The sequence below is a fragment of the Odoribacter lunatus genome (genome assembly GCF_943193135.1).
GTDB classification, from domain to species: domain Bacteria; phylum Bacteroidota; class Bacteroidia; order Bacteroidales; family Marinifilaceae; genus Culturomica; species Culturomica lunata.
Window position 1 is genome coordinate 1 of record NZ_CALPCZ010000016.1, and the last position, 56807, is coordinate 56807.

Sequence of the window (56807 nt, forward strand, 5' to 3'; positions counted from 1 at the left end):
GCATCTGACACGATAACAACTATCGCCTCGCAAATCTGCTTTCAGGATGACTCCGCTCGTTCCGCGATCTATTCCATTGATAAAGAAGTGACCAGAAGCAGGTAAGGCAGTGGTGTCATTCAGCATTGGCTTTAGTTCATTACGCAAATTCACATTATGACATTGACCCACATACCAAGGACCATCATTGAAATTTATATGACCGGACTCACTCACATTCACAATAACCATACTATCCTGCAAAGCAAGGTTACAACCGGTTCCCATATCAAAAAAGCTTTGGACACTATATTCGGAACTCCTTTCAGCCAAAAACGCTATTATCGTATCACGACCAGTCATAACAAGAGCACTGTCTCCACAAAGCTCTTCTGCCAATGCGCTTTGAAGAATATCTACTACTTGTACCTTCCAGGGACCTACTCCCCCTATTATTGAGAAATGAACACGTGCAGTATCTCCGTAGCAAACAGATTGACTACCACTCATTATCAAAGAAGCCGGATCTGTATATTTTGCATGAATCACCGGTAAGTTGTCTGTAAATATACAACCGATAGTATCTGTCAAATAAGTAATCACATAATCCCCGCTATCCTTCACATTTAAAATATAAACTGTATCCATGATACCCGTCACGACATGTTCCGCAGCACTGTCAGGCGTCGTGTATTTAAAGCTCCATGGCAACGCACCATCCACCAAATGCAACTTCACATTTACGCCACTGGCATCCCCCCTACACAAAGTTACATCCATTCCCGGTTCTACCCACAAACTCCGTTGTTTATCAATTCTCAGCAACATCGTATCGGAATAAACACCCTCCGGATCGCAATGATTATAGATATGACACCATATCCGACAACTGTCATATAACACCGTCAAATTCGATATATTCAAATCATCCTTACATTCAAAGTCACTCTGAAGATGATTAAAACTTTCAACCGTGCCGTCTTTATAACAAATCGTCCAATCAAAATGCAACTGACCTCCCGTTGCCGACAAACTCAATGCCAAATCATTACCTTCACACAACGTATCGGATTGAAGATTATTCAACAATACCGGAATAGAATCGACACGAACCCAACTACTACGCGTTGTTACCGGATTACAAACTTCCGAAAACTTACAAAAATAAAAACCTGTTACTGACGTTGACATTGGTAACCACAACGTATCAGAACGTTCACCTTCCAACTCCAGAGGACTTGCATCCTCTTTCAACTTATGATAATACCATTGATAACCAACTGGCCATACTGCCCCCACTGGGGTATGTTTAACATAAATAAATGTATCCTTACCAGCTTCTGCACAAACAGTTATATCTTGCAAATCTTCAAACACCAATGTATCACCTACATGCATACGAATAACTGATTCACCCAAACTACATCTATTCTTATAACGAATGAAATAGGTATATTCCGGATCACTTAAAGACATCGGACCGACCTTTATAGAAGCATAATCTTTACCCTCTCCCTGTTTCAAAATCAAACCCGCACACTCCCATGTATATTCAACCCGTTTTTCCGGATTCGTAATAATATACAAATCACTACTATCGTCCGAGCATACCACTCCACCTGGATGAAGATTCACGACTCTAATCGTATCATCTACATATAAATGTGCTACATCCAACACATTCATGCCACAAGCATTAACCACCCGAACTGTATACCTTCCCTCATCCTCAACAACAACCGAATCCAATCGGAATACATTTCCAATTACTCCGGTAAACACATTATCATGATACCATTTCACTGAATCCGGACTATTCACCGTCAAAGTATAAGTGCTTCCCGCACAAATCGTATCTGTACGGAACGGAGGTGCAGAAACAACCGGATTTTCATCAACGTAAATCCGACAGGTATCCGTCATTTCCCCACAACCATGATGACTCCTAGTGCTATAAATATAAACACCTGTATCAGCTTGAGTAACATTTGTCAATTTATACCATGAATTGTTACCCACCATCTCAGGCTCTCCATCAACAATCTTATACCATTCATGTGATGTACCATTCAAAATATAAGCCGTCAATATCAAATCTTGTTTGACATTTCCACAAACAGCAATATCCTCCATCGGTTGCACCATCTTCACCGAATCCCACACCTGCAAAGGCACACCAGGTGTTGATACAGAACCACACGTATTACTTACAACGCAATTATACATACCGTAATCACTTATTTTTACTGTATCAATATTATAGAACGCTTCTGTCGTATCTTTTACCACAACTCCATCCCGCATCCACGTATAATTCAATCCACATCCCTGTGCCGTAAGACTAAAATGTACTGTATCACCTTCACACCTTGAAATATCCTTATTCGGATGATAAGCCATAATTTGCGGAAAGACCTCTTCTACAATACCAACTTGACCTTTCATCCATTTTCCACAATCCGTTAGAGTATCTGTTCCCTTAATCTCATAAATATATCCCTTATCTTCTATTCCGGGTAGATTACTGCAAGGCTTCCCATCCAGTCCTAACCACAACAACTCTCCACCTGTACCGAATTGTACCATATTCATTGGATCTCCATCACGATACAACTCATAACGTACTCCAATTTGACTATTGATTAATCGAAGACTACCTTTCCGGTCATCCCCTCCACAATACCCCGTCGTAATTCCTTCTAACGGATAAACACGTACCGTATCTGCCTGCAACAACTCAAACTTCTGCAACATATTGTTCTCGCAATATGTATAGATATTTCTCCCGATTACCTTATATATTCCTACTTCACCAACCGTTGCCAAAACAAGTTTATCTCCTGTTCCAAACTTCTGACCAAGCAATGTATCTGACACTCCTAATCGCTCCCTATATAAGAAATACTCTATATTCAGCTCACTATTTTCCAAGAAAATATCCACTAACCCGTCTACACATAAGTACTTCCCATTCGTAGAATTAATCGGATAAGGCTCCGGTAATTTATTTACTTTTACCTCTACACTATCCTCTCGTACACAAGACGTAGGTGCCACTACTTTTATGTAATAATAACCAGAATCCGTATAGTTACCTGTAAAAGTGAACCCCATATGATTGGTATCGCCCACCATTGTCTCCAAGAAAACATATGCAGGTGAATACAAATTATATGTAAAATCAATATACGTCGGATATTCCACTGTTATCTGCACGCCTTTACCATATTCACAATACTCATACTCTCTCGTTAATATCAAGCCAGGCAACTCATTTACTTTTACAATTACACTATCATCTGAAACAGCCCGACAATGTCCATCACCTACATAAGCCTCCACCTTATATATACCGGTTTCATCCGCACAACTTTCAAGTTCCCCTCCCCAACCTGTTCCGGCTTCAAATGCACCAAACACATTTCCGTTTCTCAACAGACGATATTTCACACCTATCATTGTTGTATCAACACCTATACAATACTCTTCACCTCTACACAACACAATCGTATCAGTCGGTACATCGGTAATCTGAGGCTTCTCCGGAGGATTACCGATACAATAAACGCTATCCATTTCTTGCTGACAACCAGACAAAGTATCTTCCGCCAGCACATGATAACACCCCGTATCTGTTTGCACTGTAAACACAGTCGTACCCATCAACGTATCTACTCCCACATCCCCCATACCTCCGGAATAAAGCAGTATATAACGTACTCCTGCCTGGAGTTTACCATCTAGCGTAATAGCCACCTCTTCCGGCTTATCTACGCCAAGACATACATCATTCCCTTTAACAGGTACCTTTTCAGGTATCTTACCTGGACTGAAAAGCTTCTCATCCATTTTCAACCAACAACCGCTACTATCCACCTCTCCATATACAATATACTGTCCGATAGCCGAATAATAGCTAAAATCCAATTCATAACCCGTACCCAGCAAAGTATCCAACTTTTGTACACTCCCATCTTTCTTATATACCAAATAATAAGTCACTCCAGTTTCACTACCTTTCAATTTTATCGGCAACTCACCACCTACACAAACAACCTCATTCATATCCCCATCTAATTTAAACTTCGTCGGTAACGGATTCAAATCAACCCAAACACTCGCTATCAAATTATCCGCACAAGCATTCATTGTATATAACTCATACTTTCCCTGTGATAAAATACGACGATTTATACTATTCCAACTTAATTCCGCACCAGTTCCAACAAGCGTATCACTCATCCACGGTCCTTTTTTCAAATAATACTTCCATCCCTTACTGCTCTTCGTATATTTAATAACTACACCCTTTGTTGTATCATTTTCACAATACCGTCCATCCACCTTCAATTCTCCATCAGACAACTTTTCAAATATCGTAGCGCTATCTCTCATCCAAATCTCACAACCATATTTATTAACGGCCTTTATCTTATATACGCCATACTCATCATACTCGCCAAAATCAATACCCGTACTATTCGTATCCTTCAAAGGACCGGCAATCATACTACCATCTTTATATAAATAGTAATCAACCGAATCCTGCTCACAACCATCAATCAATCTGACATGCCCGATTGTATCGCATACTGCATCTACCGTAAATACTTTCGGTGCAATATTCGCTTTAATCACAACCTTACCAACCGTATCCTTACAATGTGTATACAAATCTTCAGCCATTACAAAATACTCTCCGGCCGGAGCTGGACTCAAAACCTTCGGCTTCGGACTTGGTCCAAACACGGTATCTTGACGGAAAATATACTTCACGCCATTCGTCAACCCACTAATTTGAGCTTGACAACTATCTACTGTCACACTTCCCCCCACACAATAAGTACAATTCTCCACTTTTATCTTACTAGGAAGAGTCATCACTTTCAATGTCGAATCTCCATAACGCCCACAACCTCCATCCAATAATTCTTCATATATACGATAATATCCTGACTCCCGTAGCAGATAATCATACGTCACCGGATTACCTCCACCAACTACTGTATCCAAATAAAACTCTACGGTAGCAGAGTCTTTCACCAATATATAACGATAACCTGCCTCCGTACTATATAAATCCACTAAATAATCCTGTTCCGCACACAAAATACTATCGATAGTACGCACCTCCACCCGGAAAGTATCTTTCGGATAATTATACTGCTTAATCACAATCGTATCTTCCTCAAAACATCCACCCGCAAATCCTGTTCTCTCTTTCCGGAATATATACTTACCTTCTTTATAGATTCTGCTAAACACTGTTGTAGGAAAATAAATCTCCTCTATAGCACTCACAGAATCTAATATACTATACTTCATATTTCTGCTACTGCCCGACAAACGCAACTTCACTCCCTCATCGCCGCAATACGCAAAATCCCCAATCAGTGAATCAGCTGTCACCCCTTCCCGAATTTCCTCACACAACGCATCGGAGACACAACCATTCTTCTCATCCTTGGCTACAACACAATACTCATCCGCACTCAAATGTTTAAACAATGTATCTGATTTTACTCCCCGATAATTCATCAACGTAGCAAGAGAAGAATTTGTCAATACATAACTGAGTGAATCTACCATTCCAGTAATATGAATAAATCCGCTATCCCTCAGAATACAATCACTCACTTCCCAGAAAGTTGAATCTAATACAGGAACAGGCAATGAATCTATCGTATAGATTTCTCCCTTCACTACACAATTTCCCCGTTCCGCCTCTACATAAAAACTACCAACCGGCACAGGAGTAAAACGCATCTTCCCTCCCGAAACCTTACCATCCAACACTTTTTCCCCGTCTTCTTTATGTAATGTATACACTGCCTTCTTATCCCAACTATTCAAATATAATTCCCCTGTTTCATTAGCACACAACAACGTATCTCCAAACACCTCCGAAACAAAAGGCCGTTCCCCAATTTTCACTTGCGGCTTAATAAGGGCAATACAGCCATCCTTGTCTGCTATTACTTTATATTCACCCAACTGTGCAGGAGTGATATTCCACTGTATCGAATCGCCCGTACCAGACAGCATATTCAATATCGGCATACTTTCATGCTGCAATGTATATTCCACATTCATTTCCGTCTTATGTACGCGTATAATCACTGTACTATCCGCACAACCATTTCCAATCAACGCCAACGTCGTGGAATCTGAAGGCATATCTTTTTCCTCTACTACAAGCGTACCGTTCATCCATTTTTCACACCCCCTCACGGCTTTTACCCTATATTCACCCTTGGGATGCTTGCCATCAAAAACAACAGGCAAACCTCCCCCCCTCAAATCCGTTACCTCCTCGTATCCTCCGTCACCAAGTTTCCTCTCTAACACATACTTTACATTATCTTCCGTACCGCTAATCCCAATCACCACACCTCCATCAACTGCACAATAAGACGTATTACCTGTAATATCAAACTCTTTCAAACTATCATAAATACGAAAATTACCCGGTAACTGCCATTCACAGCCATAAACAGTATCCTTCACCTTCACAAAATATGTGCCGACTTCCCCATAAGGACCCATATTAATCTGTTGCCCATTTGCTGATGAAACTTTTTCTTCCAACACCCCATTCACTTTAGAACTATCCCGCCACAACTCATAATGATAGTCCTTCGTTGTAATCACTGACATAAGCAATTGTCCCTCACCTTCACACAACGTATAATCCGGTAACAACGAATCCTTCGGCAATGTCAATTTTTTCACATGAACCGTATCTGACAACTGTAACTTACAACTATCATTCGACGCCTTCACAATATAATCTCCGGCAGGCAAATTTCCCCGCAAATAAAGTCCGTCAACAGCTACCGAATCAAACTCCCCTTCCAAATTATTCAAGACCGTATATAACTTATACTCCACACCATCCTGCGGATTAAATACTTTCAACAAACCTTTATATCCCCATTCTGAATCACAATAAAAAGCCTCTGATGTAACATTTCTATCTTCCAATGTCCCGGACAAACGCAATCGATCAGGATTCTCACGCTCACAACCCGTCTTCTGATCCCGACTCTCCACATAATATTCTCCTGGCTGACAATACGTACCAAAAGCAATCGTATCAATGCCATTAATCATTTCCAAGGTTTGTCTCGTACCTCCCTGAATCCGATTCAGCACATAATCTACACCCGCAACAGCCGGTGCAATCCGAATCTTTTCGGGACATCCACCATTACAATAACCACCTTTATCCAACATATTCACTTTAGCTGGCAATGGATTACGTTTTATCTGTATCGTATCTTTCATAGAAATCTCACACACACCCTGCTTCGCCATCACATAATACTCTCCTGTTCCGTAATCATCCGAGAACAACAATGAATCACCACTTCCCATAACAACTCCCAACACAAACTCTTTCGATAAACGATACAGCGCATAAGAAACACCTTTCTCACTTCCTGATAACCATACAGAATCTTGTACTCGTTCACCTTCACAATATTCCCGATCTTCTGAGACTACAAAAATTTTCGGAGCCCTCCGAATATTCACCTCTCCCTCCATTTCAGTCCAACATACCAAATTCACATATGACAACTTTGCCCGAATACGATAATATCCTTCACGACCAGCAGCATTTGCCAACGAGAAGATAACCCGGGAAGCAGAAGCATGATGAATCGTATCTATATCCGTAAATACAAATCCATTGCTACTATAAGAAAGAATATAATCCACTCCCGGTTCACCTCCGGTCAACTCAATCTGATACGTACTACCTGCCTGCACACATACCAACCCCGTATCCATCAAAGCAAACTGCTGGGGATTATCATAGACCTTCACCCACACACTATCACTCTCCGTAATATCCCCACTCTTCACATCCAAATGTAACCAACCATCCGTAGCACGGAAATAACCCGTCAACAACTGTTGCTTAGAAACCGTATCCTTAAACTCGTCCCACCATCTGTATGAATAAATACCAGTACCACCATTCACCCACGCATACAAACTAATCTTCTCATCCGCACAAACATGCAACGTATCCACAGGCGTCACCTTATCCGGCTTGCGAATATCAATACTCAACTTACCATCTTTCATAATCACACTCACCAATGTATCCGCAATACAACCACTCTGGTCTTTCACTGTCACCCGATAATCTTCTCGATTTGTCAACGTAACCGTATGGGGATTTGCCACAGTATCCTCTCCAGGCACCAACTTACCCGCAGGCTCCCATTTATAAGTCACGTCCCCCACTGCTCCTGTCACCACAGTATACAACTGTGTAGAAGTACCATTAGGAATATACACCTCACTTGGATTACCTACAACTTTCAAACGACTCATACGGAACACCGCTGTATCTGATAAATAAACACTACAATGTTCCACCGTCGTATCCTGCGCCAATACATAATACCGCTTCTCCTCCATCGGTACTTTCAACACAATATTAGCCCCCGTACCCATCGTATCCACATACAACTCTTTCGGACTATCCCGAAATACCTTATATAATATACCCTCTTGCGTCACCGGAAGCTCTATTGTCGCCGAATCCCGTTGATCCCGACAGTAAATAAAACCACCCGTAATAGAAGTTGAATCAGGTGCTTTCTGTGTAATTACACTCTGTCTCCCCATATCCTTCACACATCCCCACTGATTCTCTGCCCGCACATAATACACTCCAGCCTCCACCTCGTTCCATATTGTATCCATAGAACTCAGTTTATAAACACTACCGTCACTTTTCAATAAACTATATTTCGTCATCGGTTCTGCCCCCTGCAATATCAAAACAACATCAGCTTTTGCATTAGCACAATATACACTGTCATCATCTTTTGCCACCAAAGGATAAGCAACCGGCAACTCCTGCTTAATAACCTCCACAATACCTGTCATATCCGCTTGACACCCCGTCACCAAGTTCGTCGTAACCACCTTATACGTCCCCTCGGTCACATCCGTCCATATTAACGTATCACCAGTTCCCCGAATACTATTCAAAAAAGAAACCCATTGCGTCCCATCCCATTTCTGCAACTGATACTCCATCATCAAATCATTTTCACTCCCCTTCAAGCTCAAATCCGCCAGATGAAGCCCCTTACAAAAATGCTTGGAAATAAACAAATCAAATTTCGTTGGATTCGGATTTTCTATAATCTCCACCTCACCCGGCATACGGTACTTACAACCATTCTGGTCCGCTTCCACATAATAAACTCCTCCTCTCAAATTCATAAACTCAATAAATCCACCTTTAGGCCAAATATCTCCACCGAAAACTACCATTACCAACGAGTCATCCGGCACTGACTTCTTGTACAAGGAATAAATAGTAGTCGTATCCGACCCCTTCAAAACTGCAGTCAAATTCACTGTATCCGAAGCGCAAAGAATATTTGTAGGCGAGCTCAATTCAAAACGGAATGTATCTGGATGAGTAACCTTTATCGTAGCACACGTAATCTCCCCTCCACAACCATTCTGAATTTCACAACAATAAACCCCTGAAGTATCCACTGTTGCATTTTTCAACTCAATCATACTCTTAGTCCCCTGCGCCACCACACGTTGATTATGTATCCAACGATAACGAATCGGTGGCGTTCCCGTTGCTAAAACAGCCAACGCCTGATTGTCTCCATCACACAACAGCAAATCTGTGTAATCGCTCATATCCTTAACAAAACGAGCTGGTAAATCTATACTCAATAGATGTGTTTTGCCTTTCGTTTCTCCGCACTCATTATAAGTCACCAACCTATATATTCCCTTGTCCGCATCAATCACACTATCCAAATGCAATGTATCTGTCGTACTTCCCCAAACCCTTCCTGGAATATCCATTACAGGAACATTTCCACAAAACCAACGCATACTATCTATCGGTGCAATATTCGGCACGGACGCAGTAATCACAACCGTATCCCCCTCACAATATTTTTCAGCTACGTTAGATCCAACGAAGCGAGGTGCCTCTGCCATTCCCGGATACTTCTTTACTTCCACATGAATAACCGGACTCTCCACCCCCGGACAGCTATTCGTCAGCCAACAAGTATAATTACCAGCATCCGTCTCCGTTGCATTATTAATAAAACAAGTCGTATTTTTTATCCCCGTAGCAATACCATTCTTATACCATTCATAAGTCAAATTCGGAAATAGAGAAGTACCTTCACATTTCAAAACCGTACTCTCCCTCTCACACAAACTGACTAAAGTATCTGAAATACTCGTAATCACTGGCGGCTCATCAATTCTCAAATTAATAAAATCACTCGTATCCTTTCCACACTCATTTTCCACCTCCCACACATACCAACCTTCATCAGCCTTCTCCAATTTATTCAAAAACAACCTATTACTTGCTCCCCCCTTAACAAACTCCGCATCATACTTCAAAGGAATTTGCGAATGAACTTTCGTCACCTTCTTCAAATAATAACGTTCTGTTCCTCCTCCCTGCGTCTCGATATAAAACTCCACACTCTGTCCTATACAACCCGTTATAATATTACCAGGCTTCTCCACATTCAAATAAGTAATACGAATCGGAGTATTCACAGGAATAAACACACTATCCCGTGCATCCCCGCACACGTTCTTCACACTTACTAAATAAATACCCTCCTTCTCCTTCTGATTCAGCAACAACTTCAAATAAGGCTTATTATAAGTATGCGTATCCGCCAATAATGTATAATTCGGCGGAGACACCATTGTATCCACTTTGTACCACGAATATTTCAACTCTCCACCCAACGGATCTACCACCACTACATTCAAATGCGTACTATCCATCGTATTAGCGCACCTCCCCCAATCCTTATTCAATCGGGATTGAAAAACTGGACGTCCCCCTACACTAAGATAAAATGTATCACTCAGAACTGTTCCACAATCATTCTGTAGCTTACACATGTACATCCCATTGTCCGCCAGTGTCAAAGGAGTAAACTTCAAATTATGCGAACCCAATCCTTCCACACTACTACCGACAGGAGGGACAAAATCCTCAAACTCTTTCGTCGTCGTATTATACTTCTGCCAAATATATTTCAACGTACTTCCTTCTGCCACAATATTCAATTCAGCAGTATCCGATTCACAACTGGCAACACTTCTATCCTGCGTCACAATCGTCGGCTCCATACACCCCATCACATAACCGTCTTGCATTCCCCCCTTATATCCACGTCCACGCTTCACATACACTTTACAAATATCCTCCGCTTCGCATCCTTCATTCACCATCTTCACCTTTACCTCCATCGAATTGCGAATATTCGGATATCTAAAAGGATTAATACCTGTAAACACATTACTTTCTGCCTCCCAAACTAAATACGCCCCCGTAGGCGCATTCGCCGTCAATTCCAAAGTATTTCCCTCCGAAATATATACATAATCAGGCAAATTAATCTCTGGCCGATACACATCAATCCAAACCTCACCCATTGCTTGGCATCCTTGATTATCCACCGTCACCACATACTTCCCAGAAGTACGAGGAGCAACACTAATCACCGCTTGATTCGACGGTGTCACTATGGAAGGACCTGTCCATGAGTAAGTATAAGAATCTCCTGACTCCTTACCTGCCTCACTTCCAGATGCATTCAAAATTATCGTATCCCCCCAACACATCAATCTACTTGAATCTGGATCAATCATCACCTTTGGGTTCTTTCTAATTTGTAAGTCCACTGTATCCGACCACTTAGTAATCCCCGTTCGAATATCAATAACCGAACAAAAATATTTGCCCCGATTTGCTATCGTCACACTATCCAGCGTTAACGTATCATTTGTTGTCAAAGCACCATTCACGCCATACTTATGCCACTCATACCGATAGGCAAACGTACCATCATATTCCACCGTTAATACAGCTTTATCCCCTTCACACACAATGACAGGTGCAACCGCCTTTTCAACATAAAAATCATGTCCCTCCATCATATACCCGTCCTGTATACCACCTTTATACTTTCGGTTCTTATGTATCCATGAATCGGTTTGTGCCTGAACTGACATCCAGGTAAAAAACGACAGTATCAATACGAAGAACAAATTCTTTGACATCATATTCCTTTATATTTATTTTTTCGCCATTTACGGCAATTCATTCTTTACTTCTTTCTTCTTCTTCTGCTGCTGCATTTTACGACAACTTCCTTCACTTCAAAATTTTCTTCCTAGAAACAGTAGCTTAAATTTTAAAATTATTTTATTCTTGAATTAAGGAAGAGCTGGGCTGATTCTGACCAATCCCTCTCCGGATCTTGCTCCCGAGGACATAGTCGCATTATAAAATTGCAATCCGGAATAATGTATTGATTGTCCAGTGTGGCTTCCACTTATATTTACCGCGTTGCATCCGCTGTAACCGGAAATAAAAGAGGAACCACCATGTCCAACTTCTCCACTACTAGTTGCGGGCGGTCCGCCATAATATCCACCACCACCACCACCAGGACCTGCAGTAAATTTTTTATTATTTGTACCAGCCCCTCCTTCTCCGAAAGCATTGCCGGAAATCTGATTTGCACCTCCTACTGCAGACAAAGTCCCTCCCGTTCCTCCATCACTACCATAAACACCACCACCACCACCACCAGCAACCATAATCCGTGACCTTAATGAAGTTGTACTATTCCACGCCCCTCCTTCCAAACGAATGTCCGAAGCACCACCACCACCAGCACCAGGCTCCGCTGCAGAATCACAATTTCCATCTTTACCTCCGTTTCCTCCACCATTCCAACCTCCTGATGCTCCTACACATTTTCCGTTTGCACCAGAATTATATCCTTTCCCTCCTACGTATGCATAAAATAATTGACTACTAGATAATAATATTGTGCCTTTCGTATAGGCTCCGTTTCCCCCGTAATGTTTCAACTTCCCATTTGTTTTTCCTTGACCTCCCTCTGCCCCGTAACATTCCATGACGTACTCTCCCGGAGCAAGAGTAATAGAACTAGAGCCTGAAGTAAACTCACGTTGAATGACGAGTTTCTTTGTATATTCTATTCCCGGACATTTATCCGAGGATACCGTTACGTTTGTCCAAAAAACAGAATTAGCAGTCAAACCCGATACGACACCATGATTAGAAATTGATATTCCTGTGGGAGGTGTTTCCAATTTCCAATGTGTTTGCGGCATATTACCCCATGTGGATTCAACAGTAAAGGAAGTGAAGAGTGGGGGCTTATTGGTAACAGTTTCCAATGAATGAGTCCAAGGCTTAGGAGCAACGTAAAGATCCGCCTGCGCTTCTGCTTGCCCTACAGCACAAGTAACTTTTCGTTTGATTTTATATCGTTTGTATGTTGTAGTCGTATTTGCAAAAGTATATTCTAAATTTTCTCCCGTTTCCCCTGTAATCAATGTCCATGAGGTTCCACCATTAGTACTGAAATACCATGAGTATGAAAGTTTCCCGACACTGTTATTCGGTAATACACCTTGTAATTTTACATTCACATCGGCACAGACGGTGTCACTGGATAAACCATTTGGGCATAAGATAGCTCCTCCATCAAATCCAGTGGTGTTGAGCAGTGTGCGTGCTCCACGAAAACCGAAGTTATAGAACCTTTGATCTATAGAGGAAAAAGTAGTCCCTTGACATGAGCCTCGATAGGAAGTACATGCTAGACTATCTGGATTATAGTAGCTCCCCCCTCTCATTCCAAATGCGGCTGCAGTATTTGGCCAATAACTGGAAGAAATGTTTGTCGAGCCATCAGCATTCAATTCTCCATCACCGTGAGAATAAGTAACATTGTTGGCAACAAATCCCTTACCAGAACTTGTTGCGACATAACATATTTCACCTAAGTTTCCGCTCATTTCCATGACACCCCAAAACGTAGCACCAGATTGAGGCTGATTGGTTGAAGCTGTAGCAAATGCCCCACTCCGAACAGGACCTTCAATAAGGTTTCCAGCATTTATGTTATGGTTTTTATTAACGGACTGTTCTCGCTCATCGCCGGGATAAAGCAAGTCTGAAACTCCAGTCAGAGGATTGACGCTACTATTGGAGTTCCAAGCATATTCTCCTTTGTCCGGAATCTGAGGATAAGGTCGACGACATGCCTTTTCATATTCCAGTTCACTTATGGGGCGCAGTCCGCTCCAATCGCAATATGCCAGCATGTCATAGGGGGATAAATGGCCGCAGGCAAGAGTCTGCCCATCGTCTCGGGCAAAAAGATCATTTGTCAAACTGAGATTATTACCGAATACGGCAGATCCGCCTTCTCCCTTTTGCTCGATAAAGACAATTCCATTCCGACGCGTCGGTGAATTAGTAGTCCCGAACACATAATCTCCCCGCTTCATTGTAGAGAAATTATTATTAGTCACATGTGCTTTTTGTTGCGTTAGAGTAAGTGTATTTAAAAATTCCATATACTGCTCTTGACTCGTCTCATATTTCATGATATAGAATCCGACATATCCTTTAGGGAAAGCCGCAGGTAATGTAACGGACGTAGAAGACGGATTGACCGTCGTTAGAGTTACCGCATCCTCCGAGTCAATAAGGCAAGGAGATACACCTGATTTTGCAAAACTGTATCCGGAATAGTTGTCACCTAAATAGTAACTCTCGTACGGAATGTATACCATCTCTATAGCGTGAACCGAAATGTATATTTCATCCAATTTGTCACCAAAACTAGCGGCAGTAAGCGTTTTCTTTGTATTGGCTTTGATAAGCCATTTAAGCCGTACCCGAACACTAACATTGCCGTCTGAAACAACATCCCGCATAAGGAATACACCAGTGATTTTAGCATTACTGCCAGAGCCAGTTTGACCAAACATAAATGAATATTCCCCTCCTTCATCTCCACTTTGGGGAGTGGCATCATGCCCTTCTCGAGTAAGGTAGCCATGGTGCCAAGGTTCGTCGACTCCCCGCTTTTTATACTTGAGGAATATCCATGCAGCATCCCAATTGAAGTCATCACGCCAAGAGTTATCCCATGAAAGATTCAGCTCTACAAAAGCAGTATCGCCAACAATATTCACGACACGGGGTTTACCATTTATCCTGATGTTATTGGCTAAAACATTTGTATTCACAAAAAAGAAAACACAAATCCATAACAATAATCCCCTTACAATAAAGATTACATCACTAAACTTCTTCGCCTCCATGATGAAATTATATTTTAATTTTTATTATTCCCTCATTTGCGACACAACAAATGAAAACATATATTAAATTCCTCCATCAACAAACACCAATAAGAAAAAGAAGCATAACATTTATTTATCAGCTATGTTAATTCTTTTCCTAAATTTCATTAATATACTTGTCTGAACTCTTATTTCTGACACAATATATAAAAGCTAAAATCATCCCTACTTACCACCCTATAACAATAAAAATAACCATAACACTATCATTCTCATTGTTATATGTAACTTTCCGCTACAATCTATTCTCATAGATGGCTTCAAAGGTAAAAAAAATTATTTTCTCATTTCTATATTTTCGTAAAAAAATACGCTTTATTTTAAATAAAAATTTATATGTCTTTGCAAAGAACATTTGGAAGAAAGCAGCTATACATATTATAGTGTCATTAAAAAGAAAAAAAAAACGCACTCACTAGACATTTTTAGTTATATAAATACCATAAAATCATACTATCCACCCACATATTGCGGAAGCTCATCCGTGAAAACTTTTTTGTTCCTGTAATTTGCAGGAATAAATCCGCAACTGATTTTTTCTTCAGCAATCTTAAAATTTTAACACTTTCCCCACTACTATAACTAAAAATCCCCCCTAAAAGAAAAATTCTTTTAGGGGGGATTCAAATACATAAATTCCTAATAACCTTATCTGATTTCAGAATATTTATTTCGATTGCGTTTCACAATATTCCAGTCGGTCGTCGACGTGGAACTATTCCCCCAACCCGGCCATTCCACCTCTCCGTCAAAATTAAGATCATGCAACAGATCATAAGACTTGTTGGAACCGGTTAAAGAAATATCTTCCAATGTGATGACATTCGGGTCAAAAACAGTAATCAACATATTGTCATTCAACTCCCCTGCACTTAACATCCAGCCATTGCCTTTAGGAAGAGCTGTCATATGATTCCGGGGTTTGCCGTCCCTGCTGTAAATCATGGAAGAACGAGTGAAATCTATCATGGGAGCCCCCTGTTTCTTAGAGGTCAGTTCAATAGCCGAAGCCGTCATCACTCCCAGATGATTCCGATGACGAACCGCCACATAATAATGATTGTCCAGCAAATCATAGATATTCCTAATCCGGATCAATGTGTCTCCGGTAAAACGATCCACCAATCTGCCATTCGAAGCCAGATAACAGGTATCCGTTATTACAACCCGGCTGTCTCCGCCTAACAAAGCGACAGAATCTGTATTCGTTCCCGTACGGAATTCCAGTGTGATCCTGTCGATCAGTTCCACGTCAGCAGGCAATAATGGTAAAGAAGAACGGGCCGGTAAGCGCAACTGCTTTCCGATAGCACTCCACATCTGGCCGTTAGAATTGTCATAAGGACCTTCCAGCCACAATTTACCGCGGAGATAAGCATCTTGTGCAAAAGAAATTACCAAAGTATCTGCCGACGAATTCATTCCGCAAACAGAATCGTCTGCTGAGAAGAAATATTCACCTTCCTCTTTCAGGTAAACTACCGTATCCGATGAATGAATATTCTCGATACCGATATTCGGCAAATGCCAGACAGGCACCTCTGTCAACATACTGACTTGTACTTCCACACTATCTCCCTTACACATGTTCAGATCCCGACTGCCGATATGCCATGCCGTATCGGTTTTATAGCGTGTACGTACCTCCATAACCAGGTGTTGATGCCAGACTATGGTAGAACGCAACAACGTATCCTTCGCCTCTTCCGGCATATCGGTATTCATGCTGCATCCATGGCTATCCCGAATATCCGTTATTTCATATACGAGACAAGAATCGGCACCGTCCACAAGTCCCCAATTTATAGCTTCCCGGAACACGCCTCCATCCGCTTCGGTCAGGCTGATCTGCCTGTCTGTAACTATAGGAAGCCCACCGCCATTCTTATAACGACTTTGTTTTAAACTCAGTTCAAAAGCTTGAGAACCGGGGTATAATTGAATCAGAAGCTCTTCATTCGTGCTTCCACAAGCTACATCAGCCAGCGTTATTCGTCCCCAAGGCAACGTGTCGACAGCGAAGATTAATCTATGTTCATTATTACATCCCCTCTCACTGCGCAATCGATAAGAAATCGTATCCAACGGTCCCCGGGGCTGCCAAAGCGAATCTGCCACTTCACCATTGACATAGAACTGACCGCCGGCAGGCGCAGGCGCCAACAGTGAATCCAACGATATTACTCTGCAACTGCCCACATGGGTGTCGTATATCGTACGGAAAGTAATCGGCAGGATATCTTCGACGGCTATCTCCACCGTATCCCCAATAAATGCCGGACAGACATCGGCAGCGCCAAGATCCCGGATTGTATCGATAAAATAATACGTATCTTCATACACAGGCACTCCGAAAAGTTTTTCCCGTCCGCTGAATGTAAACGGATAGGTTAATCCTGATTCTGTAGCCTCTGAACCGTCCTGATTTCTAAATCCGATCTCCCAAGGACCGACACCTCCTTCTATTACCATCCGGAAATACAACGTATCCGCATCACATATCGTATCGACAGAATTCTCTCGTACTAAGTGCACTTTCGTCGTCGGCAGTACCTTCACTTCCGTACCTCCGGAAAGTCCCACAACCCGGCATCCTCCGGTCTCTATCCATTCTATTCGGTAACTTCCCGCTCCGTCATAAGGCAACGTATCAATCTCGCTTTCACAATTTCTTTCCTGTATTTCAGCGCCGTTTAAAGAATAACCGTATCTCCAGGGATATTCCCCGCTTTGTAATTTAGCCTCCAGTACCACAGAAGCAAATTCACATATAGTTGTATCGGCAGGCGTCAATTCCACGCGAGGAGCAGCCTTCACACAAAGAGACATTGTATCCGAATACACTTCCCCGCAATCATTGAATACCCGGCAGAATACCTGACAGCTATCGTATTTCGCTCCCACTCGGTTCATTTCATAATATCCCGTCGAACTCAACGAAGCGTTTTCATAACTGTATTTTTCCACAGAACCGTCTTTCAGCAAGAAGTTCCATTCATAAACAAGGCCACCACCCGTTGCTGCCAGTTCCCAACGATAGACAGCATTCTCACACGTCGTATCCGTCGCAGGCAGACTTCCCTGCAACTCCGGTACGGTATCCACCCGAACCCAACAACTCTGCGTTGTCACCGGATTACATACTTTTCCAATCTCACAATAGTAAAATCCGATATTCTTCGTGGATGCACCCACATATAACGTATCATATACTTCACCATCCAGTTTCACTGGTACCGAACCTTCGGTCATCTCCTGCCAATACCATTGATAAGAAGCAATCAGCGTAGACGGATGCGATACAAATATGGCAGCATCCCGTCCCTCGCCGGCACACATTAACACCTGAGGTACCGGATCTTCATATTCCAATCTGTTGCTTACGGAAAGTCTTATCGTTGCCGTATTGTTCGTACACTTATTCCGATAGTTCACAAAATACGTATAAACAGGTTCATCGGAATTCAACGGAGGCGTACGGTACGTGTTCCGGTCCCGAGCGATCACTACTCCACCGGTTTCCCATACATAACTAACCCGCTTTTCCGGTGAGGTACGGATATACAAATCCACTGTGGCATTTTCACAAACTAACTCGCTCGGACGCAATGAAATCACACGAATCGTATCATCCACATACAATTGGGCCACCGGTATCGTCTTACCTGCAGGAGCACATGCATTCACAATCTTCACGGTATACAGACCTTCATCCTCCGGACGTACGGAACTTAGTGGCAAATCATTGCCTGTTACTCCTATATATAAGCCATCTCTATACCATTTCACCGTATCCGGACTGACAACTCTCAAAAGATAAGACGTCCCCGCACAAATCGTGTCCGTACGGAATACCACCGGCTCATTGGACGGATCTGCGTCAACCTTCAGTTCCATCGTATCCGTCAATTGTCCGCACTCATTTTCCGCTTTGAAAATATAAACTCCTGCATCTTCCGGTCGTACAGACCTGATTTTATACCACTCCGAATAACTTAAAGGTGTAGCGTCGTCCAGACGGTACCACTCGTAAGAGCTGCCATTCTGGATATATCCGGTCAACATCACGGACTCACCCACATTTCCGCACACCGCCTTGTCTTCCATCCGCTTCAGATAGAACAGGGAATCACGCACTTTCAACTGAACGGGAGGGGTTGAAACGACGCCGCAACTGTTGCTGATTTCGCAATGATAATAGCCGAAATCCGTCGCAGACACCTCGTCTATATTATAGAATTCCTCTGTCGAATCCTTTACGACCGTTTCGTCCCGTTTCCATAGATAATTCAGGTTGCAACCCGTCGCAGACAAACTGAACTTCACATCCTTTCCCTGACAGGTCATCAAATCCTTGTTCGGATGCCATGCCGTAACAGAAGGATCGCTCTCCTCTACAATACCCACTTTACCGCTCATCCAAGCCTCGCAACCCGTAAGCGTATCCCTGGCACGAACCTCATATAAATAACCCGCATCGGTGACATTTACCTTATTACTACATGGCTGGCCTTCCAGACCTTCCCATACCAAAACTCCTCCATCACCCAATTTAACCTCACCTGTAGAAACTCCATCCCTGAAAAGTTCATATTCCACGCCGGCGGCACTGCTTAACAAACGCAGACTTCCTTTCTCAAGATCATTGTAACAATATCCGGTCTTGATTCCCTCCAGTTTGAATATACGAACCGTATCTGCCTGCTTCAACTGGAAAAGATTCAGCATACTATTTTTACAACCCGTAGTATAATCAACCGCCTCCACATAATACACTCCCGGCTGATTCACCGTTGCCACATTCAGATGACCGTCATTGCCATATTTCCAACCGATTTCCTTATCTGCATCCCCGGCATTCTTCCGATACAAATGATATTCCACGCCGGTTTGAGTGCTATCCATATACATCTCGACCGTTCCGTTCACACACAGCCAATCGCCATTGGAAGCCCCTAAAACATAAGGCGTCGGTAACGGATTTATTTTTACTTCCACACTGTCTATCCGGAGACATCCTGCCGGATTCAACACGCCGATCTCATAATATCCCTCCGTCTGCTGAGCTCCCGCGACCGTAAATTCGAATCCCTTTCCTTCTGCATCTCCGTTACGTTCTTCCAATACAACACCCTCCGGAGATTTCAGTATGTATCTGCACTGCTCATTTGTCGGCTGCTTAACTCCTAAAACAACACCCGCTCCCAAACTGCAATAACTGAACTGTTTCTGCAAAAACATGCCCTGCAACTCATTCACATACACCAGTACGCTGTCCTTCATGATCTGCCAGCAGTCATTGCCCGCATAAGCCTTTACCTTATAAACTCCGGACTCCGTCACACAACCGACCTCTATATCCATACCGTTTCCGATGGCAGGTTCACCCTGTTGCATGCCGTCCCGCATCAAAACATATTTCACGCCGACATCACTTCCGTCGAGCCGGATGCAGTATTCCTCTCCCCGACACAATTTCACCGTATCCTTCGTTTTGACCACATTATACTGCGAAGGCGGCAATCCCATACAATATCTTCCCTCCATCGTCTTCTCGCATCCGGTCGCCACATCTTTGGCCACTACATAATAACAACCGGTATCACGCTGCGTCTCAAAGCAAAGATCAGACGTTCCGCTATGCAGCGTATCCCGTGCCCCATCCTCTTTCAGTCCGGAAAAATACAGTATATAATCTACGTCTGCCTGCAAAGGTGCCGTAACGCATACATTCATTTCCGCCGCAGATGTCCCGTTCAGACAAAGATCCGTTCCGCTGATCTTTTTCACCTCGGGAACAGAACCGGGATAAAACATCTTGTCATCCATCTTAGCCCGACAGCCGCTGCTATCCACAACGGCATACACGATATACTGCCCTATCGCCGAATACTCTCCAAAATAAAGTTCTCCGCCGACTCCCGCAAGATTCTTTAACTCGGTTTCCACACCGCTGTTTACATACATCAACTGATAGTGAACCGCAGGCTGGCTTCCCGACAAGATAATATCCACACCGGTACCGCTGCAAATGGCTTCATCCTTCCCTTTCAGCTTCATTTCCGCCGGCAACGGATTTTCCTCGATCGTAATAGATTTCAGTAAATGGATTTCACAGGCATTTCCCGCATACAGGTCATATTTTCCGGCAGAAAGAATCCGATTGCCGTCGATTGTCGTCCAGGACAATTCGCCTCCGGTTCCTTTCAATGTATCACTGCTCCATACGGTAGATTTCAGTAAATAATAATTCCAGCCTAAACTGCTGCACCCGTATTTAACGGTTACTCCCGTCAAACCGTTCTGACAATAATACCCTTCCTTAACCCAATCACACACAGACAAAGATTCAAACAGCGTAGCGCTATCCGCCATCCAGCTCTCGCATCCCCGGTCACTCACCGCTTTTATCTTATAAACTCCCGGATCGGAATAAACCCCGAAACTGATATTGCCTCCGGTTCCTTTCACCGGCACGCCGCATCGTATGCCGTCCCTATACAAATAATAAGTGACGGTATCTCCTTCACTTCCGTTCAGGGTTCCTATTTCTCCCGATGCTCCACACACAGGAGTTACAGCAAATACCTTAGGTTTCGGCATCGCCGTAATGCTGACCTCGGCAACAATATCCTTACAAGAGGTTCCGAGATCTTCTCCCGTAATAACATATCCGCCCGCAGAACAAGCATGGAACACGCCTCTTCCCGGTCCATAGAGCGTATCCGCTACCGAAATTCCATTCAGAACATACCGCACTCCGCTTGTCAAGCCGCTTACTTTTATTGAACAGCTGTCCAGTTCGCCCACAGCGCTGCAATAACTGCATCCTTCGGCCGTAATAGCTCTGGGCGCAGCATATACCCGGAAAGCCGTATCCAGATACAATCCGCATTTCCCGCCAGGAGACTGGGCATATACCTTATAAAATCCCTTTTCTCTCAATACTTTCTGGAAAACAAGCTCGCCACCGGTACCGACCGCCGTATCGACATAAACCTCACTTTGTGCTCCCGGATCCTTTATCAGCTGATACTCAAATCCGGACTCACTGTTCACCAACTTCACCCCATAACCTCCATTCTCACACAAATAATCCGTACCGCCGACAATTTCCACCGCGATATCGGCAAGCGGATAAGCAAACGAATCTATCGTCACCGTATCTACCGCAAAACATTCGCCTATAATTCCTGCACGTTCTTTCCTGAACAGATATTTTCCTTTCCCGTAATTTTTCGAAAAACGCGACTCCCCACCCGGAATCTCCTCTATCAGATCACCTTCCAGCGTCAACATCTGATAAACCATGCCTCTGTGAGTGCCCGACAAGTATAACACCGCTCCGGCTTCTCCTGCACAATATGAAAAATCTCCTGCCAGAGAATCGTCGGTCACACTTTCATTTATTGTCGCACACAACTCTTCTGAACGACAATGGCTCCTTTCATCTTCAGCCACAAGACAATAATGATCAAATATCAAATCCCGGAAAACGGTATCCGACTTCTCTCCCTTATAATCCATTATCTCTCTGCCACTGGCCGTTGTCAGCACATAACGCAGCGTATCGACCATTCCCGAAATAGCAATCACCCCTTCTCCCCGTTTCACACATTCGCTCACGCTCCAATTGTCAGAAGACAACTCCGGAATCGGTATGGAATCGACCGTGAAAGACTCGCCGGTCACTTTACAATTGCCTCTTGCCGCCACCGGATAAACCACTCCGACCGGAACGGAAACGAAATACAACTTACCCGCACTTTCCGCCCCCTGGGCTATTTCCTCTTTCTTTTCATCATATAAAATATAGGTCGCCTCCCTATCCCAATCCGTCATGTACAACTCCCCGTACAGATTGGCACATAACAACGTATCGCCGTGCAACGGATGAATGAAAGGCAAATCGCCGATCTCGATATGCTTCGGGAAAACATACACACATCCCTCTTTATTGGCAGTAACTTTATAAGTCCCCTTCTTCGCTTTATCCACTGTCCAATATAAATCCTGACCCGACAACGTGTTGTCGACCTGTGTACCATTATAATATAACGTATAAACGACATCCGGTTCGCTTTTATCCAGGCGAATCACAAACGTACTGTCCACACAGCCATTTCCATCCAGAACCAAAAGCGTAGAATCGGCAGGAGCGGCTTTACTTCTCACCTCCAGCTCATTTCTCATCATCTTCTCACATCCTCTGACAGCCTTTACCCGATACATCCCTTCCGGATAATATCCCTTAAATGCCACCGGCATGCCCCGTCCGGTCAGACGGTCCACATCCTTGTACTCACCGTAAACCTTATCCCACTTCTGCAATACATACGTCACATTATTTTCCGTACTGTCCATACTAATTACCACCCCAGCCTCCGAAGCACAATAAACAGTATCTCCCAGTACGCTGAAATCCTTCAATGCCTGATCTATATGATATTTATCCGATAATGTCCAGGCACAACCTAAAGACGGATACGCCACTTCTATATAATAATCCCCGATCTGGTCATATCTTCCCAAATACAAAGTTCCACCCGTACCGGCTTTCGAATCCATCTGGGTCATCACACCGGAAGAATCCCGGAAAAGAGTATACTGATAACCGACCGAAGATACAACATTCATTGCCAGTTGCCCATTTCCGCTACACAATGTATAGGGAGAGTAAATAGACGCATTCGCAGGCAATGACTGCCGTTCTATTTTTACCGTCTGTACCAAATCAAGCGAACAGCTTCCCGCTACCGCCTGTATCTTATAATTTCCCTCTGCCAGCACTCCCCGGAAGAAAGCAGCTACATTCGTAACTGAATCAAAACTCCCCACTACGCCACCCGTACTCGTTAAAATCCGGTAATTCACACCATCCTGCGGATTGGTGATTCTCAACAACCCCGTATAGCCGGATTCCGTATCGCAATATTTCCGGTTCCCGTCAACATTGACATCCGTCAAGGTCCCTGCAAGATAAACCCGGTCCTTAAAAATCCGCTCGCATCCATTTTGCCCATACGCGACTATATAATACTCGCCTTCATCTGTCGGACCCGAAAAAGTTAAATTACCCGGACCTGTCAAACGGGCGACTTCCGTATCCCCCACACCGAAATTTCTGCGCATCAAAACGTACTCTACACCTGCTTTCCCTCCTCTCACCGATATTTTAGAAGGATAACTTCCCTCACAATAACTTCCTTTCTCACGAATACCCAAATCCGCCGGACTACTGTTCCGGACAATATTCACCTTTCCGGACATCGTATCGGTACAAATCCCCTGCTTGGCCGTCACAAAATAAGTCCCGTTACCGAAATTCCCGGCAAATACCAACGCCTGATTCTCTCCGGACAACGTCTGCAACAATTGGTTCGGCGTCTCCCTGTACAAAGAATAAACGACGTTCCTCTCCGCATAAGCCAACAATATCGTATCTCTCTCGACGCTTCCTTCACAATACTCCCTGTCTCCCGTCAGGGTAAATATCTCTGCGCCCTTTCTCACCTCCACCGTATCCTTCATCGGAACAACGCACGTAATGACCCCGTGCGGATATTCCGCCCTTACCGTATAATACCCTTCACGGGTATAAGCCTCCTCGATTCGGAAAACAACCTCCACACCTGTGCATACAACCGTATCAATGTCATTAAATCGAACATTATCCGTACTATAAGATAATATATAACGGACTCCTGATTGAAAACCGCTCAACTTCAACTGAGGTTCGCTGTTCTTCTGCACGCACAGCAAACCGCCCGGCAGTAAAGCATATTCCTCCGGAGTCTCATAAAGTTCTATCCAAACGCTGTCCTTCTGCGTAATGGCAGCACTCTTCACTTCCAATATCAACCAACCGTCCGAAGTACGGGAATAATTGCGTAACGACTGGGTTCCCGCCAACATTCCGGTTTCATCTTTCCATTTATATTCATAAACTCCGGTGCCGCCGTCGGCCCATGCATACAAATCTATATCCGCACCCCGGCAAGCCTTCAGCGTATCCACTGAAGTTATCTTATCCGGCTTCCGGATGTCGCACGTCAGCTTTTCGCTCTTCACAATCACGCTTACCGTAGCCGTTGCTACACAGGCGCTGTAATCCTGCACCCGAACGATATAATCCTGACGCTCCGTAACAGGCAGAGTCGTCGGTGTCCGCAACGTATCCTGTCCGGCTACCAGCTTCTCCGCAGGAGACCAGGTTACCGAAATCTTCCCTTCCTGACCGGTAACGGTGATCGGCAGCTGACACTGTTCTCCGTTCCAGAGAATATGCTCCTCCGGATTGCCCACCACCTTTAAACGGCTCATCCTGAACACAGCCGTATCCGAAAGGGCAGTCCGACAATGTTCCCGTGTCGTATCTTCCGCCACAGCGTAATAACTCTTGTCCTCCAAAGGCACCTTCAACAATATGGCGCCTCCGTTCCCCATCGTATCCAGATACTCTGCTTTCGGAGACTCCCTGTATACCCTGTATAAATAAGCCGGATTGGTATTCTTAATCTCCACCTGAGCCAACCCCGACTGATTCTCACAATAAATCATACCCCCCTGTACCGAGGTCGAGAGAGGTGGCTGCTGCGTCATGACTTTCTGATTTCCCATCTCCCGTCGACATCCCCATTGATTTATCCCCTCCACATAATACACGCCTTCTTCCACTTCCGTCCAGTTGCTTACATAAGCCCCCGGACGATAAAGTCCGTCCTGACGATAAAGAGCATATTTCGTATTCGGATCCACAGCCGATAACTCCAATGCCACATCCGTCTTCACATTGGCACAATAAACACTGTCATTATTCCGTGCGCGCAAATCATACGCCGTCGGCAGATCATGCTCGTCCACTTTTACGATATTCAACATATCGACATGACAACCGGTCGTCACATTCGTGGATCTCACCTTATAATCACCCGCCGGTACATTTTTCCACACAATCGTATCTCCCGTACCCTTTATCTTATTCAGATAAGGTACCCAGTCTGCACCGTCCTGTTTATATAAGGTATATTCAATCTCTACATCCAGCTCACTCTTCGTAAGCGCCAATGTTGCCTGATGCTGTTCCTTACAGAAATGTTCCTTGATAAACAACTCGTATTTAGCAGGCAACGGATACTCCGTAATCACCACATCCCCAGGCATCCGGTAGGTACATCCGCTGACATAACGCGTATCCTCCGCCATCACATAATAGGTTCCGCCCATCAACCCGGTAAACTCGATAAAACCTCCCGGCGTCTTCAAATCCCTGCCGTGAATTTTAGTAACCAGGACATTCGGTTCCTTATATAAATAATACAGCGTATTCGTATCCGATCCCATCAAAACCCCGGTCAAGCCATCCCGATCCCCCGCACAGACTTCATTCGTCAACGAATTAAGCTCGAAACGGAATGTATCCGGATGGCTCACTTTGATTTGAGCGCAAGCGACTTCACCACCGCAACGATTTTGTATTTCGCAGCAATACATGCCGGCGGTATCGGTTTTGACATTGTTCAAACGAATCGTGTTCGAAAAACCGTCCGCCACGATCTTGGCATTGTGCGTCCATATATATCGTATCGGAGCCGTTCCGGAGGTAGATACCGTCAACGCCTGATCGGCACCGTCACACAAAACCAGATCCGTATACCCGGACAAATCTTTAACGAAATGGGCGGGACGGTCTATCACCAGCCGCGCCGTTTCACTGAATGCACTCGCTCCACACTCATTATAAGCCTGTATCCGGTACCCGCCTTCATCCTCGGGCAAAATCCCAAGGATAGACAAAGCTGATGCCGTGCTTCCTTCTATTCTTCCGGCAATATCCGATACGGCTCTTCCGTCACGAAACCAACGGACACTGTCAACCCGGGCACTTCCCAGCTCCACCTTCAGATTCAGTGTATCTCCCTGACAATAAAAATCCTTGATATAAGGACAATCCAGAATCTTAGGCCTTTCCTTGACTACGATCGTATGAACCGGTCCGTCCACAACAGGACACGTATTGCTGACCCGGCATACATAATTTCCCGCATGGGAAGACGCCGCCCGGTTTATATTATAATAAGGTACCTTGACTCCTGTAGAAACACCATTTTTATACCATTCATATTTCAATTCTGAAAATGAACCGGAAGCCTGACACTTCAACTGCAGATTTTCATCTTCACACAAGGCAATCGTATCAGAGATTCCTTCCACCACCGGAGGCGTTTCCACCCTCAACTCAATAAATCCCAGCGTATCGCGTCCGCATCCGTTGTCCACCTCCCACACATAATTTCCTTCATCCTCTTTCGTCAGGTGATCCAGTACGATCTTCGAACCTCCGACGATAGAATAATCCGGTAAATATTTGATCGGATAATCACTGATAACCTGCTTAACTTTAGTCAAAGAATACCGCACCTTGCCTCCTCCGGTAACCTGAATGGCAAACTCCGCCTGCCCGTCGACACAGGCTACGATCCTTTTCTTCGTCGCATCATCGCGTACAATCTTTACCGGCATATTGACCGGAACAAATACGCTGTCGCGGGTATCGCCGCATTCGTTATGGATATTTACCAGATAAACTCCTTCATCCGATTTGTTTTGCAACAGAAGTTTCAGATAAGGCTGGTTATAGACGGCGGTATCTTTCAGTAATTTATACTTCCTCGTCACCGTATCCACCTTATACCACGAGTACTTCATCTCTTTCCCCTGAGGATCCATCGCCGCTACATTCAGATGGGTGGAGTCATGTCCGTCCACGCACTGATCCCATTCCCGGTTCAGTCCGGACTTCAATACGGGCACGCCTCCCACACTGAGCGAAAACGTATCGGTCGTCACGCTCCCGCACGCATTCTCGATCCGGCACAAATACACGCCATTATCCTCCATCAACAACTTGTCAAACGTCAGCCTTCCCGTTTCCCAACCGGAAATCTCCCGGTCTGCAGCAGGCACGAACTCTTCGAACAATTTGGTCCTGTCATTGAATTTCTGCCAGATATATTTCAGGGAACTACCTTCGGCTTTCACCCACAACTCCGCACCCGTAGCCAGACAACTCGCTTCGGAACGATTCTGCTCCACAATCGACGGCGGATTGCAAGAGCGGTCGAAACCATCCTGCACACCACCCTGATTCGCACGTCCCCGTTTCACGTAAACTTTACATTTATCCGAAGCTTCACACCCTTCATTCACCATTCTCACGCTAACCTCCATCGTTTCCCGGATAGACGGATATACAAACGGATTAAGATCCTCGAAAACATTCCCCGCTGCACTCCAGATCAATTTAGCCTCAGAGGGGACATCGACAGACAACTCCAACGTATTTCCTTCAGAAATATACACATAGTCCGGCAAATCCACTACCGGACGGTAAGAAATTACATCAATTGTCGTATCACTGACGCATCCGTCATTGTTTACCTTCACCGTATAAACGGTATTCTTATCAGGCGATACCCTTACAAACGGCTGATTGGGATTGCTAACGATGCCTTCTCCGCTCCAGCTGTAAGTATAGACATCCCCCGCCTCTTTTCCCGCTTCCGATGCCGACGCATTCAACATAACCGAATCTCCGTAACAAACCAGTTTCGGAGATTCCGGACTGCCGATTACAGCTACGGGCAATTTTTTAATCTTCAATTCCACCGTATCCGAATAAAAAACTTTTCCGGACGAAACATCGGTCAATTTGCAATAATATCTTCCTCTCGCACCCAGACCCGCTTGCGAAATGATTAAAAGAGAAGTGTCTCCCAATATATCATTCCCTCCCACTTTACGCCATTCATAATCAAAAACATAGGTACCTTCGTAATCGATGGAAAAACGCGCCGTTTCTCCCTCGCAAATGATTCCCGAACTATTGATATTCTCTATATGAAAAGTATGATCCGAACGGTCGAATCCGTCCTGAATGCCTCCCTTATATCCCCGACCGCGTTTGAAATATACCATTCCGCTGGATCTGGCGACACATCCCCGGTCCGTCACCGTTACCTCCACGGCCGTTGTCCGGTTGATACCGTTGAATACCAGCGGATTCATATCCGGTATATTCACATCCCCGACCTTCCACGCCAATGCGCCCGTAGAGGATACCCCCTCCGGTTCCAACTGCAGCGGCATGCCCTCTGTCAAATAAATCACATCCGGAATATGCACTTCCGGTTTATACACCTCCATCTCAAACGACGCTTCCGCCAGACACCCGCTGTTATTCACCGTAACGATGTATTTCGCGGATTCCTTCGGCTTCACCGTAATCATCGTCTCATTGGCATTCCCCGATATATCGGGTCCTTTCCAAGAATAAGCATAGACATCTTCTTTTTCTTTGTCATCTTCCGAAGCCACGGCGTTCAAAACCGTCGAGTCTCCGTAACATTGCATGTAGGGAGCCGTCGGTGTAGCTATCAAGGCTGTCGGACGTTTCGTTATTTTCAATTCGACGGTATCCGAATAACGGACAGCCCCCGACCGGACATCTGTCAGACAACAATAATACCTTCCCCGATGAGCGGTTGTTACTCCGGCAATTTTCATCACGGCCGTATCGGACCAACTTTCCCGGCTATCCCCCAGTTTCTTCCATTTGAAATCGCAGACGTACGTTCCATCGTAACCGACGGAAAACACCGCCGTATCCCCTTCGCACAAAATCGTCGGCGCTTTTACCTTTTCGATGACAAAGCTATGGGGAGACCGGTCCTGTCCATCCCCGAAAGCCCCTTTAAAACGGCTGCGGGTATAGACATAGTTCTGAGCAGAGACTCCGCTCCACAGCAGCAAAAAGAATACTATTGAAACATAAATCTTCAACGGACCTTATTTATTACTTCGTCAAACGTTTTAAATACTGCAATACCACCATTCCGTTATTTCCGGGAGTAGAAGTCTTTCCACTGGCCAAAGAAATTACACCGACACCGTAAGTTCCTGTCGAATAACCCGCAATCGTCGTTCCGATCTGAGTAGGCCTGTTCTGGATATTACCAGTATAGGTTTTCCCCATAATACAGATACTCCGGTTTATATATCCCGAACCTCCGGCAGCAGGTCTTCCATCCCCTGTCGTAGTTCCTCCTCCGTAATATCCATCACCGCCACCACCACAGTCATTTCCTGTATTAGTATCCGCATGTGCCCCTTGCAAATATCCTCCCTTACGAGGTCCACCTCCTGCTGTCTGCGTTCCGCCGGTTGAATAACCGCCGGTTGAATTCTGCCCCGATAAACCGCCACCTGCTCCTGAATGTCCCGCATACCCAGCATTTCCTCCGCCTCCTCCGGCAATAGCAATAAGATTATTTCCACTTACAAATCTTACCTGGGAACGTCCACCACCACTACCGGCACTTACGTCACCTCCCTGTCCGATACCTCCGTTCGGATAAGCAGCAGCCGACCTTGCACTACGATTCCCTGAACGTCCGCCTTGACCGACGATTACCCCCACTTGTCCTCCCACAGGGAAAAGAACATCTGTATATCCTCCCGCTCCCGACCACCAAGTATTGGCAGTATATGCACCGCCACCACCACTCGCGCCGATCAAATACGCCCTGATATGAGTAGCCGTTGCCGGCACACTTGCAGTTTCCTCACTTCCTCTATACAAGAATTGCTGTTTTCCGACCTCCTCATAAGGATATATCTCCATCGCCTTTTTGTTGCCGTCGCATACCCCCGAATAAGAAGCGTAATACACGCCAGCATCATTTAAGGTAAATGAGGGTATGGTCAACGTTGCCGAGTTGGTTTTGGCTCCATTGGGATGTGTCCAAACATACATAGCCCCGGAAGGTCCCGCAGGCATCGTAAGTGTCAATGTTTGCCCGATAATCGCGATAGCGGCGTCATCCTCCAGTGCAGGAGCAGCAAAAACTGCCGGAATAATAATCTTTACCGTATTGGAAAACAATTCCCCTACAGCACACATGGCCTTTCTCTTAAATAAAACCGTTTTGGGAGATGCCGCCGTATTTTTTATTCCATTGTTCACCAAAGTCAGAGCATTACTCCCTTCCAATACCGTCCAGCTTGTCCCGTTATTCTCACTCATATACCAAGAATACGTGGTCTTGCCAATGGTTTTTTCCGCAGCTCCTCCCCCGATCGTAAAAGCAACCCCGCTGCAGACAGTATCCTGCTCCAAACCATTTTCTCCATAAATCCGGCCGGCAGTAAAACCGGTCGTATTAAGAATCGACCGGGCTCCTCTGAATCCGACAGAACTGTCACGTGTAGTTACTGCCGCAAAATAATTACCTAACGCATACGTACGATCCGATGTGCGAAGTAGTGTATCCCCGGAGGGGAACCCCCCCCCTCGCACTGCAAACGCTGTATTAGCATTGGGCCAATAACTCGTGGATACATCCGTTCCGGCTGTTGTAATATATCCGTCACCATGCGAATAAGTCACATTATTAGCAATAAAAGAGGACCCTGCCGACTGAGCATTATAACACATCTCCCACAGATTCCCGCTCATTTCCATCAATCCCCAGTAAGTGGCTCCCGCCTCCTGCTGGTTCGTACGGGAAGTCGCGAACGCCCCGCTCCGAAGCGGACCGCCAACTCTCCCTCCGGCGTTCACATTCATTTTATAATCATAAGGCGTTTCCCGCTCCGTCTTGCTTGCATTCAAATCGCTCTCCGAGCGAACCTTATTGACGCCGGTATTGGTATTCCAGGCAAATTCCCCCTTATCCGGAATTTGCGGATAAGGACGTCTGCACGCTTTTTCATACTCCAGCTCACTCATCGGACGCAATCCGCTCCAGTCGCAATAAGCCAGCATGTCCGCCGGACTAAGATAATTACATGCCAGAGTCTGCCCGTCATCTTCCGAATAAAATTTATTGTCCGGATTCAGATTATTGCCGAATACAGCCGGAGCATTGGGTTCTTTCATCATCAAAAAAGCGATGCCGTTCCGGCAATTCGGCTGTTTTAAACTTCCGAAAACATAATCCCCCTTGAGCATTTTCTCAAAATTGGTATTCGCCACCCGGTTTTTTTGCTGCACCAAAGTCAATGAATTCAAAAACTCGACATACTGCTCCTGGCTCACCTCATACTTCATCAGATAATATCCCTGATATCCTTTGGGATAATTCACTGAAAGCGTTATCCCGCTATTCACCAAATACAACGGATCTTCCGAACTGATTCTTAAACTCCCTCCCTCCGGAGCTGAAAAAAGATTCTCTTCCGTCATGGCAACATTCTGCATAATAATATTGCTTGAAGGGAAATACAAACGATAATACCGGTAATTCCCCGGATTGGATACCCTGATGGAATGCTGTACCGGATAAGACGTCGCCTCCGCTTTCCACAACGTGCGATCAACATAGGAAAGAACCGTCCAGCGCGAATTGTCATTCGATCCCTCCAATCTCCACGTTGTCCCAGGGTTATAAGCAGATGGATAAGACGTCGAAACGCTTACTCCAAAAAACAGCACCTTTTTGGGAGACTTGAAATCTATCGCCCACCAGCTCGGAGAGGTTCCGGAATACCACGAATTCACACTCGGTCTGTAAGTAGCATAATCTATCCGTTTCGCTATATTGCTGGGAGTAGACCCCTCGGATGAATTATTGGCGGTAATTGTATAACTCGTCGTAACGATATCCGACTCTGCAGGAATAACTCCGTAGAAATTCGTTTCCTGTGAAAAAAAAGAATTATTTGAATACCCATCTCCCAATACATACTCCCCGAAAGGCACATAGACCATTTCCACCGCATAAGCCGCCACAAAAATGCTGTCCAGGTGAGTTCCGAAATCCGATGCGGATAAAGCCAATTTCGTGTTCGATTTAATCGGCCACTTCACCGTAAGGTGCGCATTCACCTTGCCTTCCCCCAGATTGTCCCTCAACAGATAAATGCCGGTGACTTTGGCAGCCGTACCGCTCCCCACTTCTCCGGTCATGAACATATATTCTCCGCCTTCATTCCCCGCCAACGCCGTAGCAGTATGGCCCTCTTTAGCCAGATAAGCATGATGCCACTCCGACATAACGCCTCTTTTCTTGTATTTCAGAAAAATCCAGGCAGCATCCCAGTTAAAATCATCCCGCCAGGAGTTTTCCCATGAAAGATTAAACTCGACGATCGCAGTATCCCGGGCCGAACCCACAAATCCTGTCACTTTGGCTTCCGTACCGATCTTTACGTTATTAGCCACTCCCGAAAGACACCCGAAGAGCAAGGTGGTCATTACAAGTATTTTATACATAGCTTTCAAAATACAATAATCTTTTATAAACGCAAAATTAGACAAATATTCACTAAGGAACAATTTTTTTTTGCAAAAAAAATGCACCTTATAAAAATGCACCCAAAAAGTTTTGCATTTAACTTTTTGGGTGCAATTCATAACTGAACAGATCGAAGATGCAAATCCGTCACAGATAATCTATTTATTTTGAAAATCTCCTGCCGTGAAAACAGGCCTCCTTCCCCAATTGTTCTTCAATCCGAAGCAACTGATTGTATTTTGCCATACGATCTGACCGACTCATTGAACCTGTCTTTATTTGCCCTGCATTAGTTGCAACCGCAATATCTGCAATAGTCGTATCTTCTGTTTCTCCCGAACGATGAGAAGTTACTGTTGTATAACCAGCCCGTTGGGCCATTGAAATCGCATCGAGAGTTTCTGTCAGCGTACCAATTTGATTTACCTTAATCAAAATGGAATTAGCACATCCTAACTCTATTCCTTTTTTCAAATACTCCACATTCGTAACAAATAAATCATCTCCTACCAATTGACAACGATTCCCTATTTTAGTCGTCAAGCTTTTCCAACCATCCCAATCATTCTCAGACATTCCATCTTCAATCGAATCTATCGGATATTTAGAAATCAATTCCTCCAAATACAACACCTGCTCCGTTGAAGTACGTTTTGCTCCTTTCATGCCCTCAAATTTCGTATAATCATAAATACCATCTTTATAAAACTCCGAAGCAGCACAATCCAATCCAATCATCACATCTTTACCCGGTTTGTATTTCGCTTTTTCTATAGCAAGAATTATAGATTCCAACGCATCCTCCGTTCCAGACAAAGAAGGAGCAAATCCACCTTCATCTCCAACCGCCGTACTTAATCCTCGTTGATGCAAAACATTCTTTAATGTGTGAAATACTTCTGAACCCATGCGAAGAGCCTCTTTAAACGAAGAAGCACCTATTGGACGTATCATAAATTCCTGAAAAGCGATAGGAGCATCGGAATGGGAACCTCCGTTGATAATATTCATCATCGGAACTGGCAGGACCTTCGCATTGCATCCTCCGATATAACGGTACAAAGGAATCTCCAATGCTGCAGCTGCCGCTCTCGCACAAGCCAAAGAAACTCCTAACATGGCATTGGCTCCTAGGTTGTACTTTGTCCGGGTACCGTCCAGTTCTATCAGCATTCGGTCTACGGCCACCTGCTCCAGCACATTCATGCCCAAAAGCGCATCCGAAATGACCGTATTGACATTTTCAACGGCTTTCAGCACACCTTTTCCCATATACCGCGACTTATCCCCATCACGCAATTCCAATGCCTCATTCTCACCTGTCGAGGCACCGGAAGGCACAGCTGCCCGTCCAACGACACCGGATTCAAGTACTACGTCCACTTCAACAGTGGGATTTCCACGGGAATCCAAAATTTCCCGTCCTGTAATTTCTACTATATGCGTCATAAATTCGATTTTTCAGGATTAACGCAAAAGCATTAATATAAGTTACGGCAAAAAGAAAAAACCGTCCTGCCGGAGCAAAACGGTTTCTCTATACAAATATCGGAATTTATTCAGCCTTGGGAGCCTCTGTCTCCGATGCTTCAACAGCTGCCGCAGGTGCTTCTTCAACAACAGTAGCTTCTGTCACTTCCGCAGTCGCTTTTTTTGCAGAAGACCTTCTTCTACGGGTTGCAGTTTTCTTTACTTCCTGCTTAACTTCCGTATAAGTTGCATTAAAATCAACCAATTCAATTATACAAGTTTCCGCATTATCTCCCAAACGGTTTCCCGTTCTCAATATACGGGTATAACCTCCCGGACGATTTACAATCTTCGGAGCCACCTCTCTGAACAATTCTGTAACAGCTTCTTTCTGTCCTAGATAACTAAAGACAACCCGCCGGGAATTACTATTATCATTTTTACTTTTAGTAATCAAAGGCTCAACATACATTTTCAATGCCTTTGCTTTAGCAACTGTAGTACTAATTCTTTTGTGAAGAATCAAAGAAGTCGCCATATTGGAAAGCAGAGCTTTTCTGTGAGCACTCTTCCTATTTAGGTGGTTAAATTTCTTACAATGTCTCATTTTACTTATTCCTTGTCTAATTTATACTTAGATACATCCATACCGAACTCAAGGTTATTGTTTTCCAACAAAGCCTCCAATTCCGTCAACGATTTTTTACCGAAATTACGGAATTTCAATAGATCATTCTTGTTGAATTTAACCAATTCACCCAACGTTTCAACTTCAGCAGCTTTCAAACAATTCAACGCTCGAACTGAAAGATCCATATCTACCAACTTCGTTTTCAAAAGTTGACGCATATGCAAAACTTCTTCATCGAACTCTTCATTTCCATACTTATCTTCAGATTCAAGTGTAATCTTATCATCTGAAAACAACATGAAATGATGAATCAAAATTTTAGCCGCTTCTTTTAACGCATCGGTAGGATTGATAGAACCATCTGTCTCTATTTCAAGTAAAAGTTTCTCATAGTCCGTTTTACCTTCCACACGATAGTTCTCTACCTCATATTTCACATTTCTAATCGGAGTGTAAATCGCATCTATCGGAATAAATCCGGCCTCGGCATCTATCGGCATATTCTCTGTACTGGGAACATATCCCCGACCTTTTTGAATTGTAATCTCCATTTGGAAATGTACATCCGGAGCCATATTACAGATTACCAAATCTGTATTCAACACCTCAAACCCCGTCAAAAAACGATTAATGTCTCCCGCAGCAAAAGTTTCCTGCCCAGAAACAAGCACAGTCAGTTTTTCATCTTCCGTTTCCTCAATTCTTTTCTTAAACCGAACTTGCTTCAAGTTTAGGATAATCTCCGTAACATCTTCAATAACCCCCGGAATAGTTGCAAACTCATGTTCTACACCCTGAATTCTTATACCGGTAATCGCATATCCTTCAAGAGAAGAATGTAAAATTCTGCGAAGCGAATTACCAATGGTGATTCCGTAACCAGGCTCTAACGGACGAAATTCGAATTTTCCAAACGTGTCCGTCGAATCAAGCATGATTACCTTGTCTGGTCTCTGGAAAGCTAATATTGCCATAAATATTTTATTTATTACTTAGAATACAACTCTACAATTAACTGCTCTTTAATATTTTCCGGGATATCCGTTCTTTCCGGAACATTCAACAGCTTACCGCTCATAGAAGCTGCGTCCCATTCCAACCAAGAATACTTACTCACCCGATTACTTCTTAAAGAATCAGCTATTACTTCAAGAGCTTTTGATTTTTCCCGAACTGCAACAATATCTCCTTGAGAAACTGATGCCGACGGAATATTACATACTCCACCGTTAATCGTAATATGACGGTGAGATACTAACTGACGAGCTGCTGCACGAGTCGGTGCAATACCTAACCGATAAACGACATTATCTAAACGACATTCCAGCAACTGCAACAATACTTCACCCGTAATACCTCCTGAACGTTCTGCTTTCTCAAACAAATTTCTGAATTGCTTTTCCAACAACCCATAAGTATATTTTGCTTTTTGCTTTTCTTTCAACTGAACACCGTATTCTGAAATTTTCTTACGGCGACGAGCCAAACCATGCTGACCTGACGGATAATTTCTCCGTTCCAGTGCTTTATCCGGGCCATAAATCGGCTCCCCGAATTTTCTTGCTATTTTAGACTTAGGTCCTGTATATCTAGCCATTTTTATTCAAATTTATTACACGTTACATTTCATTATACTCTTCTACGTTTCGGAGGACGGCAGCCGTTGTGCGGCAGCGGAGTAACATCGATGATTTCCGCAACTTCAATACCGCTCGCATGAATAGCACGGATAGCGGATTCACGACCGTTACCGGGTCCCTTAACATATACTTTTGCTTTTCTCATTCCGAGATCAAATGCCACTTTTGCACAATCACTTGCAGCCATTTGTGCGGCATAAGGAGTGTTTTTCTTAGATCCTTTAAAACCCATTTTTCCTGCCGACGACCAAGAGATTACTTGTCCTGTCTGGTTTGTCAAGGAAATAATGATGTTATTAAAAGATGAATGAACGTGTGCTTGTCCAACGGCTTCTACTTTAACTAACCGTTTTCTGTTTGATGTAGACTTCTTTGCCATAATTCAATTCAATTTCTTTTATTTAGTTGCTTTCTTCTTATTAGCAACAGTTTTCTTCTTACCCTTACGTGTACGGGCATTGTTCTTTGTACTCTGTCCTCTTACGGGCAGTCCTAAACGATGACGGATTCCACGGTAACAACCGATATCCATCAAGCGTTTAATGTTCATCTGAATGGTTGAACGCAACTCTCCTTCAACTTTGTACTCTGTATTAATCACTTTTCGTACAGCTGCGAGTTGGTCATCATTCCAATCTTTCACCTTCGTGTCATAATCGATGCCGGCTTTTTCTAAAATAGTCCGGGCACTACTTCTACCTATACCAAAGATATAGGTCAAGGCTATTTCACCTCTTTTGTTTGAGGGTAAATCTACACCTACGATTCTTGCCATAAATCTTTTTAATTTAACTTAGATTAATGATTAACCCTGACGCATTTTAAACTTCGGGTTCTTTTTGTTAATGACGTACAAAACGCCTTTTCTTCTTACAATCTTGCATTCGTCATTACGTTTTTTAATTGACGCTCTTACCTTCATGGTTTTCTAATTTGACGTTCTTATTCTATTAATTTTTATATCTAAAAGTAATTCTCCCTTTGGTTAAATCGTATGGAGACATATCCACACGCACCCTATCTCCCGGAAGTATTTTAATATAATGCATTCGCATCTTGCCAGAAATATGAGCCGTTATAATATGCCCATTCTCTAACTCGACCCGAAACATAGCATTCGACAACGCTTCGGTAATTACACCATCCTGCTCTATTGACGGCTGTTTTGCCATAAAAACAATTTTAAATTAATCGTCAATTTTTAATTCTTTCTCTACAAATTCAAAAGAAGACAAAATATCCGCTTTATTCTTCCCTACAGCTACCGTATGTTCAAAATGAGCGGAAGGCATCCGATCTCTCGTTCGTATTGTCCAACCATCTACATCTTGATAAACATGGCGTTTCCCCAAATTAATCATCGGCTCTATTGCTATCACCATTCCTTCCAAAAGCTTTGAGCCTTGTCCTCTTTTTCCATAATTCGGCACTTGAGGTTCCTCATGCATATCCCGACCTACACCATGTCCTACCAACTCACGAACAACAGAATATCCATTGCCCTCACAATAACTCTGCACCGCATAACCGATATCTCCTACCCTTAAACCAACCACTGCCTTTTCAATCCCTTTGTAAAGTGCCTCTCTAGTCGTCTGTAATAACCTACGAACTTCCGGTTTGACCTCCCCTACTTCAAAAGTATAGGCGCTATCCCCATAAAATCCGTTCTTTACAGTTCCACAATCTATTGAAACAACATCCCCCTCTTCCAAAAAACGCTTCTTTGAAGGGATACCGTGAACAACTTCCTCATTAATTGAAATACATAATGTATTCGGAAATCCATCATATCCTAAAAAACCAGGTTCTGCACCATGATCCCGAATAAATTCTTCTGCAATCTTATCTAACTCCAGCGTCGAAATCCCCGAACGAATATGTTTAGCCAATTCCCCCAAAGTCATTCCGACCAACAAATTGCTTTCCCGAAGTAATTCAATCTCTTCTGCCGTCTTCAATAAAATCATGCCGCAAAAGTAATACTTTTTTTTCTATCGACAAAAAACATTTCTTAAACGCCAAGTTCCTGAGACATCCACAGTGTATCCTTTAATAAGCTGTCGGTCCTCCCGGTGTCTTACCTTTTATTCTCCCCGATTTCATCAATCCGTCATAATGACGCATCAACAAATGAGACTCTATCTGTTGTAAAGTATCCAAAACGACCCCCACCAAAATCAACAATGAAGTTCCACCATAAAATTGGGAGAATTGATTATTAACTCCAGCAATAACAGCAAAAGCAGGCAATATCGCCACAATACCTAAAAAAATAGAACCCGGTAAAGTTATACGCGACATGATCGTATCTAAAAACTCCATGGTCTTTCTTCCCGGCTTCACTCCCGGAATAAAACCACCGTTTTTCTTCATATCCTCTGCCATTTGCATTGGATTAACTGTGATAGCAGTATAGAAATAGGTAAATGCCACAATCAGCACAAAAAAAGTGAAATTATACCAAAATCCGGTAAAATTCGAGAAAGCGGCAGCAAAACCCGACAAAGAATCGGAAGCTGCAAAATTCACGAAAGAAATCGGCAAAAGCATAATTGCCTGTGCGAAAATAATCGGCATAACACCGGCAGCATTTATTTTCAATGGAATATATTGCCGTACGCCGCCGTACTGTTTATTTCCAACAACACGTTTCGCATACTGTACGGGCACTTTCCGTGTTCCCTGTACCAACAATATCGTTCCGCAGAATACAAAAAATAAGACTATCAACTCTAACAATAAAGCAATCAACCCACCTCCTTGTTGAGACAACCGAGAAGTACCCTCTGCTATAAACGCAAAAGGCAAACGAGCGATAATACCTATCATGATGATAATGGAAACACCATTACCGATACCCTTATCCGTAATCTTTTCACCTAACCATAAAACAAACATAGAGCCTGCTGCCAAAATAATTACAGATGAAATCGTAAAGAAAGCACCTTTCATTATAAAAAACTCCTGCGGAATTTGACTATGCAAATTCGTAAGATAGGCAGAACCCTGCAATATCAGGATTATAATTGTCAAATAACGGGTAATCTGATTGATTTTGCGCCGTCCGCTTTCTCCCTCCCGCTGCATACGTTGAAAATAAGGCACCGCAATGCCTAACAACTGCACAACAATAGAAGCAGAAATATAAGGCATAATACCCAAAGCAAATACAGAAGCATTCGAAAATGCCCCTCCGGAAAACATATCCAACAAACCAAGTACTCCCTTGGAAGTTTGTTCCTTTAAAGCAGAAAGTCCGGCAGGATCAATCCCCGGCAATACAATCTCGGTTCCTAACCTATACACGGCAATCAAACCAAGAGTCATCAAAATCCGGGTTCTTAACTCTTCGATTTTCCAAATGTTCTTTAATGTATCAAATAACTTCATAAGTTTGGTATTTAAATATCTGAAGACATAAATCCGTCTTCAGATATTATTTTACAAAACAACTACTGACCCGCCAACTGCTTCAATGGCTGCTTTTGCTTTTTCCGAAAAAGCATTTGCTTTCACTTCCAGCTTTGCTTTCAAGACACCATCTCCCAAAATCTTTATTAAATCATTTTTGGAAGCCAATCCGGCCTTAATCAATGTATTAGGGTCAATAACGGTCAAATTGTCCCGTTCTGCCAACTCTTGAAGCATGCTGACATTTATTGCTTTAAATTCAACCCGATTTATATTTTTAAAACCGAATTTCGGAACACGTCTCTGCAAAGGCATCTGTCCACCTTCAAAACCGATTTTCGTATGATAACCGGATCTTGATTTAGCTCCTTTGTGTCCTCTTGTTGAAGTGCCTCCTTTTCCCGAACCTTGTCCACGACCTATTCTCTTTTCGTGATGTGTGGAACCTTTAGCCGGTTTTAAGCTACTTAAATCCATTTTTATTTTGTATTAAAATAATTCAACAATTTATTTTACTTCTTCCACTTTTACCAAGTGAGCCACTTTAGCAACCATCCCCTGAATTTGGGGTGTAGCCTCATGCTCTACACTGCTGCTGATTTTCTTCAGCCCAAGTGCGTTTAACGTGCCAACTTGACGCTTATCGCTTTTGATTCTACTTTTTACCAACGTAATCTTGATCTTTGCCATAACTCTACTCAAATTAACCGTTAAAAACTTTATCCATACTGATGTTTCTCTGACGAGCCACCATTCGTGCATCCCTCATTTCCTTCAAAGCTGCAATCGTAGCTTTTACCAGGTTATGCGGGTTGGAAGAACCTTTACTCTTGGCTAATACATCATGAATACCGGCACTTTCCAATACGGCACGCATTGCACCTCCAGCCACCAATCCCGTACCGGAAGAAGCAGGCTTCATATATACTTCTGCTCCACCAAAACGAGCCACTTGTTCGTGAGGTATAGTTCCTTTTAATACAGGTACTTTCACCAAATTCTTCTTTGCAGCTTCTACACCTTTTGCAATAGCAGTGGTCACTTCATTAGCCTTTCCTAATCCCCAACCCACAATTCCGTTTTCATCTCCTACCACAACTATGGCCGCAAAACTGAATGTTCTACCTCCTTTTGTAACCTTGGTCACACGATTGATTGCCACCAATCTGTCTTTCAGTTCCAAGTCAGTATTATTTATTTTTTGTTCCATTCTGCTAACTTTTAAAATTTAAGACCTCCGTTGCGGGCAGCATCAGCTAATGCTTTTACTCTACCATGATATAAATAACCGTTTCTGTCAAAAACAACAGCTTCAATACCGGCAGCTTTCGCTTTTTCAGCCACAGCAGCACCTACATAAGTAGCCTGTTCTATTTTCGTCCCTTTTTTCTCTGCAATATCCTTGCTTAATGAAGACACTGACAATATCGTCTTACCTTCATTATCATCTATCAGCTGTACAGAAATCTGTGCATTTGAACGAAATACGCTCAAACGAGGTCTCTCAGCCGTTCCGGAGACAATCTTACGAATTCTCCTTTTTATTCTTAATCTTCTTTGTTCTTTAGTTAAAGCCATAACTTTTACTTACTTTAAGTGATTAAACTTTAGCTGACTTACCTGCTTTCCGACGTACTTCTTCGCCAACAAAACGAATACCTTTACCTTTGTAAGGCTCCGGTTTGCGGAATGAACGGATTTTAGCAGCCACCTGACCTATCAGTTGTTTGTCACAACTTTCCAATGTAATAATCGGATTTGCACGTTTTTCCGTAACTGCAGAAACTTTCACTTCCTGCGGTATTTGCAAAAAGATGGAATGAGAATATCCCAAACCCAATTCCAATACATTGCCTTCCGCATTAGCTCTGTAACCAACTCCGACTAATTCCTGCTGAATTTTATAACCTTCAGAAACTCCTACAACCATATTGTGAATCAATGAACGATACAAACCGTGCATTGCCTTATGGTTTTTATCTTCCGTGTGACGTTCTACATGAACAGTCTTTTCCTCCACTTTTACCGTCAAATCTTGACTTACTTTCTGAGAAAGCTCCCCTTTAGGACCTTTAACGGTGACGGTATTATCCGGACTTACGGCTACCGTAACTCCCTGTGGTATATGAATCGGTAATTTCCCTATTCGTGACATTTCTTCTTCACTTTTAAATTAATACACATAGCACAATACTTCACCGCCAACATTCTTTTGGCGAGCTTCTTTATCTGTCATCAACCCCATAGAGGTAGACAAAATAGCTATACCCAAACCGTTTAATACGCGAGGCATTTCCTCCACATTCGTATAACGTCTTAATCCTGGTTTAGATACCCTTACCAACGATTTAATCGCTGATTCTTTCGTCTCTGGATGATATTTAAGAGCTATTTTAATATTGCTTTTTACTCCGTCTTCTTCGAACTTATAGTTCAAAATATATCCTTTTTCCTTCAGGATTTTGGTCATTTCCCGTTTCATATTGGAACCCGGTACTTCAACCACCTTATGACCGGCACTTATCGCATTTCTTAAACGCGTAAGATAATCTGCTATTGGATCTGTCATTTCTTTTCAATTTTAATATTTACCAACTAGCTTTTTTCACTCCCGGTATCAAACCTGCTGATGCCATTTCACGAAACTGAATACGGCTGATACCAAACTGTCTCATATACCCCCTCGGTCTTCCGGTCAGTTTGCAACGATTGTGCAAACGAATAGGATTTGAATTTTTCGGTAGAAGGCTCAATCCTGCATAATCACCTTCAGCTTTTAATTTTGCCCGTTTCGCTGCGTACTTTTCTACCAATTTTGCACGCTTTACCTCACGGGCTTTCATTGATTCTTTTGCCATTTTCTCTGGTTTTAATTCTTTTTAAATGGTAATCCAAATTCTCTCAGAAGAGCGAAACCTTCTTCGTCGGTATTAGCCGAAGTTACAAATGTTATATTCATACCCATTATCTTGTGTACGTTATCCAACACAATTTCCGGAAATATGATTTGCTCTTCCAAGCCTAATGTATAATTGCCTCGTCCATCCAGTTTACTGTTTATCCCCTTGAAATCGCGGATACGCGGTAAAGCGGAAACAATCAGACGTTCCAAAAATTCATACATACGCTCTTTACGCAAAGTTACCTGAACACCGATCGGCATTCCTTTACGCAATTTGAAATTGGAAACATCCTTTATTGATTTACAGGTAACCGGTTTCTGTCCGGTAATTGCTGCAATCTCATTCACTGAAAATTCAAGAATCTTTTTATCTTGAATTGAAGCACCTACTCCCTGATTGATTACTATCTTCTCCAATTTGGGAGCCTGCATAACTGACTTGTATCCGAACTCTTTCATTAAAGTCGGTACAATTTCTTCGTTATACTTCTTTTTTAAATTTGGTACGTAACTCATTTATTTAATTAATTTTAATTCACGATTGACGTTTATACACAATTATCCCCTTTTAGGGGAATGAGGCGGCAAAGATATAAATTATATTTCGATTTCTATGAAAATCTGTTAACAATTTACACTCCACACCCCACTGCGGTAAATATCACTTCGTAAATTCTCGTTGTTCTAACTAAACGATTTTTGATTCACAAAAGGCAAATCAAAAATCGTAATACAAATCTACTACTTTAAAATCTCACCCGATTTTTTAGCATATCTAACCAACTTCCCTTTCTCATCCAACTTACGACCGATTCTGGTCGGTTTGTTCGTAGAAGGATCTAATACATTCAAGTTAGAAATATGAATCGGAGCTTCTTTTTTTATAATACCGCCTTGCGGATTAGCAGCATTCGGTTTAGTATGTTTGCTTACCATGTTGATACCTTCAACAATAGCTCTTTCCTTTTCCGGAAGTACTTCCAGGACTTTGCCTTGTTTACCCCGATCAACACCGGCATTTACATAGACTAAATCGCCTTTCTTTATGTGAAACTTTCTGTTCATTGTTTTGATGTTTTTAACATTACAGTACTTCCGGAGCTAACGAAACAATTTTCGTATATCCTTCACGAACTTCACGAGCTACCGGTCCGAATATACGGGTTCCTCTCATTTCTCCCGCATTGTTTAACAATACACAGGCATTGTCATCAAAACGGATATAAGAACCGTCAGGACGACGGAACTCTTTGCTCGTACGCACTACTACAGCCTTACTTACAGTACCTTTTTTCAAGTCACCTCCCGGTAAAGCATTTTTTACAGAAACAACGATTTTATCGCCTACACGCGCATATCTTTTCCGGGTACCACCTAGAACACGGATACAAAGCACTTCTTTGGCACCGCTGTTGTCTGCTACTGTTAATCTGGTTTCCTGTTGTATCATGATTACTTAACTCTTTCAATGATTTCAACTAATCTCCATCTCTTCATTTTACTCAAAGGACGGGTTTCCATAATTCTCACCTTGTCTCCGATGTTACACTCGTTTTTTTCGTCATGAGCAGTAAATTTCTTCGTCTTATTCACAAATTTACCATATATCGGATGTTTTTCTTTAAAATGAACGGCAACCGTGATGGATTTGTCCATCTTATTGCTTACCACCATACCGATACGCTCTTTTCTAAGATTTCTTTCTTCCATTACCTATTATTTCTTTACCGTTAATTCTCTCTTACGTAACTCTGTCATCATACGGGCGATGTCTTTGCGTTTTGCACGTATCTGCATCGGATTCTCTAAAGGAGTAACCGTATGATTCATGATCATCTTATTCAAAGCCGCTTTTTCTGCAACAACTCTTTCTTTAAGATCATCTGTGGTCATTTCTATAACTTCTGAATTTTTCATCTTCTGTCAAATTAATTAGTTTACAATCAATAGTCCTGAAAGACTATTCGGTATAATCTCGTCTGACCACAAATTTAGTCGTAATAGGTAACTTCTGAGCAGCAAGACGCAATGCCTCTTTTGCTACTGCATACGGAACACCGTCTGCTTCAAAAAGAATGCGGCCCGGAGTAACTGGAGCAACAAAACCTTCCGGATTACCTTTACCTTTACCCATACGCACTTCGGCAGGCTTTTTGGTAATAGGTTTATCGGGGAATATGCGAATCCATATCTGCCCTTGACGTTGCATATAACGGGTAACGGCAACACGGGCTGCTTCAATCTGGCGTCCTTCAATCCATTTTTCTTCCAACGCCTTAATGCCAAAAGATCCGAATGCCAGTTGATGTCCTCTCTGGGCATTTCCTTTCATTCTTCCCTTCTGCTGTCTTCTGAATTTAGTCCTTTTTGGCTGTAACATAACTCACTACTTTTTTCTTTTTTTGAAACTCTTCTTACCTGTAGCATTTGCATTGGCTGCATTACGCGTTTCACGAGAAGCTAATACAGAATTGGGAACCAATTCACGCTTTCCGTAAACTTCACCTTTACAAATCCACACTTTAATACCCAGCAAACCGTAAGTGGTCAGTGCTTCTGCTTGTGCATAATCAATATCTGCACGGAATGTGTGCAACGGAATTCTTCCTTCCTTAAAGATTTCCGCACGAGCCATTTCTGCACCGTTCAAACGGCCGGAAATCAAAATCTTGATTCCTTCAGCTCCCATTCTCATGGTAGACTGAACTGCCATTTTGATAGCACGACGGTATGCTACACGTCCTTCCAGCTGGCGAGCTATGTTATTACCTACGATGACCGCATCTAATTCCGGACGTTTGATTTCGAAAATATTAATCTGTACTTCTTTATCAGTGATTTTCTTAAGCTCCTCTTTCAGCTTATCAACTTCCTGTCCTCCTTTACCGATAATGATACCCGGACGAGCGGTATTGATAGTGATTGTAATCAGCTTAAGGGTCCTCTCGATAACGATTTTTGCGATTCCGGCTTTAGCCAAACGGGCGTTCAGGTATTTTCTGATTTTGTAATCTTCAACCAATTTATCGCCGTAGTTTTTGCCACCGAACCAGTTAGAATCCCATCCTCGGATGATTCCTAATCTATTGCTTATTGGATTAACTTTTTGTCCCATGCTAATTATTCTTTTACTACGTTTTCAACAGCAGTCTTGCTACCCAAGACAATTGTCACATGATTTGATCTTTTGCGAATCCGATGAGCCCGTCCCTGAGGCGCAGGTCTCAATCTTTTCAAAATTCCGGCTCCGTCAACGAAAATCTCCTTAACATATAAAGCAGCGTCGTCTATACGTTTGCCTTCATTTTTCACTCCCCAATTGGCAATTGCCGAAAGTAACAGTTTTTCTACTTTACGGGCAGCTTCGCGAGGACAAAATTTCAGTGTATCCAAAGCTTTCTGTACGTCCATTCCACGTACCAAGTCAGCCACCAATCTCATTTTCTGCGGTGACGAAGGACAACCCCGGAGACTTGCAAAAGCCTTCTCCTTCTTGGCTTCCTTTATCTGATTTGCTCTTATTCTTTTTCTTGCACCCATTTTAATACATCTTCATTGGTTTAACTTCATCATGCTTATTTCTTATTGGCATGACCTCTAAATGTACGTGTCGGTGCAAATTCTCCCAATTTATGTCCCACCATATTTTCGGTGATATAAACCGGAATAAATTTATTACCGTTGTGTACAGCTACAGTATGGCCTACAAAGTCCGGAGAAATCATAGAGTAGCGAGCCCAGGTCTTAACAACCGATTTTTTATTGGACTCATTCATTGCCAATACTCTCTTCTCCAGCTTTACATCTATAAAAGGACCTTTTTTTAACGAACGACTCATAATTTAATTTTCAATAATTATCGGTTATTACTTCCTTCTTTCTACAATATACTTGCTTGAAGCTTTCTTCGGCGCTCTGGTCTTGTAACCCTTAGCCAACAAGCCCTTACGTGATCTCGGGTGACCTCCTGAAGCACGGCCTTCACCACCACCCATCGGGTGATCAACCGGGTTCATTACAACACCACGTACACGAGGACGACGGCCTAACCAACGGCTACGACCTGCTTTACCTGAGCGTTCCAACGCATGGTCCGTATTGGATACTGTACCGACCGTAGCCTTACAGGTTACCAAAACCATACGAATTTCTCCCGAAGGTAACTTGATGGAAGCATATTTGCCTTCTCTTGCCACCAACTGGGCAAATGAGCCTGCGCTACGAGCCATAACGGCTCCTTGTCCCGGCCTTAATTCAATGTTATGTACAATCGTTCCTAATGGAATTTCAGACAAGAATAATGCGTTACCGATTTCCGGAGTTACGCCCTCTCCGCTCATGACTTTCTGACCTACGGTCAAGCCAACAGGAGCGATAATATAGCGTTTTTCTCCATCCGCATAAACCAACAAAGCAATACGGGCAGTTCTGTTCGGGTCATATTCAATAGAAGCAACCTTTGCCGGAATGCTATCTTTGTCCCGTTTGAAATCAACTACTCTGTATTTTTGTTTGTGACCACCACCTATATATCTCATTGTCATCTTACCGGTATTGTTACGGCCACCGGTTTTCTTCACGGGTCTTAACAATGATTTCTCAGGTCTATCTGTAGTCACCTGTTCAAAGGTATTTACTACCTTATGTCTTTGACCAGGAGTTACAGGTTTTAATTTTCTTACAGCCATCTTCTTTAAATATTGCTAAAAAAATCAATACTATCACCTTCTGCTAAGGTTACAATCGCTTTCTTGAAAGAATTGGTCCGGCCGGTAATAACGCCGGCTTTCGTATAACGGGATTTTACTTTTCCCTGATAACGCTGTGTATTGACAGCCATTACCTTTACGTTATACATTTCTTCCACAGCTTTCTTAATCTCTATCTTATTCGCATCTTTCGCTACGATAAAAGCCACTTTGTGCTCTTTGTCGGTCAGCGCTGACATTTTTTCTGTCAGAACGGGCTTCAATATAATTTCCATCTCTTCTTTTATTAGTTAAGATTGAACATTTCATTCAGGCCCTTCACAGAACTTTCAACCAACACGAGGTTTTTAGCTCTCATGATGTTGTAAGTTGACAAATCGCTGACTCTTTTAATTTCCACGTTCTGTAAGTTGCGAGCCGATAATAATATATTCTCATTCGATTCAGTCAACACCAACAACAATTTGCCATTATTCAATTTCAAATTGTTTACCAACTCAACAAACTGTTTGGTTTTCGGTGTTTCAAAGCTGAAATCTTCAACAACCGTCACGGCATTTGCACTGGCTTTCACTGCCAATGCTGATTTACGAGCCAACTTTTTCAATTTTTTATTCAACTTGAAGCTGTAGTCTCTCGGTACGGGACCAAATATTCTACCTCCTCCTCTGAATTCAGGGTTTTTGATACCCCCGGCACGTGCACCTCCGGTTCCTTTTTGCTTTTTCAGCTTTACAGTACTACCTGACACTTCGTTTCTCTGCTTTGACTTGTGAGTCCCCTGCCGATGATTGGCAAGATACTGTTTTACGTCAAGGTAGATGGCGTGTTCGTTAGGCTGAATTCCAAAGATAGCGTCATTTAACTCTATCTTTCTGCCTGTTTCTTTTCCGGCAATGTTTAATACACTTAACTCCATTACTTCTCAATAATTACGTATGAACCTTTAGTTCCGGGAATAGATCCTTTCACCAACAACAAATTATTTTCAGGAATTACTTTCAAAACCTGCAAGTTTGCGATAGTAACTCTGTCGCCGCCCATACGGCCGCCCATTCTCATGCCTTTGAAAACCCGTGACGGAGTAGAACATGCTCCGATAGATCCCGGTTTCCTCTGGCGGTTGTGCTGACCATGGGTTGCTTCTCCGACTCCGGCAAATCCGTGGCGTTTTACAACACCCTGGAATCCTTTACCTTTGGTTGTTCCGATAACATCCACAAAGGTTGCCCCTTCAAAGAAAGTAACATCCAATACATCGCCTAACTTGTGTTCAGTCTCAAATCCTGAAAACTCTACGAGCTTTCTCTTAGGAGTTGTGCCTGCCTTTTTAAAGTGTCCACTTAGCTGCTTCGTTGTGTGTTTTTCGCTTTTTTCGTCAAAACCCAACTGGAGCGCTTCATAACCGTCGGTCTCTTTTGTTTTGACCTGGGTTACAACACATGGACCGCACTCAATCACAGTGCATGGGATACTTTTCCCCTCGGCACTGAATACGGAAGTCATTCCGACTTTTTTTCCAATTAAACCTGGCATTTTCTTTTTTTCTTTAATAGGTTTACATTCTAATAACGACATAGGATTTCGCCGTTATCATACTTTAATCTCTACTTCTACACCACTCGGTAATTCAAGTTTCATCAGAGCGTCGATAGTTCCGGCTGTTGAGCTGTAAATATCAATCAATCTTTTGAACGTGCATACCAAAAATTGTTCACGGCTCTTCTTGTTTACGAAAGTTGAGCGATTCACAGTAAAAATTCCTTTGTGGGTAGGAAGCGGAATCGGACCGCTTACTACTGCTCCGGTAGCCTTTACTGTTTTAACAATTTTCTCTGCCGACTTGTCTACTAAGTTGTGATCGTAGGATTTCAACTTAATTCTGATTTTTTGGCTCATTGTTTTATTTAAATTATACTAATTCAACTCTTCCGTTATTTTTTTCAACCACTTCTTTGGCTATATTCTTCGGAACTTCCGAATAATGTGAAAATTCCATAGAAGAACTTGCACGACCGGAAGACAAAGTTCTCAACACAGTCACATAGCCGAACTGTTCTGACAGCGGTACTTTAGCCTCAATAACACGGGCGCCGGTACGGGATTCCATACCTTCCACCTGTCCGCGACGACGGTTCAGGTCGGCGATAATATCTCCCATGTAATCTTCCGGAGTTACCACTTCCAATTTCATAATCGGTTCCAACAATACCGGTTTTGCTTTCTGTGCAGCTTCTTTATAACCGATTTTGGCAGCCATTTCAAATGAAAGTGCATCAGAGTCCACTGGGTGGAAAGAACCGTCGATCAACGTAATCTTCAGTGCTTCCAACGGATAGCCGGCCAATACACCGTTCTCCATAGCTTCTTTGAAACCTTTTTCTACAGAAGGGATAAACTCTTTCGGGATGTTACCACCCTTCACTTCGTTTATGAAGGTTAAGCCCTCTTTACCCTCATCAGCAGGTTCCATGCGGAAGATAATATCGGCGAATTTACCACGACCACCGGTCTGTTTCTTGAATACATGACGATGTTCAACAGGCTGCGTAATAGCTTCCTTATAAGCCACCTGAGGTGCACCCTGGTTACATTCAACTTTGAATTCACGACGCAAACGGTCGATAATAATATCCAGGTGAAGCTCACCCATACCGCTGATAACCGTCTGACCGGAATCTTCATCCGTTTTAACACGGAATGTCGGATCTTCCTCAGCCAATTTAGCCAAAGCCATACCCAATTTATCCGTATCTTTCTGTGTCAGCGGCTCGATAGCGATACCGATTACCGGTTCGGGGAAAGTCATACTTTCCAAAACAATCGGTTTTTCTTCCGAACACAAGGTATCTCCCGTACGAATATCCTTGAAGCCTACGCAAGCGCAGATATCTCCTGCTTCCAATACCTCTTTCGGCATCTGCTTATTGGAGTGCATCTGGAACAAACGGGAAATACGTTCTTTTTTATCTGTACGCGGATTGTAAACATACGAACCGGCTTCTATCTTACCGGAATAGATACGGGTGTAACACAAACGTCCCACAAACGGGTCGGTTGCAATCTTGAATGCCAATGCCGACAGCGGAGCTTCCGGGTCTACTGGGAAATGTACTTCCTCTCCGGTGCTCGGATTGGTTCCCTTGCTGTTCGGAATATCCAACGGATTCGGCAGATAAGCGATTACGGCATCCAATAAGTTTTGTACACCTTTATTTTTAAATGAAGAACCGCACATTACCGGACAAAAATCCATAGCGATCACAGCCTTACGAATCACCGTCTTTAAGTCTTCTACGGTAATGGAGTCCGGATCTTCAAAAAAACGTTCCATTAAAGCTTCATCCTGAACGGCAGCAGCTTCTACCAGCTTCTCTCTCCATTCCTGGGCTTCGGCTTTCATGTTTTCGGGAATTTCTTTTACCGTAGCTTCCAAAGCTCCATTTTCCCAAACATACGCTTTCATTTCTACCAGGTCGATAATTCCCTGATAGTTTTCTTCTGCACCGATCGGAAGTACCAAAGGCACAGGGTTTGCACCCAATTTCTCTTTGATTTCCCGTACAGCCTTGAAGAAATCGGCACCGGAACGGTCCATCTTATTGACGAACGCGATTCTCGGCACACCGTATTTATTGGCCTGACGCCATACGGTTTCCGACTGAGCCTCAACACCCCCCACGGCACAGAACAATGCTACCGCACCGTCCAATACACGCAAGGAACGTTCTACTTCCACCGTGAAATCAACGTGTCCCGGGGTGTCAATAATATTGATTTTGTAGTCATTATCCTGATATTTCCAGAAGCAGGTTGTAGCAGCGGAAGTAATGGTGATACCTCTCTCCTGCTCCTGCACCATCCAGTCCATCGTAGCCGTACCATCGTGAGTTTCACCGATTTTGTGGTTTACTCCGGTGAAGTACAGGATACGCTCTGTAGTAGTAGTCTTACCGGCATCAATGTGGGCCATGATACCGATGTTTCTCGTATAGTGTAAATCTCTCTTTGCCATTTATCTATCCCTCCTGATTTAAAATCTAAAATGTGCAAACGCACGGTTGGCTTCTGCCATACGGTGCGTATCTTCTTTCTTCTTGAAAGCAGCGCCTTCTTCTTTATAAGCAGCCATAATCTCGGCAGCCAATTTCTCTGCCATATTCTTGCCGCTTCTCTTGCGAGCGAAGAAAATCATATTTTTTACAGAAATAGCCCGTTTACGATTCGGATTGATTTCCATCGGCACCTGAAACGTAGCACCACCTACACGGCGACTCTTTACTTCCACTTGGGGAGTAATGTTCTCCAATGCTTGTTTCCAGATATCCAACGCCGGTTTTTCTTCTTTCTGCGCCATCTTTTCCTCTACGATATCCAATGCTTCGTAGAAAATTCTATACGCGATGGTCTTTTTACCATCAATCATCAAATCGTTTACAAATCGTGTTACCAATACATCATTGAATTTCGGATCCGGTAACAGGATTCTTCTTTTCGGTTTAGTTTTTCTCATTTCTTTCAGTTTACGAATTTGTTCGATCAGCTGTCCTTTTTGTCTTCAGCGGTTTCACAACCATTTACTCAACTTTCCGGGAACAACCCATAAACACAATTCCTGTTAATTACCAATTTTACTTTTTACCTTTTGCAGGTGCAGCCTGTCCCGGCTTCGGTCTCTTCGTACCGTACTTTGAACGTCCTTGTTTTCTTTCCGCAACACCGGCAGCATCCAACGTACCGCGAACCAAGTGGTAACGCACACCCGGAAGGTCTTTCACACGACCACCGCGAATCATTACGATTGAGTGTTCCTGCAAATTGTGGCCTTCTCCCGGAATGTAAGCATTCACTTCTTTTCCGTTGGTCAATCTGACACGAGCAACCTTTCTCATGGCTGAGTTCGGTTTTTTCGGCGTTGTCGTGTAAACACGTACACAAACACCTCGTCTTTGCGGACATGAATCCAAGGCAGGAGCCTTACTCTTGTCCTGAATTTTCGTTCTTCCTTTTCTTACTAACTGTTGAATAGTAGGCATTTACAATAGTTTTAATTAGTATACTTTTATTCAAATTGGAGTGCAAATGTAGCGACTCTTTTACTAACTACCAAACATTTATAGCTTTTTTTACAATTCTTTGAAGATTCTCTGGGAATTCGTTGGAGCAGTTCATACACGCTGAATACAGCGAATCTACAGCCAATCCCCTGACAATTTCTCTAATAAACTTTTTTCTTTTATATTTGCGATGTCGTGGCAGTGAGACCTGCCGTAATTTATTATTCAAAAGCGTTTAGATTTATCCTTCACAAGGAAACGGCCAATTTTCAGACAGATAGGATAAGACACACAAACGCTCGCTTGCCGTATATATGTAACTCATATAATGGTCAGGCGTGGGCGCGTAGTTTATTGTCTGTCGGGTGCTTGGCCGTACCTCTTGTGAAATAAACTAAAGTTCCCACGCTTTCTTTTTGTTATAAACCCACCTTTCCGGGGACTTTCAAGGTGCTAAGTAATTTCTTGATATGAAAAAATTAATCAAGTGTGTCGGAATGCGGCGTCTTCGGATGTCGTTGGGGTTGCTATTTGTCGTGACTCTTTCCGGATTGTTTTCTCCACCCGTGTTCGGTAACAACATCCGGGTGGACGGCAAAACCCGTGTAATCGGCTTTTCGGGCGATACGGCGGTTATTGAAGTGTATCTCCGCTGGGATAATTCGTGGCGGGATGATTTCAACTGGGACGCCGCGTGGGTGTTCTTTAAGTACAAAAAGCGAGGTTTAACCAACCCGTGGCAGCATGCGTATTTGGGCTCTTCGGGGCATGTGTTGAGTCCGGCCGCCGGCAATGAAGATGGCGATTACACGTACATGGTCGGTACGAACAGCAGTAAGGTTAACGGTCTGTATGTGATGCGGGAGGGCATTTCGGAAGGGAATGTGAGTGTACGACTGCAAGCAAAATGGCCGTTAAAGAGCACGGGATTGACCCGCTCGGATTTTGGCGAAGCGCTGAATGAAATTTACGTCGCCGTTCATGCTATCGAAATGGTGTATATTCCGTATGGAGCATATTATCTGGGCGATGCGTATTCCAACAAGAGCTTTGCGGTGGGCGGTACGGATGCCGTGGTGATAGATACTGAGGCGGCTATGACACTTTCTGCCAAAGACGGTATGGCGAACGTTTCTCTGTCGGCTTCTTATCCCAAAGGCTATGCGGGCTTTTATATCATGAAATACGAGACAAGCCAGGAGCAATATGCGGAGTTTCTTAATTCTCTGACTTTGGAACAGCAGAAAGCGCGGGTAACCAATAACAACTTCTCTTCGATGCAACGGGGGGATTATGTTTTCGGGGATTTAAAGAATCCGAGTTGCAGGAACGGTATTGTGTTTATTGAGCAACGGCAACCGAATACGCCCGCCGTATTTGCCAATAATCTGAATCCGGCCAATGATTTATTTTCCACGGATGACGGGCAGACACTTGCCTGTAATTATATGAGTATAGAAGATATGATTGCATATTGCAGTTGGAGTGGATTACGTCCCATAAGTGAATTGGAGTATGAAAAGGCGTGCCGGCGGTTTTATCCCCAAAAGCCCGATAATGGAGAATATGCGTGGAATACAAACAATGGCATCAACCGCCTAAGCGGATTAAATGATTTAAACTACTGCGGAGACCAGCGGGAGCAGGCTTTGAGTTACTTAAAGAATGTGAATAGTGGTACAAGCAATAGTATCAACGGCCCCGTGCGGTGCGGATTATTTGCCACATCGGCCACGAACCAAACCCAAGCAGGCGCCACATATTGGGCAGTCATGGAAATGAGCGGGAATTTGAAAGAGTTATGCGCCAATGTAAATTATACCAATCTTAATGGCGGTAGCTGTGGTACGGGCGTTTATAACGCCAGTCTGTGGGATAAGACTGCGACGAAATACGGAGTTCGGGGCGGTGGTTTCAACAGTGCGGATGAACTGTTGCGGACTTCCGACCGGACGGAAGCGATGGATTATTTCACAAGTGTTACCCAACGCGATAGTACGGTCGGATTCCGGGGCGTTTACAATCTTTCCGGTATCAAAATAGACGGTGGGAAAATCAGTGCTCCGACAACGGGATGCTGGAGCGGTTCGGATCTTACCAATACGCAGGAGGCTTCTTGTCCGGATTTCCCCGATTTACTTTTTCAGTACATCTGGTACGTGAAAAAGCCCGGAGAATCAAAATTTGATATAATTCCAAATGAGAGCGGTGTATCGCTGAAGTACACCAATTTTGTCAATAACGGTACCACTACTGTAACGTATCAGTTCAAGCGGGTAGGTATTTGTGCTGTGGGCATCGCTGAAAGCAACACTGTGAGCATTAACATACTGCCGAAACCTTTCTCCCAATCGGTTTATACTTTCAATGCGGGAAGCTCTGTTACCTTGACACAATATTGGGGAACGAACAGTTCTGCCGTATGGACATTGGACGGTGCGCCGTCGTGGGCATATATACACAGTAAGACGTCCAATTCGCTGATAATAGCGGGCGGATTGGCCTGTGTGAATTTCACGGTGAGGGCCAAATTGTCGGAATGTCCTTCGGATGAATTCTCTGCGAAAGTTGAAATTAACGGCACATTTCCTTATAGAGGATATCCGGATAGTGTAACACTAGTAGCAGGAAAATATAATATGGAATGTTGGGGGGCACAAGGAGGAACAGGATATGCAAATTATACTTCTAGCACTAGTGCTTTTCAATCTGCACGGGGAGGCTATGGAGGATATGCCCAAGGAACTATAAATGTAGGTACTATTACGACGTATTATGTTTATGTTGGAGGGCAAGGTGGTTCAAGCCCGAAAACTTACGGAGGTACCGGAGGATGGAATGGTGGTGGTACCGGAGGTGCGGATGAAGGAGATGATTGTGGCGGCGGCGGTGGAGGAGGAACGGATATACGGTTTGGAGGGAAGGCTTTGTCTAATCGGGTTATGGTTGCCGGAGGAGGAGGTGGTGGTTCGGGTGGTGCTGGAATTGGCGGTAGTGGAGGAGGTACAGAAGGAGGATATGGCCAACGATATACTACGACAATGGCTACGGAGCCGGGTAAGCAGGCTTCTGGCTATCTTTTGGGACAAGGAGGAACAGGTACGTATGGTGGGACAGGTTATGCAGGAACCGGTGGTGGCGGAGGTGGATACTATGGAGGATATGGAGCTGGAAAAGGACCTAAAGCTTCTAGTAATCCTAGACATGGAATTGGAGGCGGGGGTGGCTCCGGATACGTCAATACCGGTATATTCACTAATTCCTCCATGTCCAATGGTGCAAGAAGTGGAAATGGGCAAGTCAAGATTACACCACAAAACTAAAAGTAAAAAATAGGATAATGGAGCAGTGGAAAAATGGTTTTTCCACTGTTCTATTTTTGCCCATTTTTTTACTCAAAAAAATAAAGGATATGTTTTCTATTCAAAAAGAGTATGTTTTTGATGCAAAAAGAGGCTCTTTTTGTACTAAAAAG

General features: G+C 43.5%; 39 protein-coding genes. 1 reads left to right on the forward strand and 38 read right to left on the reverse strand.

Annotated features, from left to right (window positions below; all coding sequences use genetic code 11):
* The 38 genes from NFR61_RS07320 to rpsL all read right to left on the reverse strand — a co-directional run.
* A partial coding sequence (locus NFR61_RS07320) for an immunoglobulin domain-containing protein (protein ID WP_251622184.1) occupies window positions 1-12081 on the reverse strand: 12081 nt, incomplete at its 3' end.
* A gap of 153 nt (window positions 12082-12234) precedes the next feature.
* Entirely contained in the window at window positions 12235-15171 is a 2937-nt protein-coding gene (locus NFR61_RS07325) for a glycine-rich protein (RefSeq protein ID WP_251622186.1), read from the reverse strand.
* A 690-nt stretch (window positions 15172-15861) separates the two neighbouring features.
* Window positions 15862-30024 (reverse strand): immunoglobulin domain-containing protein, encoded by a 14163-nt coding sequence (locus tag NFR61_RS07330; protein WP_251622187.1) that lies wholly within the window; start codon window positions 30022-30024, stop codon window positions 15862-15864.
* Window positions 30025-30067: 43 nt separating this feature from the next.
* Window positions 30068-33487 (reverse strand): SUMF1/EgtB/PvdO family nonheme iron enzyme, encoded by a 3420-nt coding sequence (locus NFR61_RS07335; RefSeq protein WP_251622189.1) that lies wholly within the window; start codon window positions 33485-33487, stop codon window positions 30068-30070.
* 184 nt (window positions 33488-33671) lie between these two features.
* Window positions 33672-34958 (reverse strand): phosphopyruvate hydratase, encoded by a 1287-nt coding sequence (gene eno / locus NFR61_RS07340; RefSeq protein WP_251622191.1) that lies wholly within the window; start codon window positions 34956-34958, stop codon window positions 33672-33674.
* A 106-nt stretch (window positions 34959-35064) separates the two neighbouring features.
* On the reverse strand, window positions 35065-35586 hold the full coding sequence (gene rplQ / locus NFR61_RS07345; RefSeq protein ID WP_251622193.1) for a 50S ribosomal protein L17: 522 nt from the start codon (window positions 35584-35586) through the stop codon (window positions 35065-35067).
* A 5-nt stretch (window positions 35587-35591) separates the two neighbouring features.
* Entirely contained in the window at window positions 35592-36584 is a 993-nt protein-coding gene (locus tag NFR61_RS07350; RefSeq protein WP_251622195.1) for a DNA-directed RNA polymerase subunit alpha, read from the reverse strand.
* A 14-nt stretch (window positions 36585-36598) separates the two neighbouring features.
* A complete protein-coding gene (gene rpsD / locus NFR61_RS07355) occupies window positions 36599-37207 on the reverse strand; it encodes a 30S ribosomal protein S4 (RefSeq protein ID WP_251622199.1) in 609 nt (202 codons plus the stop codon).
* 32 nt (window positions 37208-37239) lie between these two features.
* Complete coding sequence (gene rpsK, locus NFR61_RS07360) at window positions 37240-37629, reverse strand: 30S ribosomal protein S11 (RefSeq protein WP_251622201.1); 390 nt, start codon at window positions 37627-37629, stop codon at window positions 37240-37242.
* A gap of 18 nt (window positions 37630-37647) precedes the next feature.
* On the reverse strand, window positions 37648-38025 hold the full coding sequence (gene rpsM, locus NFR61_RS07365; protein WP_251622202.1) for a 30S ribosomal protein S13: 378 nt from the start codon (window positions 38023-38025) through the stop codon (window positions 37648-37650).
* Between the two features lie 30 nt (window positions 38026-38055).
* The gene (gene rpmJ / locus NFR61_RS07370) at window positions 38056-38172 is read right to left on the reverse strand and encodes a 50S ribosomal protein L36 (protein ID WP_251622203.1); all 117 of its coding nucleotides are present in this window, start codon (window positions 38170-38172) and stop codon (window positions 38056-38058) included.
* A 28-nt stretch (window positions 38173-38200) separates the two neighbouring features.
* Window positions 38201-38422, reverse strand: coding sequence for a translation initiation factor IF-1 (infA, locus tag NFR61_RS07375; RefSeq protein ID WP_009137817.1), 222 nt, complete (start codon window positions 38420-38422; stop codon window positions 38201-38203).
* Between the two features lie 15 nt (window positions 38423-38437).
* The gene (map, locus tag NFR61_RS07380; RefSeq protein WP_251622222.1) at window positions 38438-39220 is read right to left on the reverse strand and encodes a type I methionyl aminopeptidase; all 783 of its coding nucleotides are present in this window, start codon (window positions 39218-39220) and stop codon (window positions 38438-38440) included.
* A gap of 82 nt (window positions 39221-39302) precedes the next feature.
* Window positions 39303-40643 carry a preprotein translocase subunit SecY gene (secY, locus tag NFR61_RS07385; RefSeq protein ID WP_251622224.1) on the reverse strand — a complete coding sequence of 447 codons (1341 nt, stop codon included), beginning with the start codon at window positions 40641-40643 and terminating at the stop codon, window positions 39303-39305.
* Window positions 40644-40694: 51 nt separating this feature from the next.
* Window positions 40695-41141 carry a 50S ribosomal protein L15 gene (gene rplO / locus NFR61_RS07390; protein ID WP_251622231.1) on the reverse strand — a complete coding sequence of 149 codons (447 nt, stop codon included), beginning with the start codon at window positions 41139-41141 and terminating at the stop codon, window positions 40695-40697.
* Between the two features lie 30 nt (window positions 41142-41171).
* Window positions 41172-41354, reverse strand: a complete 183-nt coding sequence (gene rpmD / locus NFR61_RS07395; RefSeq protein WP_251622234.1) for a 50S ribosomal protein L30 — start codon at window positions 41352-41354, stop codon at window positions 41172-41174.
* A gap of 13 nt (window positions 41355-41367) precedes the next feature.
* On the reverse strand, window positions 41368-41874 hold the full coding sequence (gene rpsE / locus NFR61_RS07400) for a 30S ribosomal protein S5 (RefSeq protein WP_251622243.1): 507 nt from the start codon (window positions 41872-41874) through the stop codon (window positions 41368-41370).
* An 11-nt stretch (window positions 41875-41885) separates the two neighbouring features.
* A complete protein-coding gene (rplR, locus tag NFR61_RS07405) occupies window positions 41886-42242 on the reverse strand; it encodes a 50S ribosomal protein L18 (RefSeq protein WP_251622244.1) in 357 nt (118 codons plus the stop codon).
* A gap of 22 nt (window positions 42243-42264) precedes the next feature.
* Window positions 42265-42819 carry a 50S ribosomal protein L6 gene (gene rplF, locus NFR61_RS07410; protein ID WP_251622245.1) on the reverse strand — a complete coding sequence of 185 codons (555 nt, stop codon included), beginning with the start codon at window positions 42817-42819 and terminating at the stop codon, window positions 42265-42267.
* A gap of 18 nt (window positions 42820-42837) precedes the next feature.
* On the reverse strand, window positions 42838-43233 hold the full coding sequence (gene rpsH, locus NFR61_RS07415; RefSeq protein ID WP_251622246.1) for a 30S ribosomal protein S8: 396 nt from the start codon (window positions 43231-43233) through the stop codon (window positions 42838-42840).
* 19 nt (window positions 43234-43252) lie between these two features.
* On the reverse strand, window positions 43253-43522 hold the full coding sequence (rpsN, locus tag NFR61_RS07420; RefSeq protein WP_251622254.1) for a 30S ribosomal protein S14: 270 nt from the start codon (window positions 43520-43522) through the stop codon (window positions 43253-43255).
* Between the two features lie 11 nt (window positions 43523-43533).
* Complete coding sequence (rplE, locus tag NFR61_RS07425) at window positions 43534-44082, reverse strand: 50S ribosomal protein L5 (protein ID WP_251622266.1); 549 nt, start codon at window positions 44080-44082, stop codon at window positions 43534-43536.
* 225 nt (window positions 44083-44307) lie between these two features.
* On the reverse strand, window positions 44308-44631 hold the full coding sequence (gene rplX / locus NFR61_RS07430) for a 50S ribosomal protein L24 (RefSeq protein ID WP_251622268.1): 324 nt from the start codon (window positions 44629-44631) through the stop codon (window positions 44308-44310).
* Between the two features lie 19 nt (window positions 44632-44650).
* On the reverse strand, window positions 44651-45016 hold the full coding sequence (gene rplN / locus NFR61_RS07435; RefSeq protein ID WP_251622270.1) for a 50S ribosomal protein L14: 366 nt from the start codon (window positions 45014-45016) through the stop codon (window positions 44651-44653).
* 2 nt (window positions 45017-45018) lie between these two features.
* Complete coding sequence (gene rpsQ / locus NFR61_RS07440; protein WP_251622277.1) at window positions 45019-45276, reverse strand: 30S ribosomal protein S17; 258 nt, start codon at window positions 45274-45276, stop codon at window positions 45019-45021.
* Window positions 45277-45282: 6 nt separating this feature from the next.
* Complete coding sequence (gene rpmC / locus NFR61_RS07445; protein ID WP_251622279.1) at window positions 45283-45483, reverse strand: 50S ribosomal protein L29; 201 nt, start codon at window positions 45481-45483, stop codon at window positions 45283-45285.
* Between the two features lie 43 nt (window positions 45484-45526).
* Entirely contained in the window at window positions 45527-45946 is a 420-nt protein-coding gene (gene rplP, locus NFR61_RS07450) for a 50S ribosomal protein L16 (RefSeq protein WP_251622288.1), read from the reverse strand.
* A gap of 6 nt (window positions 45947-45952) precedes the next feature.
* Window positions 45953-46681, reverse strand: coding sequence for a 30S ribosomal protein S3 (gene rpsC / locus NFR61_RS07455; RefSeq protein ID WP_251622290.1), 729 nt, complete (start codon window positions 46679-46681; stop codon window positions 45953-45955).
* 5 nt (window positions 46682-46686) lie between these two features.
* Window positions 46687-47106, reverse strand: coding sequence for a 50S ribosomal protein L22 (rplV, locus tag NFR61_RS07460; RefSeq protein WP_251622305.1), 420 nt, complete (start codon window positions 47104-47106; stop codon window positions 46687-46689).
* Window positions 47107-47141: 35 nt separating this feature from the next.
* Complete coding sequence (rpsS, locus tag NFR61_RS07465; RefSeq protein ID WP_009137835.1) at window positions 47142-47405, reverse strand: 30S ribosomal protein S19; 264 nt, start codon at window positions 47403-47405, stop codon at window positions 47142-47144.
* 27 nt (window positions 47406-47432) lie between these two features.
* Entirely contained in the window at window positions 47433-48254 is an 822-nt protein-coding gene (gene rplB, locus NFR61_RS07470; protein ID WP_251622308.1) for a 50S ribosomal protein L2, read from the reverse strand.
* A 5-nt stretch (window positions 48255-48259) separates the two neighbouring features.
* Window positions 48260-48550 carry a 50S ribosomal protein L23 gene (gene rplW, locus NFR61_RS07475; protein WP_251622310.1) on the reverse strand — a complete coding sequence of 97 codons (291 nt, stop codon included), beginning with the start codon at window positions 48548-48550 and terminating at the stop codon, window positions 48260-48262.
* A gap of 11 nt (window positions 48551-48561) precedes the next feature.
* Window positions 48562-49194, reverse strand: coding sequence for a 50S ribosomal protein L4 (gene rplD / locus NFR61_RS07480; protein WP_251622312.1), 633 nt, complete (start codon window positions 49192-49194; stop codon window positions 48562-48564).
* A complete protein-coding gene (gene rplC / locus NFR61_RS07485; RefSeq protein ID WP_251622314.1) occupies window positions 49194-49811 on the reverse strand; it encodes a 50S ribosomal protein L3 in 618 nt (205 codons plus the stop codon). The genes rplD and rplC overlap by 1 nt, the downstream gene beginning before the upstream one ends.
* A 57-nt stretch (window positions 49812-49868) precedes the next feature.
* A complete protein-coding gene (rpsJ, locus tag NFR61_RS07490; protein ID WP_009137840.1) occupies window positions 49869-50174 on the reverse strand; it encodes a 30S ribosomal protein S10 in 306 nt (101 codons plus the stop codon).
* Window positions 50175-50187: 13 nt separating this feature from the next.
* Window positions 50188-52290 (reverse strand): elongation factor G, encoded by a 2103-nt coding sequence (gene fusA / locus NFR61_RS07495; RefSeq protein WP_251622320.1) that lies wholly within the window; start codon window positions 52288-52290, stop codon window positions 50188-50190.
* 18 nt (window positions 52291-52308) lie between these two features.
* On the reverse strand, window positions 52309-52788 hold the full coding sequence (rpsG, locus tag NFR61_RS07500) for a 30S ribosomal protein S7 (protein WP_251622328.1): 480 nt from the start codon (window positions 52786-52788) through the stop codon (window positions 52309-52311).
* Between the two features lie 118 nt (window positions 52789-52906).
* Complete coding sequence (gene rpsL, locus NFR61_RS07505; RefSeq protein WP_251622330.1) at window positions 52907-53311, reverse strand: 30S ribosomal protein S12; 405 nt, start codon at window positions 53309-53311, stop codon at window positions 52907-52909.
* Between the two features lie 491 nt (window positions 53312-53802).
* Between rpsL and NFR61_RS07510 the strand changes: the two genes are divergently transcribed.
* Window positions 53803-56655, forward strand: coding sequence for a glycine-rich protein (locus NFR61_RS07510; protein ID WP_251622332.1), 2853 nt, complete (start codon window positions 53803-53805; stop codon window positions 56653-56655).
* Window positions 56656-56807: the final 152 nt, after the last annotated feature.

Coding starts and splice junctions, on each gene's coding strand:
- rplR (WP_251622244.1), bottom strand. CDS start 42,242: ATGGCTTTAACTAAAGAACAAAGAAGATTAAGAATAAAAAGGAGAATT.
- secY (WP_251622224.1), bottom strand. CDS start 40,643: ATGAAGTTATTTGATACATTAAAGAACATTTGGAAAATCGAAGAGTTA.
- rpmD (WP_251622234.1), bottom strand. CDS start 41,354: ATGGCAAAGATCAAGATTACGTTGGTAAAAAGTAGAATCAAAAGCGAT.
- infA (WP_009137817.1), bottom strand. CDS start 38,422: ATGGCAAAACAGCCGTCAATAGAGCAGGATGGTGTAATTACCGAAGCG.
- rpsN (WP_251622254.1), bottom strand. CDS start 43,522: ATGGCAAAAGAATCAATGAAAGCCCGTGAGGTAAAGCGTGCAAAATTG.
- rpsC (WP_251622290.1), bottom strand. CDS start 46,681: ATGGGACAAAAAGTTAATCCAATAAGCAATAGATTAGGAATCATCCGA.
- rplE (WP_251622266.1), bottom strand. CDS start 44,082: ATGAGTTACGTACCAAATTTAAAAAAGAAGTATAACGAAGAAATTGTA.
- rpsK (WP_251622201.1), bottom strand. CDS start 37,629: ATGGCAAAGAAGTCTACATCAAACAGAAAACGGTTAGTTAAAGTAGAA.
- rpsG (WP_251622328.1), bottom strand. CDS start 52,788: ATGAGAAAAACTAAACCGAAAAGAAGAATCCTGTTACCGGATCCGAAA.
- rpmJ (WP_251622203.1), bottom strand. CDS start 38,172: ATGAAGGTAAGAGCGTCAATTAAAAAACGTAATGACGAATGCAAGATT.
- NFR61_RS07350 (WP_251622195.1), bottom strand. CDS start 36,584: ATGGCAATATTAGCTTTCCAGAGACCAGACAAGGTAATCATGCTTGAT.
- rplW (WP_251622310.1), bottom strand. CDS start 48,550: ATGGAAATTATATTGAAGCCCGTTCTGACAGAAAAAATGTCAGCGCTG.
- rplN (WP_251622270.1), bottom strand. CDS start 45,016: ATGATACAACAGGAAACCAGATTAACAGTAGCAGACAACAGCGGTGCC.
- rpsQ (WP_251622277.1), bottom strand. CDS start 45,276: ATGGAAGAAAGAAATCTTAGAAAAGAGCGTATCGGTATGGTGGTAAGC.
- eno (WP_251622191.1), bottom strand. CDS start 34,958: ATGACGCATATAGTAGAAATTACAGGACGGGAAATTTTGGATTCCCGT.
- rplP (WP_251622288.1), bottom strand. CDS start 45,946: ATGTTACAGCCAAAAAGGACTAAATTCAGAAGACAGCAGAAGGGAAGA.
- NFR61_RS07325 (WP_251622186.1), bottom strand. CDS start 15,171: ATGGAGGCGAAGAAGTTTAGTGATGTAATCTTTATTGTAAGGGGATTA.
- rpmC (WP_251622279.1), bottom strand. CDS start 45,483: ATGAAAAATTCAGAAGTTATAGAAATGACCACAGATGATCTTAAAGAA.
- rplD (WP_251622312.1), bottom strand. CDS start 49,194: ATGGAGTTAAGTGTATTAAACATTGCCGGAAAAGAAACAGGCAGAAAG.
- rplB (WP_251622308.1), bottom strand. CDS start 48,254: ATGGCTGTAAGAAAATTAAAACCTGTAACTCCTGGTCAAAGACATAAG.
- fusA (WP_251622320.1), bottom strand. CDS start 52,290: ATGGCAAAGAGAGATTTACACTATACGAGAAACATCGGTATCATGGCC.
- rpsM (WP_251622202.1), bottom strand. CDS start 38,025: ATGGCAAGAATCGTAGGTGTAGATTTACCCTCAAACAAAAGAGGTGAA.
- rpsH (WP_251622246.1), bottom strand. CDS start 43,233: ATGACAGATCCAATAGCAGATTATCTTACGCGTTTAAGAAATGCGATA.
- rpsS (WP_009137835.1), bottom strand. CDS start 47,405: ATGAGTCGTTCGTTAAAAAAAGGTCCTTTTATAGATGTAAAGCTGGAG.
- rplV (WP_251622305.1), bottom strand. CDS start 47,106: ATGGGTGCAAGAAAAAGAATAAGAGCAAATCAGATAAAGGAAGCCAAG.
- rplO (WP_251622231.1), bottom strand. CDS start 41,141: ATGGATTTAAGTAGCTTAAAACCGGCTAAAGGTTCCACACATCACGAA.
- rpsD (WP_251622199.1), bottom strand. CDS start 37,207: ATGGCTAGATATACAGGACCTAAGTCTAAAATAGCAAGAAAATTCGGG.
- NFR61_RS07335 (WP_251622189.1), bottom strand. CDS start 33,487: ATGTATAAAATACTTGTAATGACCACCTTGCTCTTCGGGTGTCTTTCG.
- rplX (WP_251622268.1), bottom strand. CDS start 44,631: ATGAACAGAAAGTTTCACATAAAGAAAGGCGATTTAGTCTATGTAAAT.
- rplQ (WP_251622193.1), bottom strand. CDS start 35,586: ATGAGACATTGTAAGAAATTTAACCACCTAAATAGGAAGAGTGCTCAC.
- rplF (WP_251622245.1), bottom strand. CDS start 42,819: ATGTCACGAATAGGGAAATTACCGATTCATATACCACAGGGAGTTACG.
- rpsJ (WP_009137840.1), bottom strand. CDS start 50,174: ATGAGCCAAAAAATCAGAATTAAGTTGAAATCCTACGATCACAACTTA.
- rpsL (WP_251622330.1), bottom strand. CDS start 53,311: ATGCCTACTATTCAACAGTTAGTAAGAAAAGGAAGAACGAAAATTCAG.
- map (WP_251622222.1), bottom strand. CDS start 39,220: ATGATTTTATTGAAGACGGCAGAAGAGATTGAATTACTTCGGGAAAGC.
- rpsE (WP_251622243.1), bottom strand. CDS start 41,874: ATGGAACAAAAAATAAATAATACTGACTTGGAACTGAAAGACAGATTG.
- NFR61_RS07510 (WP_251622332.1), top strand. CDS start 53,803: ATGAAAAAATTAATCAAGTGTGTCGGAATGCGGCGTCTTCGGATGTCG.
- rplC (WP_251622314.1), bottom strand. CDS start 49,811: ATGCCAGGTTTAATTGGAAAAAAAGTCGGAATGACTTCCGTATTCAGT.